This is a genomic window from Streptomyces sp. ICC4 (assembly GCF_003287915.1).
Taxonomy (GTDB): domain Bacteria; phylum Actinomycetota; class Actinomycetes; order Streptomycetales; family Streptomycetaceae; genus Streptomyces; species Streptomyces tritrimontium.
In genome coordinates this window covers 1,026,572-1,083,020 of record NZ_CP030286.1, presented here as the reverse complement: position 1 = coordinate 1,083,020, position 56,449 = coordinate 1,026,572, and the positions used below count along the sequence as shown (strand labels likewise).

General features: G+C 72.1%; 50 protein-coding genes, 1 pseudogene and 1 riboswitch (2 of these 52 cut by a window edge). Of the genes and pseudogenes, 24 read left to right on the top strand and 27 right to left on the bottom strand.

The features are described from left to right. A protein-coding gene (locus DRB89_RS04980) for a GNAT family N-acetyltransferase (RefSeq protein WP_112448337.1) crosses the window boundary here: on the bottom strand, positions 1 to 140 show its 5' end (the start). 325 nt of this gene lie to the left of the window's left edge; the window shows 140 of its 465 coding nt (coding positions 1-140); the start codon lies at positions 138 to 140; its stop codon lies beyond the left edge, outside the window. A gap of 17 nt (positions 141 to 157) precedes the next feature. Continuing rightward, on the bottom strand, positions 158 to 1,060 hold the full coding sequence (locus DRB89_RS04975; RefSeq protein WP_112448338.1) for a GNAT family N-acetyltransferase: 903 nt from the start codon (positions 1,058 to 1,060) through the stop codon (positions 158 to 160). Between the two features lie 122 nt (positions 1,061 to 1,182). Here DRB89_RS04975 and DRB89_RS04970 point away from each other — a divergent pair, with 122 nt between their 5' ends. After that, entirely contained in the window at positions 1,183 to 1,833 is a 651-nt protein-coding gene (locus tag DRB89_RS04970; RefSeq protein WP_112448339.1) for an HAD-IB family phosphatase, read from the top strand. Between the two features lie 121 nt (positions 1,834 to 1,954). Further along, positions 1,955 to 3,166 (top strand): globin domain-containing protein, encoded by a 1,212-nt coding sequence (locus tag DRB89_RS04965; RefSeq protein ID WP_112448340.1) that lies wholly within the window; start codon positions 1,955 to 1,957, stop codon positions 3,164 to 3,166. A gap of 70 nt (positions 3,167 to 3,236) precedes the next feature. On the opposite strand, the gene DRB89_RS04960 is transcribed toward DRB89_RS04965, so the two are convergent. From DRB89_RS04960 to DRB89_RS04945, 4 genes are all read right to left on the bottom strand, one after another. Beyond that, positions 3,237 to 3,716: an NUDIX hydrolase gene (locus DRB89_RS04960; RefSeq protein WP_112448341.1), complete on the bottom strand. Its 480-nt coding sequence runs from the start codon at positions 3,714 to 3,716 to the stop codon at positions 3,237 to 3,239. Between the two features lie 136 nt (positions 3,717 to 3,852). Then, positions 3,853 to 5,016 carry a cystathionine gamma-lyase gene (locus DRB89_RS04955; protein WP_112448342.1) on the bottom strand — a complete coding sequence of 388 codons (1,164 nt, stop codon included), beginning with the start codon at positions 5,014 to 5,016 and terminating at the stop codon, positions 3,853 to 3,855. Further along, positions 5,013 to 5,504, bottom strand: coding sequence for a low molecular weight protein-tyrosine-phosphatase (locus tag DRB89_RS04950; RefSeq protein WP_112448343.1), 492 nt, complete (start codon positions 5,502 to 5,504; stop codon positions 5,013 to 5,015). Before DRB89_RS04950 ends, DRB89_RS04955 begins: the two co-directional genes overlap by 4 nt. Before the next feature lie 11 nt (positions 5,505 to 5,515). Then, positions 5,516 to 5,896, bottom strand: coding sequence for a phage holin family protein (locus DRB89_RS04945; RefSeq protein ID WP_112448344.1), 381 nt, complete (start codon positions 5,894 to 5,896; stop codon positions 5,516 to 5,518). A gap of 90 nt (positions 5,897 to 5,986) precedes the next feature. On the opposite strand from DRB89_RS04945, the gene DRB89_RS04940 reads away from it, so the two are divergent. The 4 genes from DRB89_RS04940 (at position 5,987) to DRB89_RS04925 (ending at position 8,245) form a co-directional block, all read left to right on the top strand. Beyond that, entirely contained in the window at positions 5,987 to 6,304 is a 318-nt protein-coding gene (locus DRB89_RS04940) for a cupin domain-containing protein (protein WP_112448345.1), read from the top strand. A gap of 142 nt (positions 6,305 to 6,446) precedes the next feature. Beyond that, positions 6,447 to 6,674, top strand: coding sequence for a DUF5326 family protein (locus DRB89_RS04935; protein WP_204357691.1), 228 nt, complete (start codon positions 6,447 to 6,449; stop codon positions 6,672 to 6,674). Between the two features lie 286 nt (positions 6,675 to 6,960). Then, complete coding sequence (locus tag DRB89_RS04930; RefSeq protein ID WP_112453341.1) at positions 6,961 to 7,698, top strand: helix-turn-helix domain-containing protein; 738 nt, start codon at positions 6,961 to 6,963, stop codon at positions 7,696 to 7,698. 97 nt (positions 7,699 to 7,795) lie between these two features. Beyond that, positions 7,796 to 8,245: an SsgA family sporulation/cell division regulator gene (locus tag DRB89_RS04925; RefSeq protein ID WP_112448346.1), complete on the top strand. Its 450-nt coding sequence runs from the start codon at positions 7,796 to 7,798 to the stop codon at positions 8,243 to 8,245. 192 nt (positions 8,246 to 8,437) lie between these two features. On the opposite strand, the gene DRB89_RS04920 is transcribed toward DRB89_RS04925, so the two are convergent. Then, entirely contained in the window at positions 8,438 to 9,853 is a 1,416-nt protein-coding gene (locus tag DRB89_RS04920; protein WP_112448347.1) for a YibE/F family protein, read from the bottom strand. Between the two features lie 39 nt (positions 9,854 to 9,892). Continuing rightward, positions 9,893 to 10,038: riboswitch (TPP riboswitch) on the top strand. Here DRB89_RS04920 and thiC point away from each other — a divergent pair. After that, entirely contained in the window at positions 10,033 to 11,820 is a 1,788-nt protein-coding gene (gene thiC / locus DRB89_RS04915) for a phosphomethylpyrimidine synthase ThiC (RefSeq protein WP_112448348.1), read from the top strand. Its footprint overlaps the riboswitch before it by 6 nt. Positions 11,821 to 11,876: 56 nt before the next feature. On the opposite strand, the gene DRB89_RS04910 is transcribed toward thiC, so the two are convergent. The 3 genes from DRB89_RS04910 to DRB89_RS04900 all read right to left on the bottom strand — a co-directional run bounded on the left by DRB89_RS04910 (position 11,877) and on the right by DRB89_RS04900 (position 14,051). After that, complete coding sequence (locus DRB89_RS04910; protein WP_162688473.1) at positions 11,877 to 12,155, bottom strand: hypothetical protein; 279 nt, start codon at positions 12,153 to 12,155, stop codon at positions 11,877 to 11,879. Positions 12,156 to 12,223: 68 nt separating this feature from the next. Then, the gene (locus DRB89_RS04905; protein ID WP_112448350.1) at positions 12,224 to 12,796 is read right to left on the bottom strand and encodes a hypothetical protein; all 573 of its coding nucleotides are present in this window, start codon (positions 12,794 to 12,796) and stop codon (positions 12,224 to 12,226) included. Positions 12,797 to 12,938: 142 nt separating this feature from the next. Then, complete coding sequence (locus tag DRB89_RS04900; protein ID WP_112448351.1) at positions 12,939 to 14,051, bottom strand: glycosyltransferase; 1,113 nt, start codon at positions 14,049 to 14,051, stop codon at positions 12,939 to 12,941. A gap of 257 nt (positions 14,052 to 14,308) precedes the next feature. Here DRB89_RS04900 and DRB89_RS42710 point away from each other — a divergent pair, with 257 nt between their 5' ends. Next, positions 14,309 to 15,181, top strand: coding sequence for a collagen-like protein (locus DRB89_RS42710; protein WP_204357692.1), 873 nt, complete (start codon positions 14,309 to 14,311; stop codon positions 15,179 to 15,181). Between the two features lie 7 nt (positions 15,182 to 15,188). Here the strand turns inward: DRB89_RS42710 and DRB89_RS04890 are convergent, their stop codons facing one another. The 3 genes from DRB89_RS04890 to DRB89_RS04880 all read right to left on the bottom strand — a co-directional run bounded on the left by DRB89_RS04890 (position 15,189) and on the right by DRB89_RS04880 (position 18,704). Then, complete coding sequence (locus DRB89_RS04890) at positions 15,189 to 16,007, bottom strand: hypothetical protein (protein ID WP_112448352.1); 819 nt, start codon at positions 16,005 to 16,007, stop codon at positions 15,189 to 15,191. A 148-nt stretch (positions 16,008 to 16,155) separates the two neighbouring features. Next, positions 16,156 to 17,358: a metallophosphoesterase gene (locus DRB89_RS04885; RefSeq protein ID WP_239516018.1), complete on the bottom strand. Its 1,203-nt coding sequence runs from the start codon at positions 17,356 to 17,358 to the stop codon at positions 16,156 to 16,158. Between the two features lie 230 nt (positions 17,359 to 17,588). Further along, positions 17,589 to 18,704 carry a LacI family DNA-binding transcriptional regulator gene (locus DRB89_RS04880; RefSeq protein WP_112448353.1) on the bottom strand — a complete coding sequence of 372 codons (1,116 nt, stop codon included), beginning with the start codon at positions 18,702 to 18,704 and terminating at the stop codon, positions 17,589 to 17,591. Between the two features lie 362 nt (positions 18,705 to 19,066). Here DRB89_RS04880 and hisC point away from each other — a divergent pair, with 362 nt between their 5' ends. After that, a complete protein-coding gene (gene hisC, locus DRB89_RS04875) occupies positions 19,067 to 20,149 on the top strand; it encodes a histidinol-phosphate transaminase (RefSeq protein ID WP_112448354.1) in 1,083 nt (360 codons plus the stop codon). A 70-nt stretch (positions 20,150 to 20,219) separates the two neighbouring features. Here hisC and DRB89_RS04870 read toward each other — a convergent pair whose 3' ends face one another. Further along, the gene (locus DRB89_RS04870) at positions 20,220 to 20,588 is read right to left on the bottom strand and encodes a cyclophilin-like fold protein (RefSeq protein WP_112448355.1); all 369 of its coding nucleotides are present in this window, start codon (positions 20,586 to 20,588) and stop codon (positions 20,220 to 20,222) included. 190 nt (positions 20,589 to 20,778) lie between these two features. Here DRB89_RS04870 and DRB89_RS04865 point away from each other — a divergent pair, with 190 nt between their 5' ends. From DRB89_RS04865 to DRB89_RS04850, 4 genes are read left to right on the top strand one after another with little or no spacing between them, the layout of a single operon-like run. Beyond that, positions 20,779 to 22,284, top strand: a complete 1,506-nt coding sequence (locus DRB89_RS04865) for a cytochrome ubiquinol oxidase subunit I (RefSeq protein ID WP_112448356.1) — start codon at positions 20,779 to 20,781, stop codon at positions 22,282 to 22,284. A gap of 18 nt (positions 22,285 to 22,302) precedes the next feature. After that, on the top strand, positions 22,303 to 23,304 hold the full coding sequence (cydB, locus tag DRB89_RS04860; protein WP_112448357.1) for a cytochrome d ubiquinol oxidase subunit II: 1,002 nt from the start codon (positions 22,303 to 22,305) through the stop codon (positions 23,302 to 23,304). Between the two features lie 51 nt (positions 23,305 to 23,355). After that, positions 23,356 to 26,997: a thiol reductant ABC exporter subunit CydD gene (gene cydD / locus DRB89_RS04855; RefSeq protein ID WP_112452498.1), complete on the top strand. Its 3,642-nt coding sequence runs from the start codon at positions 23,356 to 23,358 to the stop codon at positions 26,995 to 26,997. 24 nt (positions 26,998 to 27,021) lie between these two features. Then, positions 27,022 to 28,770 carry a GAF domain-containing protein gene (locus tag DRB89_RS04850; protein ID WP_112452499.1) on the top strand — a complete coding sequence of 583 codons (1,749 nt, stop codon included), beginning with the start codon at positions 27,022 to 27,024 and terminating at the stop codon, positions 28,768 to 28,770. A 40-nt stretch (positions 28,771 to 28,810) separates the two neighbouring features. On the opposite strand, the gene DRB89_RS04845 is transcribed toward DRB89_RS04850, so the two are convergent. The 5 genes and pseudogenes from DRB89_RS04845 to DRB89_RS04825 form a co-directional block, all read right to left on the bottom strand. After that, positions 28,811 to 29,659, bottom strand: a complete 849-nt coding sequence (locus DRB89_RS04845) for a Cof-type HAD-IIB family hydrolase (protein ID WP_112463215.1) — start codon at positions 29,657 to 29,659, stop codon at positions 28,811 to 28,813. A 112-nt stretch (positions 29,660 to 29,771) separates the two neighbouring features. Further along, a pseudogene (locus DRB89_RS04840) lies at positions 29,772 to 30,908 on the bottom strand (molybdopterin-dependent oxidoreductase); the annotation flags it as partial. Positions 30,909 to 31,105: 197 nt separating this feature from the next. Then, complete coding sequence (locus DRB89_RS04835) at positions 31,106 to 31,312, bottom strand: hypothetical protein (RefSeq protein WP_112450758.1); 207 nt, start codon at positions 31,310 to 31,312, stop codon at positions 31,106 to 31,108. Between the two features lie 100 nt (positions 31,313 to 31,412). Then, entirely contained in the window at positions 31,413 to 32,399 is a 987-nt protein-coding gene (locus DRB89_RS04830; protein ID WP_239516738.1) for a hypothetical protein, read from the bottom strand. A gap of 194 nt (positions 32,400 to 32,593) precedes the next feature. Further along, positions 32,594 to 32,797: a cold-shock protein gene (locus DRB89_RS04825; protein WP_112450759.1), complete on the bottom strand. Its 204-nt coding sequence runs from the start codon at positions 32,795 to 32,797 to the stop codon at positions 32,594 to 32,596. 314 nt (positions 32,798 to 33,111) lie between these two features. On the opposite strand from DRB89_RS04825, the gene DRB89_RS04820 reads away from it, so the two are divergent. The 3 genes from DRB89_RS04820 (at position 33,112) to DRB89_RS04810 (ending at position 38,720) form a co-directional block, all read left to right on the top strand. Beyond that, positions 33,112 to 34,863, top strand: a complete 1,752-nt coding sequence (locus DRB89_RS04820; protein ID WP_112450760.1) for a cellulose synthase catalytic subunit — start codon at positions 33,112 to 33,114, stop codon at positions 34,861 to 34,863. A gap of 14 nt (positions 34,864 to 34,877) precedes the next feature. Beyond that, a complete protein-coding gene (locus DRB89_RS04815) occupies positions 34,878 to 37,895 on the top strand; it encodes an acyltransferase family protein (protein ID WP_112450761.1) in 3,018 nt (1,005 codons plus the stop codon). A gap of 87 nt (positions 37,896 to 37,982) precedes the next feature. Then, positions 37,983 to 38,720 (top strand): SOS response-associated peptidase, encoded by a 738-nt coding sequence (locus DRB89_RS04810; RefSeq protein WP_112450762.1) that lies wholly within the window; start codon positions 37,983 to 37,985, stop codon positions 38,718 to 38,720. 32 nt (positions 38,721 to 38,752) lie between these two features. Here the strand turns inward: DRB89_RS04810 and DRB89_RS04805 are convergent, their stop codons facing one another. Beyond that, entirely contained in the window at positions 38,753 to 39,589 is an 837-nt protein-coding gene (locus DRB89_RS04805) for a hypothetical protein (protein WP_204357823.1), read from the bottom strand. Positions 39,590 to 40,105: 516 nt separating this feature from the next. On the opposite strand from DRB89_RS04805, the gene DRB89_RS45875 reads away from it, so the two are divergent. Beyond that, the gene (locus DRB89_RS45875; protein ID WP_204358135.1) at positions 40,106 to 41,923 is read left to right on the top strand and encodes an IPT/TIG domain-containing protein; all 1,818 of its coding nucleotides are present in this window, start codon (positions 40,106 to 40,108) and stop codon (positions 41,921 to 41,923) included. Between the two features lie 318 nt (positions 41,924 to 42,241). On the opposite strand, the gene DRB89_RS04790 is transcribed toward DRB89_RS45875, so the two are convergent. From DRB89_RS04790 to DRB89_RS04780, 3 genes are all read right to left on the bottom strand, one after another. Then, on the bottom strand, positions 42,242 to 43,300 hold the full coding sequence (locus DRB89_RS04790; RefSeq protein ID WP_112450763.1) for a vWA domain-containing protein: 1,059 nt from the start codon (positions 43,298 to 43,300) through the stop codon (positions 42,242 to 42,244). 198 nt (positions 43,301 to 43,498) lie between these two features. Next, entirely contained in the window at positions 43,499 to 44,497 is a 999-nt protein-coding gene (gene gap / locus DRB89_RS04785; RefSeq protein ID WP_112450764.1) for a type I glyceraldehyde-3-phosphate dehydrogenase, read from the bottom strand. A gap of 179 nt (positions 44,498 to 44,676) precedes the next feature. Then, positions 44,677 to 45,633: a helix-turn-helix domain-containing protein gene (locus tag DRB89_RS04780; protein ID WP_112450765.1), complete on the bottom strand. Its 957-nt coding sequence runs from the start codon at positions 45,631 to 45,633 to the stop codon at positions 44,677 to 44,679. 164 nt (positions 45,634 to 45,797) lie between these two features. Here DRB89_RS04780 and sigJ point away from each other — a divergent pair, with 164 nt between their 5' ends. Next, positions 45,798 to 46,766, top strand: a complete 969-nt coding sequence (sigJ, locus tag DRB89_RS04775) for an RNA polymerase sigma factor SigJ (protein ID WP_112453278.1) — start codon at positions 45,798 to 45,800, stop codon at positions 46,764 to 46,766. A gap of 128 nt (positions 46,767 to 46,894) precedes the next feature. Then, on the top strand, positions 46,895 to 47,959 hold the full coding sequence (locus DRB89_RS04770) for an FUSC family protein (RefSeq protein ID WP_162688472.1): 1,065 nt from the start codon (positions 46,895 to 46,897) through the stop codon (positions 47,957 to 47,959). 15 nt (positions 47,960 to 47,974) lie between these two features. Here the strand turns inward: DRB89_RS04770 and DRB89_RS04765 are convergent, their stop codons facing one another. Then, positions 47,975 to 48,784 (bottom strand): Cof-type HAD-IIB family hydrolase, encoded by an 810-nt coding sequence (locus DRB89_RS04765; protein WP_204357673.1) that lies wholly within the window; start codon positions 48,782 to 48,784, stop codon positions 47,975 to 47,977. A gap of 133 nt (positions 48,785 to 48,917) precedes the next feature. Between DRB89_RS04765 and DRB89_RS04760 the strand changes: the two genes are divergently transcribed. Further along, complete coding sequence (locus tag DRB89_RS04760; RefSeq protein ID WP_112447727.1) at positions 48,918 to 49,619, top strand: aspartate/glutamate racemase family protein; 702 nt, start codon at positions 48,918 to 48,920, stop codon at positions 49,617 to 49,619. A gap of 213 nt (positions 49,620 to 49,832) precedes the next feature. Next, positions 49,833 to 50,492 carry a GNAT family protein gene (locus DRB89_RS04755; protein WP_112447726.1) on the top strand — a complete coding sequence of 220 codons (660 nt, stop codon included), beginning with the start codon at positions 49,833 to 49,835 and terminating at the stop codon, positions 50,490 to 50,492. 12 nt (positions 50,493 to 50,504) lie between these two features. On the opposite strand, the gene DRB89_RS04750 is transcribed toward DRB89_RS04755, so the two are convergent. Both DRB89_RS04750 and DRB89_RS04745 read right to left on the bottom strand, forming a co-directional pair. After that, positions 50,505 to 51,413 (bottom strand): patatin-like phospholipase family protein, encoded by a 909-nt coding sequence (locus tag DRB89_RS04750; protein ID WP_204357672.1) that lies wholly within the window; start codon positions 51,411 to 51,413, stop codon positions 50,505 to 50,507. A gap of 64 nt (positions 51,414 to 51,477) precedes the next feature. Further along, the gene (locus DRB89_RS04745) at positions 51,478 to 52,251 is read right to left on the bottom strand and encodes a TioE family transcriptional regulator (protein ID WP_239516017.1); all 774 of its coding nucleotides are present in this window, start codon (positions 52,249 to 52,251) and stop codon (positions 51,478 to 51,480) included. Positions 52,252 to 52,309: 58 nt separating this feature from the next. Here DRB89_RS04745 and DRB89_RS04740 point away from each other — a divergent pair, with 58 nt between their 5' ends. The 3 genes from DRB89_RS04740 (at position 52,310) to rox (ending at position 55,780) form a co-directional block, all read left to right on the top strand. Further along, the gene (locus tag DRB89_RS04740; protein ID WP_112447725.1) at positions 52,310 to 53,512 is read left to right on the top strand and encodes an erythromycin esterase family protein; all 1,203 of its coding nucleotides are present in this window, start codon (positions 52,310 to 52,312) and stop codon (positions 53,510 to 53,512) included. A gap of 117 nt (positions 53,513 to 53,629) precedes the next feature. Next, positions 53,630 to 54,229 (top strand): hypothetical protein, encoded by a 600-nt coding sequence (locus DRB89_RS04735; RefSeq protein ID WP_162688471.1) that lies wholly within the window; start codon positions 53,630 to 53,632, stop codon positions 54,227 to 54,229. Between the two features lie 114 nt (positions 54,230 to 54,343). Beyond that, a complete protein-coding gene (gene rox / locus DRB89_RS04730; RefSeq protein ID WP_112447723.1) occupies positions 54,344 to 55,780 on the top strand; it encodes a rifampin monooxygenase in 1,437 nt (478 codons plus the stop codon). 17 nt (positions 55,781 to 55,797) lie between these two features. Here rox and DRB89_RS04725 read toward each other — a convergent pair whose 3' ends face one another. Beyond that, positions 55,798 to 56,449 carry the 3' portion of an alpha/beta hydrolase gene (locus DRB89_RS04725; RefSeq protein ID WP_112447722.1) on the bottom strand. The gene runs 179 nt beyond the window's last position, so 652 of the gene's 831 nt are visible here — the last part of the coding sequence; its start codon lies beyond the right edge, outside the window; the stop codon is at positions 55,798 to 55,800.

Below are 56,449 nucleotides of genomic sequence, written 5' to 3'. Positions count from 1 at the left end.
AGCGCCTCCGCGTAGGGGGTGAGATCGTCCGGGGACTCCCGGGCGGCACCGAGCGGGTCGTCGGCCAGCATGGCGACGATCGCCGGCAGGTCCGCCTCCACGGCCGGACGGATGAGCAGGCCGGAAGGGATGTCGGTCATGGTCTGATGCTCCTCGCTCAGCCCGCGGCCACGGTGAGGGGGGCCCAGCGGCGGGTCCAGTCGCCGGGCAGGCCGGGGATGTCCCGCGTCATGACGGTGTTGAACGCGACGGAGTCCAGGCCCCGGTCCTTGAGCCAGTCGAGCAGTTCCTCGTGGCGGACGTCGACATCGGTGCGCAGGGGCCGTTCGGTGGTCGCGGCGAGTGCGGTCACCAGGGCCCGGGCCGCGGCGGTGTCCCGGGCGACCAGCGGTCCGACGACATGGGTCTGCATGTTGGGCCAGAGGGCGCCGTAGCCGGTCAGCTCGCCGGCGGAGTCCTCGGAGACGAACAGCCGGTCCGTGAAGGCGGGCAGCCGGGTGATCAGATGCGTCCGGTCGGCACCGAAGACCTCGGCGTCCAGGCGGAGGATCGCCGGGATGTCCTCGGCGGTGGCCGGCCGGACCCTACCGGCGCCCGTAGTGCCCGTCGCGTCCGGGGCGGCGTCCGACTCGGGACGGAAGACCCCCCGGAGCATCTCGGCGCGGCCGGTGGTGTCGAAGCCGAGCTCCTCGTAGAGGGGGCGGCCGTAGGGAGTGGCGTGCAGGGTGAGGGGGACGCCCTTGAGGAGGTCGTCGCAGATGTACGTCATCAGGCGCCGGCCCAGGCCCTGGCGGGCGTATCGGTCGGCGACGAGAACCATGCCGATGGCGGCGAGTTCGGGATCCGCCAGGGGAGGCCCGTACCGGGTGACCACGCAGGCCGCGGCCAGTCCCTGCCCGTCGGGGGCGTCGATGCCGTAGCCGCGCCCGGCGGTGAGCAGCAGCCCCCATTTGTGGTCCTCGCGGGGCCAGCCGCGGTCTTCGGAGAGATCGGCGCAGTGGCGGAGATCGTCCACGGTCAGTGCGCGGATCGGGAGGTCGATCAGGTGTGGAGGTGTCACGGACCAAGCGTGGTTCATCGGCAGGGGCCCAGTCCAGGGGATTTGGTGGATGTTTCACGTGAAACATCGACCCTGTTTCACGTGAAACATCGCGGGCGGCGGAGGTACTAACCTCGACGGCCATGACCCTCCTGCACCTCTTCGACCTCGACGGGACCCTGATGCACGGCACGTCGGCGCCGGTCGAGATCTCCCGGCAGCTCGGGCTGTCGGCCGAGATCGCCGCGCTCGAGCTGAGCTTCGCCGCACAGGAGACCAGCCCGCACCAGTTCGCGCTGGCGGTCCGGGAGCTCTGGACGGGGCTGACTCCGGCGCACGTCCGGGCGGCCTTCGACGGCGCGCCCTGGCTCACCGGGATCAGGGAGGTCTGGCAGGAGATCCGGGAGCGCGGGGACTACTGCGCGGTGGTCTCGCTGTCGCCGTCCTTCTTCGTGGAGCTCCTGCTGGAGTGGGGCGCGCACGCCGCGCACGGCTCGGTCTTCCCCGAGGTGCCCTTCACGCGACCCGTGGACGTGGCGGGGATCCTGACGCCCGAGCGCAAGGTGATGATCGCCGACCGGCTGTGCGAGCGGTTCGGGGTGAGCCGGGCTGACTGTGTCGCGTACGGGGACTCCGGCACCGATGTGGCGCTCTTCGACGTCGTGCCGCTCGCGGTCGCGGTGAACGCCCGGCCGTTCCTGGCGGAGCGCGCGACGCACGTCTACGAGGGGCGGGACCTGCGGGAGGCATACCAGCTGACTTGGGTGTCACGCACGGGAGTTGAGGCATCTTAAGGGGAAAGTGGGTTCGAAACGCGGATTTCCCGCATTTCCCCGCAGGCTCTGGGGCGGGCTGGCACGCTGTGAAACCCGGAACCACGGATTCGAAGGCCGTGGCGTGTGCAGACCTACCGAGATGTTCGAAGCGAGGCACCGCATGGACGCTCCGCCCACCAGATCGGCAAGACGGGGGACAGCCCGGATACCGTCCGGGGACGGTGCGCCCGAGCCCTCCCCCGATGCCGTGCTCATCCGCCGGACCCTCGCGGAGATCGCACCCGTCGCCGACAAGGTGACCTCCTACTTCTACGCCCTGGTGTTCACGGGACACCCGGAACTGCGGGGCATGTTCCCCGCGGCGATGGACGTACAGCGTGACCGGCTGCTGAAGGCCCTGCTGACGGCCGCCGAGCACATCGACGACCCGGAGGTGCTCACCGCCTACCTGCGCCGGCTGGGCACCGGGCACCGCAAGTACGGCACCCAGCCGGCGCACTACCCCCCGGTGGGAGAAGCCCTGATCGGCGCGCTGGCCCGGTACGCGGAGTCCAGCTGGGGGCCGGAGACCGAGGCCGCGTGGGCCCGGGCGTACACCGCGATCTCCCAGATCATGATCGACGCGGCGGCCGAGGCCGAGACCGAGGCGCCGCCGTGGTGGCATGCGGAGGTGGTCTCGCACGATCTGCGCACGTCCGACATCGCGGTGCTCACCGTCCGCCCCGACCAGCCGTACCCCTTCCTCGCGGGCCAGTACACGAGCCTGGAGACCCCGTGGTGGCCGAGGGTGTGGCGGCACTACTCCTTCGCCTCGGCCCCGCGCGCGGACGGCCTGCTGTCCTTCCACGTCAAGGCCGTTCCGGCGGGATGGGTCTCCAACGCGCTCGTACGGCACGCCCGGCCGGGCGACGTACTGCGGCTGGGGCCGCCGGCGGGGTCGATGGTGGTCGACCACACCACCGACAACGGCATGCTCTGCCTGGGCGGCGGCACCGGCATCGCCCCGATCAAGGCCCTGATCGAGGACGTGGCCGAACACGGCGAACGGCGGCCGGTCGAGGTGTTCTTCGGGGCGCGCAGCGACAACGACCTGTACGACAAGGACACGTTGCTGGGGCTGCAGCGCTCGCACCCCTGGCTGTCGGTGCGCCCGGTGGTCTGCGCGGAGGGGCTGGCCGGACAGCTGCCGCAGGCCGTCGGCACCCACGGGCCCTGGAGCTCCTACGACGCCTTCGTCTCGGGGCCGGCGGCGATGATCCGCAGCGGGGTGGACGCGCTGAAGCGGATCGGAATCCCCGGGGAGCGCATCCTGCACGACGCGGTGGAAGAGCTGGCGGGCGTCGCCGGCTGATTCCGGCAGGCGCCCGCGGTCGGTCGGGATCGGTCGAGGCCGGTCGTGGTCGGCCCACCTCGGGCCGGGATCAGCCCAGGTCGGGGGCGTGCATCGCGCGCACGCCCTCGATGTTGCCGTCGAGGTAGTGGCGCAGGGACAGCGGGACGAGGTGGACGGCCGCGATGCCGACGCGGCTGAAGGGCACGCGCACGATCTCGTACTCGCCCTCCGGCTCGTCGATCTCGGGGCCGTGCCGCTGGCTGGGGTCCATGGATTCGAGGTGGCAGACGAAGAAGTGCTGGACCTTGACGCCGGTCACCCCTCTGTCGGCGATGTGCTCGACGGTGTCGACGAAACAGGGCACGACATCGGTGATCTTCGCGCCGAGTTCCTCGTGGAGCTCGCGGTGGAGGGCTTCGACGACGGTGGGGTCCGAGGATTCCACGCCCCCGCCGGGGGTGAGCCAGTACGGGTCGATGCCGGGCTTGGTGCGCTTGATGAGGATCAGGTCGTCACCGTCGAGCAGGATCGCGCGGGCGGTGCGTTTGACCACTGGACGTTCGGTCATGGGAGAAGAGTGGCCCAGACTTCCGCTTCTGAAACGCGTGCCCTCGAAACACGCGCGCACACGGGGTCCGAGGGACCGGGAGCCGGGAGGTCCGAGCCGCCGGGCGGGAGGCTCGGACCGTCTGTCCGGCGGCTGTTCAGGCGTCCCCGAGCGCCGCGTCGAGGGCCCGCAGCACGTCGGCGACCAGGTCCTCCGTGTCCTCGGCCCCGGCGGAGAAGCGGATGAACCCCTCCGGCACGGCGTCGCCGCCCCACCGCCGGCGCCGCTCCGCCGTGGAGCGCACCCCGCCGAAGCTGGTGGCGTCCTCGACGAGGTGCAGCGAGGCCATGAACCGTTCCGCGTGCGCGCGGTCGGGCAGGGTGAAGGAGACGATCGAGCCGAAGCCGCGCATCTGGCGCGCCGCCGTCTTGTGGGACGGGTCCGAGGGCAGGCCCGGGTAGCGCAGCCCGGTGACGTCGGTGCGGTCGCCGAGGGCCTCCGCGACGGCCAGCGCGTTGGCCCACTGCCGCTGGGCGCGCAGCTGGATGGTGGACAGGGAGCGGTGCGCGAGCCAGGCCTCCATGGGGCCGGGGATCGCGCCGACCACCTTGCGCCAGCGCCGGATGCCCGCGGCGAGCTCCGCGTCCCGGCAGACGACGTAGCCGAGCAGCAGGTCCCCGTGGCCGGTCAGGCCCTTGGTGCCGCTGGCCACCGAGAAATCGGCCCCCAGCTCGAGGGGCCGCTGGCCGAGCGGGGTCGCGAGGGTGTTGTCGACGGCGACCAGGGCTCCGCCGGCGTGCGCCGCGTCCACGAGGCGCCGCACGTCGCAGACGTCGAGCCCGGGGTTGGAGGGGGTCTCCAGCCACAGCAGCCGGGCTCCGCCGAGGACGGAGAGCTGGGCGTCCTCGCCGGTGGGGGCGGTGCGCACGTGGACTCCGTACGCCTCCAACTGCTCCCGGACGAGCGGCAGGACCTGGTAGCCGTCGTCGGGCAGCACGACGGTGTCGCCGGCGCGCGCCTGGGAGAGCAGGACGGCGGAGACGGCGGCCATGCCCGAGGCGAAGACGACGGTGTCGGCCCCGTCCAGCCCGGGGGCCTCCAGTTCCCCGATGGCCCGCTCCAGCAGGGTCCAGGTGGGGTTGGTGTCGCGGCCGTAGGCATAGGGGCCGTCCACGTCTCCGGGGAGGTGGAAGTGGGCGGCGAAGACCGGCCCGGGCAGGGGCGGCTCGTTCTTGACGGGCTCGGGCAGGCCGGCGCGGACGGCCACGGTGCCGTCGCCGAACGGCCGCGGCCGGCGGGGCGCGCTGTCGGGTGCGCTCATGGGGTGTGCTCCTTCACGGCTTCGCGTACGGCGTCCAGCAGGCCGGGGCTCGCCGCCTCGACCAGGCCCAGGCACTCCTCGAATCCGGCGAGGGAGCCGTAGTAGGGATCGGGTACGTCGCCCCGCGCGGCCGGGGCCGCCGGGTCGTAGGACCGCAGCAGCCGGACCTTGGCGGCGTCCTGCGGGGTGGGGGCGAGCGCCCTCAGGTCCCGGACGTGGCCGACGTCGAGCGCGATGACGAGATCGAGCCCGGCGAACCAGGAGGCCCGGAACTGGCGGGCCCGGTGGTCCTGTTCGTACCCGGCGGCCTCGAGGACGGCGACGGTGCGCGGATCGGCGCCGTCCCCCTCGTGCCAGCCGCCGGTGCCGGCGCTGTCGACCCCGACCAGGCCCGCGAGCCCGGCGTCGGCCACGTGGGCGCGGAAGACCGACTCGGCCATGGGCGAGCGGCAGATGTTGCCGGTGCAGACGAAGCACACGCGGTACACGGGCGGCCGCTTCAGTTCTTGTCGGGCAGGACCATGTTCACGGCCCAGGAGACGATGGAGATGATCAGGGCGCCGACGACGGCGGTCCAGAAGCCGTCGACGTGGAAGCTGAGGTCGAACTGATCGGCCAGCCACGAGGTCAGCAGCAGCATCGCCGCGTTCACCACGAGGGTGAACAGTCCGAGGGTGAGGATGAAGAGGGGCAGTGAGAACAGCTTCACCACGGGCTTGACGATGAAGTTGACCAGGCCGAAGATCAGCGCGACCAGCAGCAGCGTGACGGTGCGGCGGCCCAGGCTGCTGCCGTCGTCCAGCGTGATGCCCGCGAGGAGCCAGATGGCGACGGCCAGGGCCGCGGCGTTGGCGAGGGTCTTGAGTACGAAGTTCGTCATGTGTCCGATCGTTGCAGAGATGATCCCGGTGGAACATCAGCTGATCTGCGGATGCTCGGGGCACGAGAGAGCACAAGGGGTGCAAAAACGATGAAGGCCTTCCGGCTGACCGAGCTCGAGGCCGAGCGCGCCGCGAACGAGGGTGCCTACCTGCAGTTCCTGCGCGAGCGGAACATGTCGGTCGGGCTCTACGCGCTGGACGCAGGGCAGACCGATCCGCAACAGCCCCACGGCCAGGACGAGGTGTACTTCGTCGTGAGCGGCCGGGCGTCCATCACCGTCGGGGAGGAGACGACGACGGTGGCCAACGGGAGCGTGGTGTACGTCCCGGCGGGGGTGCCGCACAAGTTCCACCACATCACCGAGAACCTCAAGGTGATGGTGGTCTTCTCCCCGCCGGAGGGGTGAACCGGCAGGCTGGGTGAGGGTTCGGGGCCCGGTCCCCCTAGGGGTCGGATCAGGGGACTGCGGGGGCTCGCGGGCCCCCGCGGGCGCCCGTGGCCTCCTAGCATCGAAAGCAGGAAGTCACGGACAAGGAAGAGGTTGGGACATGGAAGGCATCCGAGGGATATTCGAGGGCACGCCCTGGTGGGTCAAGTGGGTCGCCACTCCGCTGCTGGTGCTCTTCGTCTTCGGCGGTGTGATCACCACCGTCCTGGGCGCGCTGATCAGCTTCCTCTTCAAGGGGCTCCTCCTCGTGGCCCTCGTCGGCGGTCTGATCTTCGTCGTGAAGAAGTTCTCCGGCGGCCGCTCCAAGTCTTCCGCCGGAGAGTGGTAGGACGCACGCGACCGGGGCGGCACCGGGTTAACCCAGGCGAGGGAACGTGAAGCACTAAACCGCTCACAGCCCGGGAATCGGCGGATAGAGTGGCAATCTGTGCCGTTCCCTGGGCACCGAAAGCCGGTACTGCCGCCCTGACCAGCGGTTCTTTCAAACAGCCGCCGAGCACGACCCCCAGGAGTCACGGCGCACGCGGGGGCGGCCCCCGCAGGGTGGGCCCCTCCGGCCCGCCGCCACGCCTGGGGGTGAGCTTTTGTCTTCGGTTCACAACGCCGTGCCGACCCTGATCGGTTCGGTGCAGAGGGCGCTGAGGCTGCTCGAAGCTGTGGGCTCCCATAGCGAGGGAGCCCCGGCCAAACAGCTGGCGCGCGAGGCCGGGCTCCCGCTTCCCACCGCGTACCACCTGCTGCGCACCCTGACGCACGAGGGCTATCTGCGCAGGGAGAGCGGCGTCTTCGTCCTGGGGGACGCCGCGGGCCGGCTGGCCGGTGGCGGGCTTCAGCAGAAACGTCGCAGCATGATCCTCGACTCCCTCGCGCACTTCCGCGACGCGGTCGGGGCCCCCGTCTACTTCGCGGTCTACCGCGAGGGTGAGATCGAAGTCGTCGGCGTATCGGACACCGCGGCCCACCCGGCCTGCGAGGAGTGGGCCGACTTCCGCGAGACCGGCCACGCGCACGCCATCGGGCAGTGCCTGCTCGGCCAGCTCGACGAGAAGACGCGCAAGGACTACTACGACCGGCACCCGGTCGAGGCCGTCACCCCCTACACCGTCCGGGATCTCCACGCCCTCGAGCAGCGGATCGGCTCCATGGAGCGGATGCAGCCGGTGACTGAGCGTCAGGAGTACTCCCTCGGCACGGTGTGCGCGGCCATCCCCATCACCGCGGGCGATACGGCCGCGACCATGGCGATTTCTCTCCCTGTGCACCAAGAGGATCGATTGCTCTATGCGGTCGATCGACTACGGAGTGAAGTAGGCGCGCTGTTGAGCACCCTCTCGTTCTCTATCAGTATCTGAAAACTCACTCCTTGTGATCTGCAAGCGCTTACACCACTCTTGTCAAGAGGGCCTTGGGGGATCATTCCTGGCCACTTCCACTACAGCGGGGTAAGCAATGCGCGAGTCGGTACAGGCAGAGGTCATGATGAGCTTCCTCGTTTCCGAGGAACTCTCGTTCCGGATCCCGGTGGAGCTCCGGTACGAGGCTCGGGACCCCTACGCGGTCCGCCTGACCTTCCACCTTCCCGGAGACGCTCCCGTCACGTGGGCGTTCGGCCGGGAACTTCTTCTCGACGGCATCAACAAGCCGTGCGGCGACGGTGACGTCCACATCGCTCCGACCGACCCGGAGGAGCTGTCCGATGTCCACATCCGACTGCAGGTGGGCGCGGACCGGGCCCTCTTCCGGGCGAGCGCGGCGCCACTCGTGGCGTTCCTGGACCGCACCGACCGAATCGTTCCGCTCGGCCAGGAGCGCAACCTCGGGGACTTCGAGGAGAACCTCGACGAGGCGCTCGACAAAATCCTGGCCGAATCCCAGCAGAACGAGCAGAACGCGGGCTGACGGCGACGCCGTGCGTACGCGGCGCCGCATGTACGCGCACCGGCCTCACGACCCGACGGATTTACGCACCACCGCACACGAGTGACACCGCATCACGGCTCAGCGTGCCGACGCGCTGAGTGCTCCGCATTGCCGTTCCCCGCGACCGGCCGTGTGCGCGGCCTGACCAGTCGCGCCCGCCGGTCCGCCCCTTCAACGCTTGCGCCGCCGGCCCCGGCCGCCGCGCTGCGGCCCCGCGGCCGCCGCGGCCGCCGGGCCCGGCGTGCGGTCGGCGGACACCACCAGCGCGGCCAGCGCCGTCGTCACGGGTACCGAGGCGACCAGTCCGATCGAGCCCACGAGGGTCCGTACGATCTCCTCCGCGACCAGCTCGCTGTTGGCCACCGAACCCATACTGCTGTTCGCGATCGAGAACAGCAGGAGGAGCGGCAGCGCCGCGCCCGCATAGGCCAGTACCAAGGTGTTGACCACGGAGGCGATGTGGTCGCGACCGATCCGGATGCCTGCCCGGTACAGGCCTCGCGGACCCATCGAGGGGTCGGCCTGGTGGAGTTCCCAGACCGCGGACGTCTGGGTGACCGTCACGTCGTCGAGTACGCCCAGCGATCCGATGATGACACCCGCAAGCAGCAAACCGCTCATGTCGATGTCGGGGTAGAGCCCGTGGATCAGCCCGGTGTTGTCGTCGGTGTTGCCGCTGAGGACCGCCCAGTCGATGAACAGCGAGCCCAGCAGGCCGATCAGCAGCAGTGAGACGAGGGTGCCGAGGACCGCGACCGAGGTGCGGGCGGTCAGGCCGTGGCACATGTAGAGCGCGATCAACATGATCGCGCTGGCCCCGACCACCGCCACGACCAGCGGGTTCGATCCCTGAAGGATCGCCGGGAGGATGAAGAGGGTCAGTACGGCGAAGCTGACGGCCAGCGCGATGAGCGCGAACAGCCCGCGCATCCGCCCGACGAGGACGACGGCGAGGGCGAAGATGCCGGCCAGTACGGCCATGGGGAGCTTGCGGTTCACGTCGATCACGGAGTACTGGAGGTCCCGCGGCGCGTCCGGCGCGTAGGCGACCACCACTTCCTGGCCGTTCGTCAACTGGCGTGGCGCGCCGGGCTGGACGATCTCGACGAACTCGCGTCCCTTGTCCGGGCCGCTGCCGACCGCGACGGTGGCCTTCTTGCAGTCGCCGGTCTGGGAGGCCACGGCTTCGCGGCCCTCGGGGGTCGAGGTGTCGCCCGTGGCGGGCACCTGTGCCACGTTCACGGATTTGCAGTCGACCTGCTCCAGCGAGACGACCTTGCCCTGCTGGGTCTGCCGGTCGAATCCCACCCCGGTGCGCTCGTGGCCCGGGGCGCCGCCCGGCCACAGCACCGCCATGCCGATCACCACGGCGGTGGCGAAGGGGATCAGCACGGCCGCGATCACCTTCCGCAGGTGCTTCGACACGGGGGCCGCGGGGCCATGGCTGTGGGAGTGTCCGTGGGAGTGCCCCGGCTCCGGGTGCGCGTGGCCGGTGTGACCGGCGGGATCCGAGGGATCTGTGGGCTCGGTGGGGGGATGCGGCGAGGACGTCACCGGCTGATCATCGCAACAGATGAGGGGGCCCACTGTTCAGCACGCCACAGATGACGCTAGCGTGGGGGCTACTTTGCACAACGCGGGAGCTCGGAGCACCGGGCTGAGAGGGCGCTGATCACCGTACGCACATCAGAGATGTGTACGGGAAGAGGCTGCGTCGACCGCCGAACCTGTTACCGGGTAATGCCGGCGTAGGGAGATCAGGTCTCATGACCATTCAGGACGCACGCACGCCTGCCGTCAGCCAGGACGCCGACGGCCAGACCGAGCGCCAGCCCGGCTGGCACAAGGGATACCTGGCGGGCTCCCGGCCCGACATCCGGGTGCCGGTCCGCCAGGTCCACCTCACCAACGGCAAGGACGTGACGCTCTACGACACGTCCGGGCCGTACACCGACCCGCAGACCGAGACCGACGTCCGCCGCGGCCTGGCGCCGCTGCGCGAGAACTGGATCATCGGCCGCGGCGACACCGAGGAGTACGCGGGCCGTCCCGTGCGCCCCGAGGACGACGGCATCAAGCACACCTCGCCGCGCGGTGGCCTCAAGAACCTCGACGCGGTCTTCCCGGGTCGCCCGCGCCAGCCCCGCCGGGGCCGTGGCGGCGCCGCCGTCACGCAGCTCGCGTACGCCCGCCGGGGCGAGATCACCCCGGAGATGGAGTACGTCGCGATCCGCGAGAACGTCTCCCCCGAGGTCGTCCGCGAGGAGATCGCCGCAGGTCGCGCGGTCATGCCGGTGAACGTGAACCACCCCGAGATCGAGCCGATGATCATCGGCAAGCGGTTCCTGGTGAAGGTCAACGCCAACATCGGCAACTCCGCCGTCACCTCCTCGATCGAGGAGGAGGTCGACAAGATGACCTGGGCGACCAAGTGGGGCGCCGACACGGTCATGGACCTCTCGACCGGCCGCAACATCCACACCACCCGCGAGTGGGTGCTGCGCAACTCTCCCGTTCCGATCGGCACCGTGCCGCTGTACCAGGCGCTGGAGAAGGTCGACGGCCGTGCCGAGGACCTGACCTGGGAGATCTACAAGGACACGGTCATCGAGCAGGCCGAGCAGGGCGTCGACTACATGACGGTCCACGCCGGCGTGCTGCTGTCGTACGTGCCGCTGACCGCGCGCCGCAAGACCGGCATCGTCTCGCGCGGCGGTTCGATCATGGCAGCGTGGTGCCTGGCACACCACAAGGAGAACTTCCTCTACACGAACTTCGAGGAGCTCTGCGAGATCCTCGCGACGTACGACGTCACCTACTCGCTGGGTGACGGGCTGCGTCCCGGTTCGATCGCGGACGCCAACGACGCGGCGCAGTTCGCGGAGCTGAAGACGCTGGGCGAGCTGAACACGATCGCCAAGCGGTACAACGTGCAGACGATGATCGAGGGCCCCGGGCACGTCCCGATGCACAAGATCAAGGAGAACATCGACCTTCAGCAGGAGATCTGCGAGGAGGCGCCGTTCTACACGCTCGGCCCGCTGACCACGGACGTCGCGCCCGCCTACGACCACATCACCTCGGGCATCGGCGCCGCGATGATCGCCTGGTGGGGCACCGCGATGCTCTGCTACGTCACGCCCAAGGAGCACCTGGGCCTGCCGAACCGCGACGACGTGAAGACCGGCGTCATCACGTACAAGATCGCGGCGCACGCGGCAGACCTGGCCAAGGGCCACCCGGGCGCCCAGGAGTGGGACGACGCCCTGTCGGACGCGCGGTTCGAGTTCCGCTGGGAGGACCAGTTCAACCTGGCCCTCGACCCGGACACGGCCCGTGAGTTCCACGACGAGACCCTCCCGGCCGAACCGGCGAAGACCGCGCACTTCTGCTCCATGTGCGGTCCGAAGTTCTGCTCGATGAAGATCTCGCAGGACATCCGCCGGCAGCACGGCGGCGACCTCAAGGCCGAGGAGATCCAGGCGGGCATGGCGGAGAAGTCCGCCGAGTTCGCGGCCGCGGGCAACCGCGTGTACCTCCCGCTGGCCGACTGACCCCGTCGGACCGACCGGCCCGCGACCTTCATGGGGGGAGTCGCGGGCCGCTGTCGTTACTGGGGTGCGCCTGTTCGCTGGGCCGCGCGGAGGCGCTCGACCTGCTGGGCGATGAGGTCGGCTGGGAACGATGAGGTTCCGCCCACGTTGAGCGCCGAGAAGGACGCGATGGTGTTGCCCGTCCGCACGACGACGAACGTCTTGTTTCCGGTCCAACCCTCGCCTTCGTAGGTCCGGCAGGAGGAGAGCGACTGCTTGAGATCCGCGAAGCGCCGCTCGGCTCGCCGTTCTTTGAAGGCGACAGCCTTCAGCTGCGCCGGCGTCAGCGGTGCCACCGCCACCGTCCCCTCGGCCGAGGGGACGGGAGACGGTGTCCCAGAAGATCTCGCAGGACATCCGCCGCTCAGCGCGCCCGCTGCTTCTTCAGGATGCAGCGCTCGCCGTGGTCGGGATCGCCGATGTACGTCCACAGCGTCGGGGCCGCGGTCGTGCCGGTCGCCTCGTACTGGGTGCTCGCTTCATCCGGGCCGAAGGCGATGCGCACGGTCGACTGCGGTGGCCCGCCCCCGATCGGTGTGTCCGAGTCCGTGTCCCAGGTGCCTGTGCCCGTCCTGACCGGGGTGGGATCGGATCCGGAACCCGCCCCGCTCTCGGGGTCGGAGTAGTCGCCACAGGCGGATGAGGCACTGAACGTCCCGTCCCCGGCCAGGACGAGGCTGCCGCCCCGTTCGTCCGTCCACACTCCCGCCAGCTCGGCATCGGTCAGCACGACGGCGTCGCCCGGAGCTCCCGGGACCCAAAGCCGTCCCAGGGCGATCAGCGCGACCAGCAGCACCGGCGCGAGGACGGTTGCCAGGACTGCCAGCGCGGCGCAGCCCAAGGCTCCGGTGCAACCACCGATGGCGAGCCACTTGCCGAGTCGCCGGTGCGGGACGGGGCTCCACGGCGCGGTGGGCCGGTGGCCGGCAGTCGACATGGGCTTTCCTCGGTCTTGGCGTCGGCCACGGTTCCGGCCGCCAACGCCATCATCCACGGCCCCCGGCTACGCAGCAGCGGGGGGTCCGTCGATCTGACCTCAGGTCGGGCGGCGCACACGCCGGCCCGCTTTCGACCCGGCACTAGGCGGGTGAGTGCTCCGATGTTTCACGTGAAACAGGGACCGATGTTTCACGTGAAACACGGCTCACCGCGAAGTCCCGATTGGCTTCGGTCTGGCGCCGGTAGGACTCCGGCAGATCGGGCAGGGCCAGCAGTCGGTCGCAGGCGCGCAGCGAGGCGGACATGTCCCCCACCCAATACGCGGTGATGGAGTGCTCGAAGAGCAGCCCCCACCGGTACACCCACGGCTGGACGAAGAGCAGGTCCTCCGGCTCCGGCCGGTCCAGAACCGCCCTGGTGATCGCGTGCGCGGTGTGGTGGCGCCCCAGCAGGCGCAGCCTGGAAGCGAGTTCGTAGCAGGCCTCCAGGCGGGCAGGCCGGGACTCCCAGGCCCGGGAGAGGGCGTCCAGGGCTGCGGGGTGGTCCCCGGACTCGCCGTTCAGGACGCCGACTTGGAGCAGGGCGAAGTAGACCTCCTCGTTCCACCCGCCCATGGCCGCGCGGCGCTCGTAGAGGCGGATGGCCTCGGCGGTGTCGCCCATGTCGCGCATCGTCTGGGCGAGGTAGAAGACGGTGCGGGGGTTCGACGGGTCCCGCAGCAGTTCTGCGCCGAGCAGGCGCGCGTCCCGCTCGAACTTGTCGTGTCGGGAGCCGCCGTCCGCGTAGTCCTCGATCACCAGTGCGTCCAGGTTCTCCTGGATTCCGGGGCGCTGGTCGTTCTCGTCGGGGCGGTCGCAGGTGAGGTACTCGTGGGTGACGCCCTCGTACCGCCAGGGAAGGCCGGCGCGGACCAGGCGTTTGATCCGGTACTCGGTCGTGCCCTCGTGGCGCAGCATGTACGAGTCCGCGGTGAGCGGGGGCAGCCGGCCGGTGCGGCGCAGGACGAGGTCGGCGTCGAGGAGCAGCAGGTAGTCGGCCTTGCCGCGGGCATGGCCGATGTTCAGGCTCCGGTTGTGCCCGAAGTTCGTCCAGGGCTCCTCGCGGAGTTCTCCGGGGATGCCGCGCAATGCTTCGCGGACGAGGTCCTGGGTGCCGTCGGTGGAACCCGTGTCGGAGATGACCCAGGTGTCGATGAGGTCCCGCACGGAGTCGAGGCAGCGCTCGATGACGGCGGCCTCGTTCTTCACGATCATGCAGAGGCAAATGGTCGGCTTCACGGCGGCTGACCCTAGGGACGGCCTTCGGCCGGGCGGGTGCGCCGCGCCGGTGTGTGGCCCCGAGTGGCCGTGTCCCGGGCGGCCAAGTGGCCGTGCGCGCTGCTCCGTTCCGCTGACCGATGGGCGCGCCGGTCGGACTCGGGAGATTCGGATCCTCAGGATGGCCCGCGGAGCCTGGTCTTGTTTCCGGGCTTCGTAGGTTCATTCGATCCGGTGTGCGCGAGGAGCGGTAGATGAGTTCTGAGAAGAAGGCCCGTACGTACCTGGGGCCGGTGCCCCGACGGGCCGGGTGGCTGGTGGGAGGCACGTTCGCCTCGGTGGCCCTGGTGCTGGCGGGAATGGCGTCCCCGGCCGTCGGGCTGGCCGCGGCGTCCGGAAATTCGGACTCCTGCAAGTCCGGGCAGCACAGGCCGGACGCCACCCGGGCCCAGGACGCGGCTGTCGAGACCGTGCAGCTGGATCGCGACGACAAGTGCAAGGTGGGCCCGACCGGCCCACGGGGTCCGCGCGGACCCAAGGGGCAAACGGGTAACACGGGACCGACGGGTCCGCGCGGCTACACCGGTCCGACCGGCCCGACCGGTCCGACGGGTACGGCGGGCACCAACGGTCTGACGGGTCCGACCGGTCCGACGGGTACGGCGGGCACCAACGGTCTGACGGGTCCGACCGGTCCCACCGGCCCGCGGGGCGCCAGCGGCGTGTGTTACGACGTCGACGCCCACCGGCCCGCGGCATCTCGCGAGGTCAAGGCGGTGCTCTCGGCAGGCGTCACCTACGCCGGCATCCGCGACCTGCAGCCCAACGTGACCCCCTGGCGCTGGTACGACCTGACCACTACGGGGGAGACCTACCCCGAAGACGCGTGTGCGGTGTCGATCTCCGAGCAGGCCAACATCGTCAACGTCGAGGTGCTGACCACGGGTGGCCTCGTCTACGAGACCTCCTGCGACATCGACCCCGGTACTCCGGACGCACTCGTCTGCACCGGGGTGTGGGCGGCAGCGAGTCCTCAGCCCACCCCGGGTGCGAACGGCCTGGCCCGGTTCGCGCACAAGGCGCTGAGCAGGGAGGACCGCAACATCAAGCCCGTGGAGACCAAGTAGCGGGAAGTCACCGCGGCTCGGACTCCGGGCCGCCGAAGTCCGGGCTGGTGAAGTCCGGAGACGAGTAGCCGGGACGGGGACCCTCCGAAGGGGCCCCGGGGCTGGTGAAATCGGGCCGGGTGTATCCCAGGTTGGGGATGCGCCCGGCCCCCGGTTTGCGCTGGGTCGGAAGCGCGGCAGCCGCGCTGGGGTCGGCCAGCGCGTCCCGCAGGAACGGCATGATGCCGCGCTCCAGCAGGGCGTTGCGCCAGGCTTCCCGGGCCCGCGCCACCTCGTCGGGCACCGCTTCGGTCTCGTCCGCCACGACCTCGGTGGAACTGTTGCGGACCGCCGTCACCAGCAGGCCGATGACGGCGAAGAGCAGGGCCGCGGCCGTGAGCCCGCCGAAGAGCCAGCCCGCCGTCAGCATCGTTTCGGCGAAGGCGGGTTCGGGCTCGATCATCTTCAGGATGTAGCCCACCATCAGGAAGATCAGCATGGCGGTGCCGGCCAGGACCGGCGCGAGGACCGCGACCACGGCACTGACGCCCGCGCCGCCTCCCGTGCCCTGTCCGCCGCCCTCCTCCGCCGTGGTTCCGGGCGTGGACAGGATCTCGTCCTGCCGCTGCTTGCGGACCTTCACGTAGTGGTCGTACTCGGCCGCCGCCGCGGCTGTCAGCAGCGCGGTGGCCCCCATGGCCATGGTGCGCAGCTGTTCGGCGTTCAGCCGTTCGCCTATGGAGGCGAGCTCGGGCCGGTCGTTCGCTGTGCGCAGCGCCTCTTCGAGGAGCCGATCGAACTCCGGTCGGTCTTCGGTGAGCAGGTGCGGAGCGCTGGTCATGTGCATCCCCCGATGCTCCGTAGAAGCCGGTATGCCCGCGTAGACCCGGGCGCCGGCACAAACGGAGGAGAGCCTGCTACGGATAGAGCGATGGTAGAGCGCCCATGCCGTGCCTTGACAGGGGCTTTCCGGAAATACCCTGCTCCGGGAAGCCCTAGTCGTTCAGCGGGAGTTGTACGACGAGCAGTTTGCCCGCCATGGTGACACCGCCGTCCATGGCGATGGCCAGGCCTTCCGCGTAGACGTGGGGGCCCACCACGGCCTCCGGACCGCGCGACGCGTCGCCGTCCTCGGTGCCCACCTCGCCCAGCAGGTACGGGATGGGACTGTGCCCGTGCACGACGCGGCTGCCGCCGTAGGTGCCGAGGAGCTCGCGGACGGCAGCGGGGCCGCTGTCCTCGTCCCGGAAGGCGAAGCGCTTGGTGAACTTGCGGAACAGGTCCCAGGTGATGTCGGCGTCGTTGCGGTTGAGCAGCTCGTGGATGGTGTCGTTCACGTCCTCGACCGAGTCGCCGTAGTCGAGGTAGGCGGTGGTGTCGGAGTGCAGGAGCAGGTGGTCCTCCACGAGGACCGCCGCGTCCAGCCGGGACATCCACTGCAGGTGGACGTCCTGGAGGCGCTCCATGTCGGTGCGCTGCCCGCCGTTGAGGAGCCAGGCCGCCTGGAAGGTGGCGGTGCCGGCGCCGGAGGCGACGGGCGTGTCGCCGAACCGCTTGGCGCCGATGAGGAGCAGCTCGTGGTTGCCCATGAGCGCCTTGCAGTAGCCGCCGGCGGCGGCGGCCTCGGCGGAGAGCCGCATGACGAGGTCGATGACCCCGATGCCGTCGGGGCCGCGATCGGTGAAGTCGCCGAGGAACCAGAGCCGGGCGTTGCCGGCGGACCAGTTGTGGTCGGCGTCGATGAGCCCCTGCGCCCGCAGCTCGGTGACGAGTTCGTCGAGGTAGCCGTGGACGTCGCCGACGACGTAGAGCGGGCCCGGGCCGTCCGCCGAGGCTTCCTGGGGGACGTACTGGACCTGGACGGTGTCACCGGGGCCGCCGAGGGCGCCGAGCCCGATGACGGGCAGGTCCCGCTGCGTCGGGGTGTAGCCCTCGTCGGGCTCGTCCTCCTCCGCGGCGTGGCCCATGGCGCGCACGGGTTCGCCGTAGCCATGTCCGTAGCCGTACCCGTGCTGTGGGGGGACGGGAGCCGGGGGCTGGTCGTAGTACGCGGGGTACGCGCCGTGGACGGAGGCGGCACCGGGAAGCCCGGTCGGCGCCGCGATCACGGCATGCGGGGCTGGTTCGGCGACCGGCAACCGGAAGTCCCGCTCGGTGTCAGTCCGCACCGCGGGTCCCTGACCGGCCCCCTGAGTCATCGACCCCTCCACCACCGTCGCGCTGCCGTACACCTGCGGACCCTTCCGCCTCCGGGGCGGAGGGTCCGTGATGTCGTGCGCCCATCATAGGAATGCAGCTCGCGCTCTGTGACGCACCAGGGGTGGTGAATCCTGTCCGGAGCCGTTCGTTCCTGGTGTTTTCTCCCGATATCGGTGTTGCTGAAATCCTCGGCGGGGCCGGCGGCCCCGCCGGTGGGCCGGCGTGGTGGTCAGTCCTGCGCCGGGGAGCGGGGCGGACTGACGGTCGTACGGGGCTGCCTGCGCTGGGAGGAGGTGCGGATGATCAGCTCGGTCGGGACGACTTGTTCGACGGGGCCACCCGTGTCGACGCCCTCGATGGCGTCGATGAGCAGCTGTACGACGGCGGTGCCGATGCGGCGCGGTTTGAGGGACAGGGTGGTGATGGGCGGTTCGGTGTTGGCGTACACGGTGGATTCGCTGCAGCACACGAGCAGCAGGTCTTCGGGAACGCGCAGGCCGTAGCGCCGGGCGGCGGCCAGCAGGTCGGTGCCGTTGGGGTCGAAGAGCCCGTAGACGGCATCGGGCCGGTCGGGCCGGGCGAGCAGCCGGTCGGCGGCGACGGCGCCGGCGCACGGATCGTGGGCGGGGTAGGACTCGTAGACGGGATCCTGGCCCACGCGCTCGCACCAGTTCAGGTAGGCGGTGGTGGAGAGCCGGGTGTAGGTGTCGGTGGTGGTGCCGGTCAGCAGCCCGATGCGGCGGGCGCCGGCGGCGGCGAGGTGGTCGAGGAGGCCCAGTACGGCGGCCTCGTGATCGTTGTCGACCCACGCGGTGACGGGGAGTGAACCGGCCGGGCGGCCGTCCGAGACCACGGGCAGGCCCTGGCGGACCAGTTCGGTGACGACGGGATCGTGGTCGGAGGGGTCGATGACGACGGTGCCGTCGAGGGCCACGTTGGACCAGACGTCGTGTCGGGAGGTGGCGGGGAGGATGACGAGGGCGTAGCCGCGAGCGAGCGCGGCGGAGGTGGCGGCCCTGGCCATCTCGGCGAAGTACGCGAATTCGGTGAAGGTGAAAGGTTCATCCCCGTACGTAGTCACGGTCAGGCCGATGAGGCCCGACTTGCCGGTACGGAGGGTGCGGGCCGCCGCGGAGGGGCGGTAGCCCAGCCGGTCTGCGACTTCGCGAACGTGGCGGCGGGTGGCGTCCGGCAGCCGCCCCTTGCCATTGAGCGCGTCGGAGACGGTCGTGATCGAGACGCCCGCCGCGGCGGCCACGTCCCTGATGCCGGCCCGGCTTTGTCGGCCGGCGGCCCGCCGGGTGGTCTCGGTCCGGCTCACCTGATGCTTCCCTGCTGCTGTCATGGCGTGCCGATAGTAGGGCTCGGTGGCCCGGGTGGTCCGGATGCATATGCAGGCGTTGACAGGCACGATTCTGCACGGTTCGCCACCCCCAATGACCTTGGAAATAGAGGTGTTTGGTTGCGGAGAGTGTCGGGTGCACTTGTCGTCGGGCCCGGGCATGCCAAAACGGACCGCTCTCGGGCCGGTCTCAACTCACCTGTACGAGGGACGCGCGCCACGGCGCAGGCCACCGGCGCACGCATATATGCGTGCGCTCTCCCGCATTCCTGGCGCCTGCCGTTCTCGGATGGACGGAATCCTCATAAGGTGAGGAGTATTGAGTCGACGGCGACGTCGTACGGGATGGTCGAGGAGGACCTGCGGTGAGCGAGAAGAGCCCGAGGCTGCGCGCCGAGCTGGACGGCATCCCCACCTACAAGCCCGGGAGGCCCGCCGCGGCGGGCGGTCCCGTGGCGTTCAAGCTGTCCTCGAACGAGAACCCGTACCCGCCCCTGCCTGGGGTGCTGGAGAGCGTGGTCGCGGCGGCCGGCCAGTTCAACCGCTACCCGGACATGGCGTGCACGGGTCTGGCGAACGAGCTCGCGGAGCGGTTCGGGGTTCCGGTCGAGCACATCGCCACCGGCACCGGATCCGTCGGGGTCGCCCAGTCGCTGATCCAGTCGACGGCGGGCCCCGGCGACGAGGTCATCTACGCCTGGCGGTCTTTCGAGGCTTATCCGATCATCGTGCAGATCTCGGGTGCGACGTCCGTCCAGGTCCCGCTGACCGACGGCGACGTGCACGACCTGGACGCCATGTTCGACGCGATCACCGAACGCACCCGGCTGATCTTCGTCTGCAACCCCAACAACCCCACCGGCACCGCCGTCCGCCGTGCCGAGCTGGAGCGCTTCCTGGACCGGGTGCCCTCGGACATCCTGATCGTCCTCGACGAGGCGTACAAGGAGTTTGTCCGCGACGCGGAGGTGCCGGACGGCATCGAGCTCTACCGCACCCGCCCGAACGTCGCGGTGCTGCGCACGTTCTCCAAGGCGTACGGGCTCGCGGGCCTGCGCGTGGGCTTCGCGGTGGCACACGAGCCGGTGGCCGCGGCGCTGCGCAAGACGGCGGTGCCCTTCGGCGTCAGCCAGCTCGCCCAGGACGCGGCGGTCGCCTCCCTGCGGGCCGAGGACGAGCTGATGGGCCGGGTCGGGTCGCTGGTGAGCGAGCGCACTCGGGTCCACGGGACGCTGCTGGCCCAGGGCTGGACGGTCGTGCCCGATACGCAGGCCAACTTCGTGTGGATGCGGCTCGGGGAGCGGACCGCCGACTTCGCGGCGGCCTGCGAGAAGGCCGGAGTGGTGGTCCGGCCCTTCGCGGGCGAGGGCCTGCGGGTCACGATCGGCGAGCCGGAGGCGAACGACCTCTTCCTGAACACGGCGGCGGCGTTCTTCAAGGAGTTCTAGCCGGGGCGGGCCTCCCGGCCCGGGCCCCGTCCGCCCGGGCGGGGCAGGGCGGGGCAAGGCAGGGCAGGGCCTAGGCCAGTTCCACCCGGATGGGGTCGCCGTCGCGGACGGTGGCCAGCAGGCGGGGGTCGCCGTCGAAGGAGCCGAGCACGTTGCAGGGGCTCGCCAGGCGGCTCTCGCCACCGCGGGAGATCGGCGTCGGACCGTAGGGCAGCGCGAGCGCGTCGCCCTCGGTCCAGAACGCGACGGTGCCCGGCTCGACGACCTGGCGGGCGTCGTCCTCCAGCGCCACGGAGACGCCGGTGTCGAAATAGACCTCCTCGCCCCAGGTGTTGGCGGAGGCGGAAATCGGGAGTGCCCCGGCGAGCGCCTTGGCGGTCGGGGTCTCGTCGAGGGTCGCGGTGAGGTGGCCCGCGGGCCACAGGATTCGAATCTTCATGGCTCGCATTCAACAATCTGTTGAATGTATTCGCTAGAGGTACCCCCCCTGGAAGACGCCGACAGCAGTACGACATAATGCTTGTGAATGTGAACGCGTTCACAAGCGTGTCCTGCTTCCTCCCGGATTGAGTGGGATACAAGAGACAAACTGCGGCTGTGACCACGGGCGAAACGAAGGAGACGACGACGTGGACCTAGCTCTGGCGCCAGAGACCCTGGCGCGATGGCAGTTCGGTATTACCACCGTCTATCACTTCCTCTTCGTCCCCCTGACGATCTCGCTGGCCGCGCTCGTCGCGATCTTGCAGACCGCCTGGGTGCGTTCGGAAAAGGAGAAGTACCTCAAGGCCACCAAGTTCTGGGGCAAGCTCTTCCTGATCAACATCGCGATGGGTGTCGTCACCGGCATCGTCCAGGAGTTCCAGTTCGGCATGAACTGGTCGGACTACTCGCGGTTCGTCGGTGACATCTTCGGAGCCCCGCTGGCCTTCGAGGCGCTCATCGCCTTCTTCTTCGAGTCCACCTTCATCGGCCTGTGGATCTTCGGGTGGGACAAGCTGCCGAAGAAGATCCACCTGGCCTGCATCTGGATGGTCTCCATCGGCACCATCCTCTCGGCGTACTTCATCCTCGCGGCGAACTCCTGGATGCAGCACCCGGTCGGCTACCGGATCAACGAGGAGCGCGGCCGGGCCGAGCTCACCGACTTCTGGCTGGTGCTCACCCAGAACACCGCGCTGACCCAGTTCTTCCACACGATGACCGCGGCCTTCCTGGTGGGCGGCGCGTTCATGGTCGGCATCGCCGCCTTCCACCTCGCCCGCAAGAGGCACGTCCCGGTCATGCGGACCTCGCTGCGGCTCGGCCTGGTCGTCATGATCATCGCCGGCCTGGGCACCGCCATCAGCGGAGACCTGCTCGGCAAGGTGATGTTCAAGCAGCAGCCGATGAAGATGGCCGCCGCCGAGGCGCTTTGGGACGGCGAGGCGCCCGCACCCTTCTCGGTCTTCGCCTACGGCGACGTCGAGCAGGGCCACAACAAGGTCGCCATAGAGATCCCGGGCCTGCTGTCCTTCCTGGCCAACGACGACTTCACCTCGTTCGTCCCGGGCATCAACGACGTGAACAAGGCCGAGCAGGAGAAGTTCGGGCCCGGGGACTACCGGCCCAACATCCCCGTCGCCTACTGGGGCTTCCGCTGGATGATCGGCTTCGGCATGGCCTCCCTCGGCGTGGGCATGCTGGGGCTCTGGCTCACCCGCAAGAAGTTCATGCTGCCGCCGGGGCTGCGCACCGGTGAGAACGAGGTCCCGCACCTGGTCCTCTTCAAGAAGGCCCTGAGCCCCAAGTTCACCCACTGGTACTGGATCGTCGCCCTGTGGACCATGGGCTTCCCGCTCATCGCCAACTCCTGGGGCTGGATCTTCACCGAGATGGGCCGCCAGCCCTGGGTGGTCTACGGAGTGCTGCGCACGAGGGACGCGGTCTCGCCGCACGTCTCCCAGGGCGAGGTGCTCACGTCGATGATCGGCTTCACGCTGCTCTACGCCGTGCTCGCCGTGATCGAGGTCAAGCTCCTCGTGAAGTACGTCAAGATCGGCCCGCCCGAGCTCACCGAGGCCGACCTCAACCCGCCCACCAAGATCGGCGGGGACGACAAGAACCCTGACCGGCCGATGGCCTTCTCGTACTGAGGCTGGGGAGACCACACCATGCAACTCCACGACGTCTGGTTCGTGCTCATCGCCGTCCTGTGGATCGGCTACTTCTTCCTGGAGGGCTTCGACTTCGGAGTCGGCGTACTGACCAAGCTGCTGGCCCGCGACCGCAAGGAGAAGCGGGTCCTGATCAACACGATCGGGCCCGTGTGGGACGGCAACGAGGTCTGGCTGCTCACGGCCGGCGGCGCGACCTTCGCCGCCTTCCCCGAGTGGTACGCCACCCTCTTCTCCGGCTTCTACCTCCCGCTCCTGATCATCCTGATCTGCCTCATCATCCGCGGCGTCGCCTTCGAGTACCGGCACAAGCGGCCCGAGGACAAGTGGCAGACCAACTGGGAACACGCGATCTTCTGGACCTCGCTGATCCCCGCGTTCCTGTGGGGCGTGGCCTTCGCCAACATCGTGCGCGGTGTGAAGATCGACCAGGACATGGAGTACGTCGGAAACTTCCTCGACCTGCTCAACGTCTACTCGATCCTCGGCGGCCTGGTCACCCTCAGCCTGTTCACCTTCCACGGCACGGTGTTCACCTCGCTCAAGACGGTCGGTGACATCCGGGACCGCTCGCGCAAGCTGGCCCTGCGGCTCGGTGCGGTGACCGCCGTCCTGGCGCTCGCCTTCCTGATCTGGACCCAGGTCTCGCGCGGAGACGGCTGGAGCCTCGTGGCGATGACCGTCGCGGTCCTCGCACTGCTCGGGGCGCTCGGCTTCAACTTCAAGGGCCGGGAGGGCTGGGCGTTCGCCCTGTCGGGGGTCACCATCGCGGCCGCCGTCGCGATGCTGTTCCTGACGCTCTTCCCGAACGTCATGCCGTCCTCGCTGAACGACGCCTGGAACCTCACGGTCACCAACGCCTCGTCCAGCCCGTACACCCTGAAGATCATGACCTGGTGCGCGGGAGTGGCGACCCCGTTGGTCCTGCTCTACCAGTCCTGGACGTACTGGGTGTTCCGCAAGCGCATCGGCACCCAGCACATCGCCGACGCGCACTGAGTCCGATCCGCCCGTCCCGTCCCGCCCGATCCTGCCTGGGGGATGTTTCACGTGAAACCGATCGACCCGCGCCTGCTTCGGTACGCCCGTTCCACCCGCCTCTTCCTGGGGGCGGTGGTGGCCCTCGGGCTCGCCGGGGCGGGGCTGGTCGTCGGCCAGGCGATGCTGATCGCCGAGATCGTGGTCGGTGCCTTCGAGGACGGTCTGGACGGCGGGGCCCTGCGGACCCCCCTGCTGCTGCTCGCGGCGGTGGCCTGCGGCCGGGGCCTGGTCGCCTGGCTGACGGAGCTGGCCGCACACAGGGCGAGCGCGGCGGTCAAGTCGGAACTGCGGGGCCGGCTGCTGGAGCGGGCCGCGGATCTGGGCCCCGGCTGGCTGAGCGGCCAGCGGACCGGCTCCCTCGTGGCCCTGGCCACGCGGGGCGTGGACGCGCTCGACGACTACTTCTCCCGCTACCTGCCCCAGCTGGGACTCGCGATCGTGGTCCCCGTCGCGGTGCTCGCCCGGATCGTCACCGAGGACTGGGTGTCGGCGGCGATCATCGTGGTCACCCTGCCGCTGATCCCGGCCTTCATGATCCTCATCGGGATGGCCACCCAGTCCCGGATGGACCGCCAGTGGCGGCTGCTGTCCCGCCTGTCGGGGCACTTCCTCGACGTGGTGGCCGGCCTGCCGACCCTGAAGGTCTTCGGCCGGGCGAAGGCGCAGGCGGAGTCCATCCGCAAGATCACCGATGACTACCGCCAGGCGACCATGCGCACGCTGCGCATCGCGTTCCTGTCCTCGTTCGCGCTCGAGCTGCTGGCGACCCTGTCGGTGGCACTGGTCGCCGTGACGATCGGCATGCGGCTGGTCCACGGGGAGCTGGACCTGTACACGGGGCTCGTCATCCTGGTGCTGGCGCCCGAGGCGTACCTTCCGCTGCGCCAGGTCGGGGCGCAGTACCACGCGGCGGCGGAGGGACTGGCCGCCGCCGAAGAGATCTTCGAAGTCCTGGAGACCCCGGTCTCCGTGCCGGCCGGGAGGGCCGCCGTCGCTGCCTCGGGGCTGCGGATCGAGCTCGACGGCGTGGCGGTCCGCCACCAGGGCCGGGGCGAGGACTCCCCCGGACCGGTCTCGCTCTCCGTGGGACCGGGCGAATGCGTGGCTCTCACCGGGCCGAGCGGAGCGGGCAAGTCCACGCTGCTCCAGGTGCTGCTGGGATTCGTGGCGCCGAGCGCGGGCCGGGTGCGGATCGACGGCGCGGACCTGGCCGGGCTGTCGGCCGAGCAGTGGCGCGAGCGGATCGCGTGGGTGCCGCAGCGGCCCCACCTGTTCGCCGGGACGATCGCGGAGAACGTCCGGCTGGCTCGGCCGGGGGCGACCGACGACGAAGTGACCGCCGCGCTGGAGGACGCCGGGGCCTGGGAGTTCGTACGGGTCCTGCCGCGCGGTGCGCGGACGGCGCTCGGCGAGGGCGGGGTCGGGCTGTCCGCCGGGCAGCGCCAGCGTCTCGCGCTGGCGCGGGCCTTCCTGGCGGACCGGCCGGTGCTGCTTCTGGACGAGCCCACGGCGGCGCTGGACGGCGAGACCGAGGCGGCCGTCGTGGAGGCCGTACGCCGGCTCGCGGTGGGCCGGACCGTGCTGCTCGTGGTGCACCGGCCGGCGCTGCTGGCGCTGGCCGACCGCGTCGTACGCGTCGGGACCGGCGCCGAGGGGCCCTCCCCCGTGCCGGGCCTCGCGGCATCGGCCGCCCTTCCCGCGCCGGGTGTTCAAGCGCCCGGTGTTCCCGCGCCCGCCGGGGGCGCGGCTCCGGCGCCCGGCGCCGGGCCGGGAGTGGGGCCGGGAGTGGGGCCGGCCGATCCCGGGGAGTGGATCCTCGGGGCCACCGCGGAACGGACGGACCGCAAGGGCGCGGCGGACGCCGGCGGGCAGGACCCGCTCAGGCGGGTCCGCGGGGTGGCCAAGGCCTGGCAGGGACGGTTCAGGCTCGGGCTGTTGCTCGGGGCACTGGCCGTCGGGTGCGGCGTCGGGCTGATGGCCGTCTCCGGATGGCTGATCTCGCGGGCCTCCGAACAGCCGCCCGTGCTCTACCTGATGGTGGCCGTCACCGCCACGCGCGCCTTCGGCCTGGGCCGTGCCGTCTTCCGTTACGCGGAGCGGCTCGTCTCCCACGACGCGGTGCTGCGCATGCTCGCCGACCTGCGCGTGTCCGTGTACCGCCGGCTGGAGCGCATCGCGCCCGCCGGACTGCGCGCCCAGCGGCGCGGCGATCTGCTGACCCGGCTGGTGGCCGACGCCGACGCCCTGCAGGACTACTGGCTGCGCTGGCTGCTGCCCGTCGGCACCGCCGTGCTCGTCGGGACCGGTTCGGTCGCCTTCACCGCCTGGCTGCTGCCCGGGGCCGGGGCCGTCCTCGCCGTCGGCCTGCTCGCCGCCGGGGTCGGGGTACCGCTGCTCAGCGCCGTCTGCGCGCACCGTACCGAGCGCCGGCTCGCGCCCGCCCGGGGCGAGCTCGCCACCCGTGTGGCCGATCTGCTCACCGGGACCGCCGAGCTGACCGTCGCCGGCGCGCTGGGCGGCCGGAAGGCCGCCGCGAAGGACAGCGACCGCACGCTGACCGGGATCGCCGCCCGCGCGGCCGCCGTCACCGGACTCGGGAGCGGTCTGTCCGCCCTGGTGTGCGGACTGACCGTGGTGGGCGCGGCCGCCGTCGGTGCGGGTGCCGTCGCGGGGGGCCGGCTGTCCGGGGTCGCCATGGCCGTCGTGGTCCTGACCCCGCTCGCCGCGTTCGAGGCCGTCACCGGGCTTCCGCAGGCCGTCCAGTACCGCCAGCGGGTCCGCCGCAGCGCCGAGCGGGTCTACGAGGTCATCGACGCGCCCGTTCCGGTCGCCGAGCCGGAGCGGCCGCTGAAGCTGCCCGCCTCGCCCTTCCCGCTGCGGCTGTCCGGACTCGCCGCCCGCCACCCCGGGCAGGAGCGCGACGCGCTGCACGGGCTCGATCTGACCTTGGAGGCGGGCCGCCGGATCGCTGTCGTCGGCCCCTCGGGATCCGGCAAGACCACGCTGGCGCAGGTCCTGCTGCGCTTCCTGGACCAGCACGAGGGCTCGTACACCCTGGGCGGGACCGACGCGCGCGCGGTCGACGGCGACGACGTGCGCCGGGTCGTGGGCCTGTGCGCCCAGGACGCGCACATCTTCGACAGTTCGGTACGCGAGAACCTGCTCCTGGCCCGGCCCGGGGCGAGCGAGGCACAACTGCGGGAGGCGCTCGCGGCGGCCCGGCTCCTGGAGTGGGCCGACGGGCTCCCGGACGGGCTGGACACGCTGGTCGGGGAGCACGGCGAGCGGATCTCGGGCGGCCAGCGCCAGCGCCTGGCGCTGGCGCGGGCACTGCTCGCGGACTTCCCGGTCCTCGTCCTGGACGAGCCGGCCGAGCACCTGGACCTGGCGACCGCCGACGCGCTGACGGCGGATCTGCTGGCGGCGACCGAGGGCCGCACCACCGTGCTGATCACGCACCGGCTGGCCGGGCTGGAGGAGGTCGACGAGGTGCTCGTCCTGGACCGCGGAGCGGTGGTCCAGCGCGGTGCGTACGCGGAGCTGGCCGCCGCCGAAGGGCCGCTGCGCAGGCTGCTGGAGCGCGAGCGGGAAGCGGACGCGACGACGGCCGGTTTCCTCCAGTCCCGACTCACTCTCGACTTTCCTCGCTAATCCGGACTAACTAGGCTCAAGGGCATGTCAGCGCAGCAGTCCCAGGAAACGCCCGAGTCAGCTCCGGAGCCCGCGCCGCGGCAGCCCGACCCACTGGAGGCCGCGACCGCCGCCACCCGGAGTCTCCAGGGGCTGTCCACCGAGCTCACGGCCCGGGTGCCGCAGCTGCTGGAGGCCATGCGGTCGGTGGGTACCGGCCTCGAACTGCACTCCACACTGGACCGGATCTGCGAGACGGCCGCCGAACTCGCCGACGCCCGCTACGCGGCCATCGGCGTCGTCGACACCGAAGGCCGGGGGCTCTCGGACTTCGTCACCTTCGGGATCAGCGACGCGCTGGCGAAGAAGATCGGGCACCGCCCGGACGGGAAGCGCGGGCTGCTCGGCGCGCTGATCTCGCACCCCGACACGGTGCACCTCGCCGATCTGACCAAGGACCCGCGCTCGGCGGGCTTCCCCGCGCACCACCCGCCCATGAAGACCTTCCTCGGCGTTCCGATCCGGGTGCAGGGGGAGATCTTCGGAAACCTCTACCTCGCTGAGAAGAACGGCGGCGGCGAGTTCAACGACTACGACGTCCACATGGTCCGGGTGCTGGCCACCGAGGCGGGCATCGCCATCGGCAACGCCCGGCTCTACGAGGCCGCCACCCAGCGCGAGCGCTGGATCGACGGCTCCGTCGCCGTCACCACCGCCCTGCTGTCGGGCGGGGACGCGGACGACGCACTGGCGGTCGTCGCCGAACAGGCCCGCCGGCTCGCCGATTCCGCCGCGGGGATCGTCATGCTGCCGGCCGAGGAGGGCGGCATGGAGATCGTCGCGGTCTCCGCCGAGAACCCGGCCACCTCCCTCGGCGTCGTCATCCCGGCCGAGAGCCCCGTGGTGGCCAGGCTGCTGGAGGGCGAGCCGGTCTTCGTGGACGACGCCTCCTCGGACCCGCGCATGATCAGCCGGCTGACCAGCCAGTACGGGGCCTGCATGATGCTGCCCCTGCACAGCGGCGGCCGGGTGCTGGGTGCGCTCGTCACGCCCCGGGCGCGCGGCAAGCGGCCGTTCAGCGAGGCCGAGCGGACCCTGGCCACGCAGTTCGCCTCCCAGGCGGCCCTGGCACTGATGATGGCGGAGGCCCAGCGAGACCGGGAGCGCCTCGCCGTCTTCGAGGACCGCGACCGGATCGCCCGCGATCTGCACGACCTCGTCATCCAGCGGCTCTTCGCCACCGGGATGATGCTGGAAGGCGCCCAGCGCCGGTCCGTCGTGCCCGAGGTACGCGACGGGGTCGGCAAGGCCGTGGACGAGCTGGACGTGACGATCCAGGAGATCCGCACCGCGATCTTCGCGCTCCAGCAGGGTCCGGCGGAAGCGCCCTCGGGTCTGCGCACCAGGGTGCTGCGGGAGATCAACATGGCAGCCGTGCCGCTGGGCTTCAAGCCCGCGCACCGCTTCCTCGGCCCGATCGACGCGGTCGTCGGCGAGCTGGTCGGCAAGAACCTGATCGCCGCCCTGCGCGAGGCCCTGTCCAACGCGTTCCGGCACGCGGAGGCCTCCCGGATCGAGGTGGTGCTCGACTCCACCGTCACCCTGGCCGACGGGCGGCCAGGGGTCCGGCTGGAGGTCGCCGACGACGGGGTGGGCATCCCGGAGGGCGGGCGCCGCAGCGGGCTGCGGAACCTGCGCCGGCGGGCCGAGTCCCTCGGCGGTGCCAGCTCGTACGGCCCCGGCCTCGGCGAGGAGGGCGGCGGGACCACCCTGGTGTGGGAGGCCCCGCTCTAGACCCGAGAAGCCCCCCTGGACCGCTGCCAAGGCTCTGGACTTACGGCTGGGCGCCGGCGGCCCGTTCGGCCAGGATGCGCTCGATGACGAGGGCGACGCCGTCCTCGTTGTTGGCGACCGTGCGGCCCGACGCGGCCGCGATCACGTCCGGATGGGCGTTGCCCATCGCGTAGGAGGTGCCGGCCCAGCCGAGCATCTCCACGTCGTTCGGCATGTCCCCGAAGGCGACCACCTCGGCCGGTGAGATCCCGCGCTCCTCGCAGCACAGCGCCAGGGTGCTGGCTTTGGAGACGCCCGGGCCACTGATCTCCAGCAGGGAGGTCGGGCTGGAACGGGTGATCGAGGCGTACGCGTCGGCGACGGAGCGGGCCAGTGCCAGGAACTCGTCCGGAGCCAGCTCGGCGTGGTGGGCCAGCACCTTGAGGACGGGCGCCGAATCGTCGTCCGAGGCCTCGTCGAGCAGCTGCTCGGCGGTGGCGACATTGCCGCCCGGGTCCTGGAAGAACGGCGGGTAGGTGGGCTCGTAGTTGATGCCCGTGGTCATCTCCACGGCGAAGGAGGTGCCCGGGGCGGCGGCCCGCAGGGCCTCCACCACCTTGAGTGCCGTGATCCGTGGCAGTGGCCTGACCTGCACGAACTCCCGGCCGGTGGGCTCCGAGCCCATGGCGTGCAGATCGACGACGGCGGCGCCGTTCGCGCAGATCGCCAGGCCGTGACCCTGAACGTGGTCGCTGACGACGCCCATCCAGCGGGCCGGGCGGCCGGTCACGAAGAACACCGCGATGCCGGCTTCCTCGGCGGCCGCGAGCGCGGCGACGGTGCGCCGCGAGACGGACTTGTCGTCGTGCAGCAGGGTGCCGTCGAGGTCGGTGGCGATGAGCCGGGTCACGGGGGAGGGAGAAGGGTGCGGCGGGGTGGTACGGGGGCGGGGGCGCCACGTGGTTTCCGCCGCGGGAGTCGTAGGAGCCGGTCAGCGCGTAGAGCGTGGCGAGGGCCCGCTCGGTCTGGGTCGCGTTGGCGGACTGCCCGACCCCGGTCCAGCCGTAGTAGGTGACCACGTCGGCGGCGGCCAGCTCCGCCGCCAGCGCCCGGATCTCGCGCTCGGGGATCCAAGTGGTGGCCGCGACCCGGTCCGGTGTCCACTCGGCGCAGGCCCGCGCGTACCGCTCGAAGGCGGGCGCGCACTCGACGGGTCCGGTGGCGGTGTCGACGCCGAAGGTCCCGCGCAGGGCGAAGCGCTCGGGGGCGACGGCGGCGCGGGCGGTGTCGTACGCCTCGGGCCGCCCGGCGGTCTCGTCCATGACGACGAAGCCCTGTCCGCCGCCGGGCAGTTCGCCGGCCCGCAGGAAGCGGCCGGTGTCGGCGCGCACGAGGAGCGGGGCGTTGGTCCAGGCGCGGACGAAGGCGCTGTCGTAGCCGCCGGTCTCGATGAGGAGGTGCGCGAGGCCGAGGGCGAGGGCGGCGTCGGTGCCGGGCCGTACGCGCAGCCAGTGGTCGGCGGAGAGCGCGCTGGTGGAGCGGCGGGGGTCGACGACGGCGAGCTTCATGCCGTTCGCGTGGGCCGCGGAGGCTGCGGCGGACTGCGCCAGCCAGGTCTTGGCCGGGTTGAAGCCCCACAGCAGGGCCAGGTCGGTGTGCGCGTAGTCGGGCGGGGGTATCGGGGAGCCGAAGGTGAAGGCGTGCGCGACGTCCTTGTGCCAGTTGCAGATCTCGGCGCTGTAGACGGTGTTCGGGCTGCCGAAGAGGCGGACGAACCGCTCGATCCACTCGGTGGCGTCGGAGACCGAGGTGCCCGACGGAGTCGCGACGCCGAAGGCGACGGCCTCGGGGCCGCTCTCGGCCGCGATCGCGGCGGTCTTCGAGGCGATCTCGTCCATGGCCTCGGCCCAGGAGATGGCCTCCCAGCCCGGGTCCGGGTCGGACTTGGGGCGGGTTCGGCGCAGCGGCGTGGTGAGCCGGGCCGTGCTGTGCGCGAGCTCCGGGGCCGACCGGCCCTTGGGGCACATGGCGGCGCCGGTGGGATGGGCGGGATCGGGGCGGACGCCGGTCAGCCGGCCGTCCTCGATGGTGAACACCGCACCGCACCGCGACTTGCACAGCGTGCAGTAGCCGTGCTTCTCCTGAACCTTGCCGACCATGTCCGAGCACCTCCGGCTGCGGCGGCTCCGTCGCCGTCCCCTCCATGAGACACCCGCTTTGATCGATCATCGAGTCGCCGGAAGTCACCTCGGCCGGGCCCTTGGGCCCGGCTCCGGCCTGTGGGCATCACGGAGAGTGAAGGCGCTGTCCCACCTCGCCGTCACTCCGAACGGGAGGGCAGGGGGCCCGCCCGGTGTCAGCGGCCGGCGGCCGGCGCGCGCAGGTGTGCCAGGTAGGCGTCCGGGTCGGGGCCGTACCCCTGGTCCTGGGCTCCGTGGCGGACGTGGGCCAGCTCGCCGCCGGGGCCGATGCGCAGCATGGTGGTGGCCGCGTGGGGGGCGGCGGGGTCGCGCAGGGCGGGAGCGGTCCAGGGCGACGGGCGGATGCCGGCGCGGACGGGCACCAGCAGCGTGACCAGTTCTTCGCGCAGCAGGGTGAACGCGGTCCGCAGGGCGGCCGGTTCCAGGTCGAGTTCCGGGCCGAGGTCGCTCCAGACGGCGTCGTCATGGACCCACAGGGCGACCTCCTGACCGGTGGGGCGTCCCTTGACCGCGTTGACGGCCCCGGGGTTGGTGGCGGTGACGACGTAGGGTCTGGTCCGGATCCAGCCGGTGGCCCAGCCGCTCGGCGAGCGCGCGCAGTACGCGCCGGCCGGCGAGGTGGGGCAGCACCACGGTCGGCGCGAGGCCCAGGAGCCGCTCGGGGTCGTAGGGCAGGAAGAGCAGTTGCTCGGTGGCGACCATTCCGCTGCGCTCGGCCATGCCCAGCCACGAACAGGCCGCGACCCGCGCCCCGGTCTCGAGTGCGGCCAGGGTGTCGGCCAGGCCGAGGTCGTTGTGGAGGTGCGAGACCAGGACCGTCTGCGGTCCGGCGCCGGTGGCGACCCGCCGGAAGAGGTCCCGGGTCTGGCCGGGCAGCAGGTCGCCGACGGTGTCGGCCAGGACGATCGCGGCCGCCCCCTGCGCCGTCATCCTGCCGGCGCACTCGGCGACCAGGGCGTGGTCCGCGCGCGGGGTGTCCACCAGGCAGACGTCCACGGCCGTGCCGTCCGCGCGGTCCACGGGATCCTTGACCACGTCCAGGCCCCGGTCCAGGGCCGTGCGGGCGTCGCTGTGCACCAAGGCGCGGGCGGTGGCTTCCGAAGCGGCCACGATGACCATGATCGGGCCGTGCGCGGCACCGCGGACGGCGCTCAGCGCGAGCCGTGCATCCTGCGGCTTGGCCCGGCAGATCACGGACGGGCTCACCGACTCCTGCGCCTCCAGGGCGACTTGCCGGGTCACCTCGAACTCCCGCCCGCACACGGAGGGGAAGCCCGCGGCGAAGACCACGCGCCGGGGGCCGTCGGCCCCGAACACCGCGCCCTGCTCACGGGCGAGCCGGACCCGGAAGCCGACGCTCATCAAGGTCTTCGCCTGCGCGCCGTCCCGCGCCGGCTCCTCGAACAGGACGACCCGGCCGGCCCCGGCCGACTCCCGTACCACGTCCACCGTGGACAACTACCGCACTTCGCCCGGGTCTAGGCCGTCTCTTTCGGATCTTGCCGGGCCCGCGACGCCCGGCACCGCGCCTGGCCGCGTTGTCGGGACGCCCGAGTACGTCCAGTACACGCAGCGCCCCTCCGCCTTGCCAGGCACGGCACCAGACGCCGCGGGCTCGGCCGACAAGATCCGAAAGAGACGGCCTAGAGGGCCCGCACCTGGTCGGCCTGCGGACCGCGCTGCCCCTGGGTGATCTCGAACTCCACGCGCTGGTTCTCCTCCAGGTTCCGGAACCCGGATCCCTGGATCGCGCTGAAGTGCACGAAGACGTCGGCGCCGCCCCCGTCCGGGGAGATGAAGCCGAAGCCCTTCTCGCCGTTGAACCACTTCACAGTCCCCTGAGCCATGCCCAACCCCTCGTTTCACGACGCCGAGCACGCGACCCGCACCCGACCGCAGGCACATCCTCCCCAGCCCGTGACGAACGAAACAGCCGGGTCGCGCAAGTCTTTCAGGTCTGTTCACCCCCGCGTGACCTGCACCTTCCCCGAGCGATGAGGTGCGGCCGGTCGAATGGACACCGCAGAGGTCTGGACCACCTCAGACGCGCCAAACACATGGCCGATTCGCACTGTTGGCCCTCTCGCAACAATTGGTCTATACCTTTGACGCTATGCTGGCCACCTGAAACGGGCGGATAAAAACAGCCGTGGGGGGCTTTATGACCTTGTCTCATCTTCCGCAACCTCCTTCCGACGAAGAGCTCTACTGGTACTTCGGCCCGCAACGACGCTGGGTCCTCATCAGCACCTCGCTCGCCTTCGTCTTCACCGCCGCGACCATGTTCACGTTCGCGCTGCGCACCCCGGCCCTGTGGGCCTTCCTCGCCGTCCTCGGGCTCAACGTCGTCGCCCTCGCCCTCTCCTCGGTGAACAGCCTGCGCCAGCGCCGGCTGACCCGGCCCTCGCACGAGGTGCTCGTCCACGCCTGGCAGCCCGCCCGACTGCCCAGCGTGGACCTGTACTTGCCCACCTGCGGCGAACCGCTCCCGGTCCTGGAGAACGCCTACCGCGCCGTCGCGGCCGTCGACTGGCCCGGCGCGCTGACCACGTGGGTCCTGGACGACGCCGACCGTCCCGAAGTCGCCGCGCTGGCCGCCTCGTACGGCTACGAGTACGTCGTGCGCCCGGACCGCGGACACCTGAAGAAGGCCGGCAACCTCAACCACGCGCTGACCCTGAGCGGCGCCGAGTTCATCGCCATCCTCGACGCCGACTTCGCCCCCAGGGCGGACTTCCTGCACCACCTCGTCCCGTACCTGGCCGACCCCGCGGTCGGCATCGTGCAGAGCCCGCAGTGCTTCGACACCGACGAGACCATGGACTGGATCCAGCGCGCCGCGGGCTCCGCCCAGGAGTGGTTCTTCCGCTGGATCCAGCCCTCCCGGGACGCGAGCGACGCCGCCATCTGCTGCGGCAGCAACGCCGTTTACCGGCGCAGCGCCATCGACCTGGCCGGCGGCTTCGCCCGCCTCGACCACAGCGAGGACCTGTACACCGGCCTCGCCCTGCACGAACAGGGGTTCCGCACCCTGTACGTACCGGTGCTCGTCGCCAAGGGCACCTCCCCCGACCGGGTCACGTCCTTCGTCAACCAGCAGTACCGGTGGGCGATGGGCAACCTGCACCTGATCGGCACCCCCGTCCTGCGGCGCATGGGCGCGCCCTGGCGGATGCGCCTGTGCTTCTACGAGGGCGTCGTCGGCTACCTGGCCGCCGCCGTGAACACCTTCGCGGCCCCGCTGCCGCCCCTGGTGCTGATGTTCTGGTACCCGGACGACATCCGGCCCTGGCACGTCCTGCCGCTGCTCGCCCCGCTGTGGCTGTGGCACGTGCTGCTGCCCCGGATCAGCCGGACCCGCTGGCGGATCGAGGTGATCCGGGCGAACGTCCTGACCAGCGTCGCCGCCGCCACCGCCTTCCTGCACACCCTGCGCGGCCGCAGCGCCGACTGGGTTCCCACCGGCACCCGGAGCTCCGGCTCCTCCGGCGGGATGGCCCGCCGGGTGGTGGGCGTGTCCCTGCTCTGGCTCGTCCTCTCCAACGGCGCGGCCGGCGCGGGCCTCGCTCTGGCCGTGGCCCGCAACGGCTGGGAGCCCAACTGGGGCCTGCTCCTCTACTTCTTCGTGCAGTGCCAGATCAACGGCCCGCTGATCCGCGACCTCATCACCGAGCTGCGCCCGGCGCCCGCCCCCGGGCGCGCGAAGACGGCCGCCGCCCGAAGCACCACCGAAGGCACCGCCCCGGTTGCGGGCGCCGCCCGCCGGCGCAGCCCCGTACGGGCCTTCGCGCGCCCGGGCACCGGTCTGCTGCCCCGGCGCTGGCCCGAGACCCTCGCCGCTTCGGCGGTCCTCCTGCTCACCGGCCTGCTGGCATCCGGGTGGGTCAACCCGATGCTTCCCTGGCTGAGTTGAAAGGCTTCACCACCATGCCGTTCCCCATGGCACCCGGCGCGCGCAGCGACCGCCGGTCCGCCTCCACCCCGCCGCCCGGACCCCCGGCGTCCCCGTCGCCCTCCGGCGGCGAGTCCGGGCCCAGCCCGCACCGGTCCGCGTTCCGGCCCGACATCGAGGGACTGCGCGCCGTCGCCGTCCTCGCGGTACTCGCCTTCCACGCCGGGATCCCCGGCCTCGCGGGCGGCTTCGTCGGCGTGGACGTCTTCTTCGTCGTCTCCGGCTACCTCATCACCGGCCTCCTCGTCCGGGAGGCGGTCACCACCGGCCGGATCCGGCTCCTGGACTTCTTCTCCCGGCGCGCGCGCAGGCTCCTGCCGTCCGCCGCCGTCGTCCTCGGCGCGGTGGCCCTGGCCGGGGCCTGGCTGACCGTCCCGCTGCGCCGCGCGGACCTGGAGAACGACGTAGCCGCCGCGGCGCTCTCCGCCGCCAACTGGCGGTTCATCGCCCAGCAGACCGACTACCTGGCCGCCGGACACGACCAGAGCCCCCTGCTGCACTTCTGGTCCCTCGCCGTCGAGGAGCAGTTCTACCTCCTCTGGGCGCCGCTGCTCGCCCTGATCGTGCTCGCCGCGGCCCGGGCGGTACGCCGCGGTCGCGCCGTGCGCTCCGCCGTGGCCCTCGCCACCGCGCCGCTGGTCCTCCTCTCGTTCGCGCTGTCCCTGCACTGGACGGACCACTCCGCCTCGCTCGCCTACCTCGCGACGCCCTCGCGGGTCTGGCAGTTCGGCGTCGGCGCCCTGCTCGCCCTGCTCCCCTGGCACCTCATGCGCGGCCCGCGGCCGCTGCGGCTGCTGTGCGGCTGGGCCGGGGGCGCCGCGATCGTCTGGTGCGCCGTTTCGTACGACACCTCCACGCCCTACCCCGGCTACGCGGCCCTCGTGCCGACCCTGGGCACCGCTGCCGTCATCCTCGCCGCGATACCCGGCCGGGGCGAGCGCAACGCGATGGGCTCCCACGGGGTCGGCCGGCTGCTCGCGGGCCGGGCGCCCCGGGCGGTGGGGCGGCTCTCCTACAACCTGTACCTGTGGCACTGGCCGGTGCTCGTCCTCGCCGAGGCCCGGTTCGGCAGCCAGGGCTGGCCGGTGAAGACCGCGCTCACGCTGGCGGCCGCACTGCCGGCCTACGCGACCATGCGCTGGGTCGAGCAGCCGCTGCGCCGCAGCCGGACGGTCTCCGAACTCCCGCGCCGCGGGCTGTCGGTGGGCATCACGGCCATCGTGCTGCCCATCGTGCTCGCACTCGTCGTGGGCACCACGACACTGAACCTGCTGGGTCCGGCCACACCGGTCGAGGTGAACGGCCTGCCCCCGGGCGCCGCCTCCGGCCCCCACCTGCTCGCCCGGACCGCCGGGACTCCGCTCGGGGACGGACCCGTGGTCCCCGGCCCCGCCCAGGCCCGCAAGGACTTCCCGCCGGACGGGGCCTGCGAGGTGGCCCCGGCCGTGACCCGCAGCCCCGACTGCCTGTTCGGCGCGGTGGACAGCCCGGACCGGATCGTCCTGCTCGGCGACTCGCACGCCGGCCAGTGGTTCTCCTCGGTGCTGGCCATGGCCTCGCAACGGGGCTGGGCCCTGCAGGAGTTCGTCAAGCAGGGCTGCCCGCTGCCGCACCTGGCCGTCGACAACCCGCAGCTCGGCCGCGCCTACCGGGAGTGCGACACCTGGCGGGCCGATACCCTGGAGCGGCTGCGGCAGCAGCCGAAGCCCCGCCTCATCGTGATCTCCTCGCTCAACCGCTACACCTCCGATGCCGGGCTGCTGGCCGAGGCCTGGGACAAGACCCTCGAGCCGCTGCGGGCGATCGGCGCGCCGATCGTCTACATCGAGGACACCCCCGCGCCCGGCACGGACGTCCCCGCCTGCGTCTCCGGCAGCCCCGGCACACCCGGCGCCTGCGCGTTCAGCCGTACGGGCGCCCAGCAGCCCGATCCGCTGGCCCGGCGGATCGCCTCCGGCGCGCTGCCCGGCGTACTCGGGGTCAGTGTGAACCAGGTGCTGTGCCCGGGTGACGGGCCGACCTGCCCGGCCGTCCTGGACCGCATCCTGCTCTACCGGGACGACTCCCACCTGACCAATGTCGCGGCCGTCGTCCTGACCCCCCGCCTCGAGCGGCTGTTCACGGAGTCCGGGGCGCTGCCCGCCCTGACCGCGTCCGCCACGCCCGGGGCGGCGGGGTGGACCCAGCTGCTGCGGGACGACTTCGACGGCCCCTCGGGCAGCCGCCCCTCGGCCGCGCACTGGGTGTACGACACCGGGACCTGCTATCCGGGGTGCCCCGCACCCCAGTGGGGCACCGGCGAGATCGAGACCATGACCGACTCGACCGACAACGTCCGCCTCGACGGCAAGGGCGCGCTGGAGATCGTCCCCACCCGTAAGGACGGGCAGTGGAGTTCGGGCCGGATCGAGACCAGGCGCTCGGACTTCGCCCCGCCCCCCGGCGGGACGCTGCGCATCGAGGCCTCGATCGCCCTGCCCGACGTGACCGGGGCGAAGGCGGCGGGCTACTGGCCGGCGTTCTGGACCCTCGGGGCACCGCTGCGCGACGGGTACACGGGCTGGCCGGGCATCGGTGAACTCGACGTCATGGAGTCCGTCAACGGGCGGGACAGCGTCTTCGCGACCATGCACTGCGGGATCCTGCAGGGCGGCCCGTGCCAGGAGCCGGCCGGTCTGACCTCGGGCCCCCAGCCCTGCGACGGCTGCCGTGCGGGGTTCCGCTCGTACGCCGTCGAGGTCGACCTCGCCCCCGGGGCCGAGGAGGTGCGCTGGTACCTGGACGGCCGCGTGCACCACCGGGTGGCCGCCTCCCGGATGGACCCGGAGACCTGGAAGCGGGCGGTGGACCACGGACTGTTCCTGATCCTCAACGTGGCCATCGGCGGCAGCCTGCCGCTGGCCGACGGCGCGAGCCCGGGCCCGGAAACCGAGCCGGGCCACGCGATGCGGGTCGACCAGGTCACCGTCTCCAGCCGGGCGCGTCCCGTGTAGGACACCGCGCCGGAACGGGCGCGTACCGGCGCGCTCGTCCCGGCGCGCTCGTCCCGGCCCGGCGGGGGAAGGTGGGACAGTGGAGGCATGTGCGGCAGATACGCCTCCTCCCGGGCCCCGCAGGACCTCGCGGGCCTCTTCGACGCCCAGCTCGCCCCCGACCGCCCCGATCGGGGCGTCGGGCCCTCGTGGAACGTGGCTCCCACCGACGACGTTTGGGCCGTCCTGGAACGCGCCGCCCGGGACACCGGCGAGGTCCAGCGGCGGCTGCGCCCGGTGCGGTGGGGCCTGGTGCCGTCCTGGGCCAAGGACCCGGCGGTGGGATCACGCATGATCAACGCGCGGGTGGAGACCGTCCACGAGAAGCCGGCCTTCCGGCGCGCCCTGGCCAAACGCCGGTGCCTGCTGCCCGCGGACGGCTTCTACGAGTGGGTGGCCGTGCCCGCCACCGCGTCCGCGAAGGCGTACAAGCAGCCGTACTTCATCCGGCCCGAGGCCGGCTCCGTCATGGCGATGGCCGGGCTCTACGAGTTCTGGCGCGACCCGGCCGTCGCCGACGGGGACGATCCGGACGCCTGGCTCACCACGGCCACGATCATCACCACGGAAGCCACCGACGCGGCGGGCAGGATCCACCCCAGGATGCCGCTCGCCCTCGATCCCGGCGACTACGAGGCCTGGCTCGACCCCTCCCACGAGGACACGGCCGGCCTCCGCGCCCTCCTCCACACCCCCGGCGACGGCCGCCTCACGGTGACCGCCGTCTCGACCGCGGTCAACAGCGTCCGCAACAACGGCCCCCACCTCCTCGAACCGGCCACCTAGTGCTGTGACCAGAAAGGTCCACCGGGCCGGCCTCAGCGTCGTGCCCGGCGCTCGCGGCGCGGTCGGGGGTCCGGGCTGCCCTCCGGGCGGACCTGGCTCTTGAGCGCCCTGGTCAGCCAGCCGCCGACGACGATCAGCGCGACGCCCAGCCACCACAGATGGCCGTCGAAGACCAGTACGGCGATGCCGATCGGCACCAGGAGCCCGGCCATGGGCAGCAGCATCGAGGACAGGGGCGGTGCGGGCTCCCCCGCGCGGGCCCGGGCGCGGACGACGTCCGGGTACCACTGGGTGAAGCGCAGGGCCCCGATGATGGTGAGGACCTGGATGATCCACCCCGTCCAGATGTTGTTCGGGTTGCGCAGCACGAGGTCGCCGTACGCCCCCGCGACGGCATTGATCAGAAAGGCCAGCCCCCAGACCCCGGTGATCGTGTAATTCGTCCGCTTGAACGCGGGCGTGTCCCAGAACTGCCGGTCGACCTGCTCGCGGGCGTACTGGAGGGTGAAGGGCACCCTGACCAGCATGGAGCCGAACGCGATGGCCACCAGGGCGAGGTTGGAGACCTCGCCCGCGTACGTCTCCAACCAGCGCCGCGTGCCCTCGCTCGCGAAGATCCCGACGACCGTCAGGACGCTGAAGAACACGACGTCGCAGAGCTCCAGGATCTTCAGGGAGGAACCGGGGTTCATCAGGCGGCCGCCGATGACGAGGCAGACAGAGATGGCGAGGGCCAGTGCGACGGACCACTCGAAGCGTCCGGGCCCCACGACGAGGGCGAAGACGATCCAGGGGGACAGTCCCGCGAACGGGCTTTCCAGGAACTGCGCCATCCTGCTCGTCGCGCGGGCATCAGCTGTGTGCGCCATGGATCCGACCCTCCTGTAGCGGCCAGCAGCCTGTCGTCGCCCCTTTCCAACGTACGCCGACTCCGCGAAGCGCACGTCTCGTGCGCGAGCGCCCGCGAGGCCCTACGCGGAGGTGAACGGAGAACTCGCGGCGAGGGAGGCGCGGAACGGGTGGCGGTCGGCCCGGTGGACGGACCGGTCGGCCCGGCGGCTCGCCGGCCCGGCACAGCCCGCGGCTCGATTCCGCTCGGACATTCGTACGAGTACGGTCGCCGATTTGGCGTTTTACGGCATGTTCGGCACGACGATCCGTCATTCGGCCATCGCCACCCGGCGGCCGCTGCGATGCTTCCGCCGGTATCACCGGTCCGTCGGCCTTCCGCCGGGTCCCGGGATGCCGGCGACCGGCACCGGCGTACGCGACGGGCGCTCCGGTTCGTCGTACGGAAGCGTCCTGCCGCGGCTTCCCAGGAGTCTTCGCCTCCAGCCGCTGCCGGGCGGAGGCGAGAGGGGGAGACTTCGATGTCTTCGACTGCTGTGTTACACGCACCGGGGGCCCGGTGGCGGCACCGGCTGCTGGCGGTGGCCGCGTCGTCCGCGCTGGCCGCGGGCGGCCTGACGGTCGTGGCGGGACCGGCGTCGGCGGACGGGGTGTGCGCGGCCCCCGTCGTGACGGGCTCCACCACCACGATCACCTGCTCCGCGGGCGGCACCGGAAGCATCACCGTGCCCGACAGCGTCTCCAGCGGTGTGGTGACCCTCGACGGCGCCGGCGGCGGGAACGCCGGCGACGGCACTCCGGGCGGCAAGGGCGCACACCTGGTCGCGACCGTCCCCGTCACGCCCGGGCAGACGTTCGACGTCACCGTCGGCAAGCGCGGCGCCAACGGCGCCCCGAGCCCGCAGTTCGGCGTACCCGGCTCCGGCGGCGCGCTGGTGGCGCTGACCACGGCCGTCAACACTCCCCTGCTGACCGCCGGTTCGGGCGGCGGGGCGGGCGGACCGGGCATCGGCTCCCCCGCCTACCAAGGGGCGGCCGGCGGCAACAGCGGCAGCGCGGGCACCGACGGCAACGGGCTGCTCCCCGACGCGCAGGGCGGCACGGGCGGCGGCCCGGGCACCCAGTTCGCCGGCGGCGCGGCGGGCCTCGGCGGGCCCGGCGCGGACAACGAGGGCCCGAACGGCTCCCCGGGCGCCTACCCGAACGGCGCCGGCGGCAGCGCCGGCCAGGGCGTGTTCAGCCCGACGGGCGCCGGCGGCCGCGGCGGGGCCGGGTACGGCGGCGGCGGCCGCGGCGGAGCCGGCGGAAGACACGGCGCCACCGGGGGTGGCGGCGGAGGCGGGGGCGGCGGATCCAGCCTGGTCTCCGGAACGGTTCCCGGCTCGTCCGTCACCCTGACCGAAGGGGCCAACGCCGGAGACGGCCGCATCGTGTTCGTCTTCAACCGGAACGCGCCCACGGTCACCTCCGTCAGCCCGGACACCGGACTCGCGGGCGGCGGCACGGCGGTGACGGTCACCGGCACCGATCTGGCGGGCGCCGCCCTCACCTTCGGCCCCGGCAACCCCGCCACCGGCGTCACCTGCACCGCGACGTCGTGCACCGCGACCTCACCGGCGGGCTCCGGGACCGTCGACGTACAGGCCACCACCTCGGGCGGCACCAGCACCCCGTCCCCCGCGGGCCGGTTCGCCTACATTCCGGTACCCGCGGTGACCTCGATCAGCCCGTCCACCGGCACGACGGACGGCGGCACCGTGGTCACGGTGGGCGGCACCGGCCTGAGCGGCGCCACCGCGCTGACCTTCGGCCCCGGCAGTCCGGCCACCGGCCTGTCGTGCACCGCCACCACGTGCACCGCCACCGCACCCGCACACGCCGCGGGCCCCGTGGACGTCCAGGTCACCACGCCCGGCGGCACCAGCGCCGTGGCCGCGGCGGGCCGGTACACCTACCAGCTCCCGCCCGCCGACATCGACGTCGACCTGACCGCGCAGCCGGGGCTGAGCCTCCTGGTCCCGTACATCACCTACACCCTCACCGCCCGCAACACCGGGCCCGGCACGGTCACTTCGGCCACGCTCACCGCGAGCCTCCCGCCGGGCGCCTCCGCGAACGGCCTGTCCTCCGGGTGCACCACCAGCGGGTCCACGGTGACCTGCGCCTACGGCACGATCGCCGCCGGTTCCAGCACCGGCAAGACGTTCCGCGTACCGCTGCACCTGCTCTCGCTCGGCCAGATCTCGGTCACCGGCACCCGTACGGTCTCCGCGCCGGTCGACCCCAACGCGCTCAACGACAGCGCGACCGCCACCTGCACCGTCATCTCCGTCCTCCTGGTCAACTGCCCCTGACGAACCCGCACCCGCCCCCAGCGGGACCTCCGCGGGAACCCGCCGGCCCGCCTCCCCAGGAGGCGGGCCGGCGCCCGGTCGCGCTCACCCGTCGCCGGGTACCGGAGCCCGCTCGTACGAGTGCGGGGTGCGCAGCCAGAACCGGCGCAGGTCCGCCACCGCCCCGCCGGCCTCCGGGCCGAGGTGGTCGGCCAGTACGTCCGAGCCGAGCCAGCCACTCCCGATCGTCGTTCACCCAGCGGCGCGCGGCCGGCACGGCCGCGCGATGTCGGGCGGCACCGCGCGATGTCCGGCTCGACGCCTGTCTCCCCGTGGCGGTCAGAGCATGATGAGCAGACGCGTCTTCGCCTTGAGCTTCCTGTTCACCGAGCGGCTCTGCACGTACACCTCCAGCTCGGGGTTGTGCCCCGCCTTCACGGAGACGGTCCCCCGGATGCCCGTGCCGAACAGCAGGCTGCGCGCCGCGTCGCCCGTGTACGCGCGGTCGGTGTCCCTCTCGACCACGACGACCTCCTTGTCGGGCTGGACCTGGACCCGGGTGCCGAGCTGGTAGTAGCACGATCCGCGCTCGTACGTCACGTCCGGGTGCGCGTCGACGAAGGACCGGATCCCGGCCTCCTCCTCGACCTTCAGGAGCCGGTACTTGTCGGCCGGGACCGGTTCGAGGTTCGCCCGCACCTCGTCGACGGAGAGGTCCTGGCCGACCGCGAACAGGTTCTTCGTGCCGCGCACGCCCTTCTCGCGGCCGCGCAGGAAGCTGGTGGCGGCGGCACGGACGGTGCCGATGGCCTCCTCGACGCCCTCCTGGGAGTCCGCGTTCCAGATGGCGATGTTCCCGGCCGGGAAGCCGTAGTTCTGGGCGGTCCGCTTCGCCAGGGAGTTCGGCACGAGGATCGCGGAGGTCCAGTGGTCCGGAAGCGCGCCCATCCGCGCCGCGATCCGCTCGAGCCAGGGGCCGAGGACGGCCCGGTTGCCGTCGTGCCGCCGAATGCCGCCGGAGGCGTTCTCCTCGCCGTCCGTCACCACGATCTGGAGGAAGCTGTGCTCGCCGTACTCCTCCCAGATGTGGTCCAGGTCGTCCAGGGACTTCAAGGAGGCTTCGATGAGGGCCGTGGCGCCGTTGTTGACCTTGTAGAGGCCCCGCATGGACGGCAGGTGCTTCACGTCCATGTCCCAGACCAGGTTCTCCACCCGGTGGTCGAAGGAGTAGAGGCTGATCCGGGTCTCGTGGCCGAGCTTGTCCGATTCGGCCTTCAATCCCGACACGAACTCATCGACGACGCGCACGAGTTGATCCTGGTGCGGCCGCATGGAACCCGAACAGTCCACTACCAGCGCGACGTGGTTCACCTTGTGCTGGATCTTGTTGGCAGACATGGTTCTGCTCCTTTTCCGCAGCTCCCCGAGTGATGTCTCCACACTATGGGGAGGCACTGACAACGGAGTTTGACGGACGGTCACCCATGCCCGGCGGCCCGCCGGCCCGGGTCGCGGCACCGGAAAGGGCGCAGCCCCGGGCAGGCACTCCGAGGAGCGCCGGCCCGGGGCTGTCGGCTCGCGACCCGCGACCTGAGGTCAGCGGGTGGCGAGGAGCTGGAGCGTGTCGATCACGCGGTTCGAGAAGCCCCACTCGTTGTCGTACCAGGCGACCACCTTGATGTGGCGGCCCTCGACGCGGGTGAGCTCGGAGTCGAAGATCGACGAGGCGGGGTTGCCCGTGATGTCGGACGACACGAGCGGGTCGTCCGAGTACTCGAGCACGCCGGCGAGCGGACCCTGCGCCGCCTTGCGGTACGCCTCCAGCACGTCCTCGCGCGTCACGTCGCGGGCGACGGTGGTGTTGAGCTCGACGATCGACCCCACCGGAACCGGTACGCGGATCGAGTCGCCCGAGAGCTTCCCCTCGAGGTTCGGCAGCACGAGGCCGATCGCCTTGGCGGCGCCGGTCGTGGTCGGCACGATGTTCACGGCGGCGGCGCGGGCGCGCCGGGGGTCGCGGTGCGGACCGTCCTGCAGGTTCTGCTCCTGCGTGTAGGCGTGCACCGTCGTCATGAAGCCGTGCTCGATGCCCGCGAGCTCGTCCAGCACCGCGGCCAGCGGGGCGAGCGCGTTGGTCGTGCACGAGGCGTTCGAAACGATCGTGTGCAGGGCCGGGTCGTACTTGTCGCTGTTCACGCCGAACGCGAGCGTGATGTCCGCGCCGTCCGCCGGCGCGCTGACCAGTACCTTCTTGGCACCCGCGTCGATGTGCGCGCGGGCGGCCTTCGCCGAGGTGAAGCGGCCGGTCGCCTCGAGCACGATGTCGACACCGAGCTCGGCCCAGGGCAGCTGCGCCGGCTCGCGCTCGGCGAGCACCTTGATGCGGCGGCCGTCGACGACGAGGACGTCGCCGTCCACGCTCACCGGACGGCCGAGCCGGCCGGACGTCGTGTCGTACGCGAGCAGGCGCGCGAGGGTGGTCGGCTCGCTGAGGTCGTTGACCGCGACGATCTCGAGGTCGCTGTCGCGTTCGAGCAGCGCGCGCAGCACGTTGCGTCCGATGCGGCCGAATCCGTTGATGGCGATACGAGTCATGATGTGTGCCCCTGTCCCTGTCCCTTTGGGTTCGCCACCAGGTTCGCGCGCCGCGGCCTCCGGGGACAGCGGCGAGATCGCCACGGTCCGCAAGGATCGCGCCACTCTGCCGCGGGAGCGCGTTCTGTGCCCCGTTTGGACTGCGGGCCGTGGACTGCGGGCCGGGGCCAGCCCCCGGGTCACTCGCCCCGGGCGAAGGTGCGCCGGTACTCGCTCGGCGTGGTGCGCAGGATGTGCTGGAAGTGGAGCCGCAGGTTCGAGCCGGTGCCGAGGCCGACGTCCGCGGCGATCTGCTCGACGCTCCGCTCCGAACGCTCCAGCAGCTCGCGGGCCACGTCGATGCGGGCGCGCATCACCCACTGCATCGGTGTGTACCCGGTGTCCTCGGCGAAGCGCCGCGAGAACGTGCGCGGCGACACCGCCGCGTGCCGGGCGAGCACCTCCAGGGTCAGGGGTTCGCCGAGCCGGTGCAGCGCCCATTCGCGGGTGGCGGCGAACCGCTCGCCGAGCGGCTCGGGCACACTGCGCGGCACGTACTGCGCCTGGCCGCCGCTGCGGTAGGGGGCCGCGACCAGCCGCCGGGCCGTGTGGTTCGACGCGGCCACGCCGAGGTCGGTGCGCAGGACGTGCAGGCACAGGTCGATGCCCGAGGCGGCGCCGGCCGATGTCAGCACGCTGCCCTCGTCGACGAACAGGACGTTCTCGTCGACCCTGATCAGCGGCCACTTCGCCGCGAGCGCCCGCGTGTAGTGCCAGTGCGTCGTGGCGCGCCTGCCGTCGAGCAGGCCGGTGGCGGCGAGCGCGAAGGCTCCCGTGGAGATGGCCGCGAGCCGCGCACCCCGGTCGTGGGCGGCGACCAGCGCGTCGACGACGGCGGGCGGCGGGTCGTCTCGGTCCGGGAACCGGTAGCCGGGGACGAAGACGGTGTCGGCCCATTCGAGGGCGTCGAGGCCGTGGGCGACGGAGTACGACAGTCCGTCACCACCGGTCACGAGTCCGGGCTCGGCGCCGCACACCCGTACCTCGTACGGCATGCTCGCGCGGGTCGTGAAAACCTGCGCGGGGATGCCGACGTCGAGGGGTTTCGCGCCCTCGAGGACGAGGACGGCGACGTGGTGGGGGCGGGAGATCGGCACGGGACGAGCGTACGCGGCGGCGCGCGGGCCCCCGGCGCCACGACGCGGCCCCCCGGCCCCCTCGGCCCCCTCGGCCGCCGTGCGTCGATGATCGGTAGTGTCTCGGTAGTCCGACGACGTGGCCCCGCACGATGCGGGGCGAGGACCAGGGGGCGGTCGCAGTCATGAGCAGCACCATCGAGGCAGGGCCCGACGGGACCGAACCGGGCCCCGGCGTGGTCGTCGGGGAGCGGCGCCGGCTGATCAACCTCGCCTACCGGCTGCTCGGTTCACTGGCCGAGGCCGAGGACGCCGTACAGGAGACGTACGCGCGCTGGTACGCCATGTCGCGCCGGCAGCAGGAGGCCGTCGAGTCTCCCGGAGCCTGGCTCACGACCGTGGCCGGCCGCATCTGCCTGGACGTCCTCGGCTCGGCGCGCGCACGGCGCGAGCGCTACGTCGGCTCGTGGATCCCCGAGCCGCTGCCCGACCGCACGGAATGGTTCAGCGGGCGGGCCGGTGGCGGCGGTGGCGAGCCGGCCGATCCCGCCGACCACGTCACCCTGGACGAGTCGGTGGGCATGGCCTTCCTCGTCGTACTGGAGGCGATGACGCCGGCCGAACGCGTGGCGTTCGTCCTGCACGACGTCTTCCGGTACCCCTTCGCCGAGATCGCCGGGATCGTCGGGCGCACTCCGGCGGCCTGCCGGCAGCTGGCCTCCTCGGCCCGTCGGCGCGTCCGGGCCGAGCGGGTGCCGGCGGGTCCGACGGCCGGACAGGCCGGTGTGGTGCGGCACTTCAAGGAGGCGTGGGAGGCCAGGGACATCGAGGCCCTCGTCGGCCTCCTCGACCCGAACGCCGCGATGGTCGCCGACGGCGGCGGCCTGGTCGGCACCGTCCTGCGCCCGGTCGAGGGCAGCAAGCTGATCGCCCAGTACCTGATCCACATCGCGGACAAGGCGCCCGGGCTCACGCTCCTGGAACGGACGGTCAACGGCCGGCCCGGCCTGGTGGCCCAGTACGCCGGGGTCACCGTCACCGTGGCGGCGTTCGACCTCGCCGGCGACCGCGTCACCCGCATCTGGGCGGTCCGCAACCCGGAGAAGCTCCGCCCGTGGACCGAGCACGGACGGAACCTCCCGCCGGACACCTAGTGCTAGGCCGTTCCGGCCCGGCGTGACATGCCGCCTTCGGCGTAATGGGAGCGCCGGGCCGTCGCAGCGCTGCACGCTTGGGGCCCCGCCGGCGCGGACGGGTGGGGACGCGACACCGAAAGGCCCGGATGACCGGTCTCGCTGACTCCCGAGCACGACGCGGCGGGCGGGCGCGGGAACTCGCGCGGACCGAGGGCCCGGCGGCGGCCCGCATCGTGGTCACCGTCACCGTCGCCTGGCAGGTCGCGCTGTGGCTGGGGGCCGACCAGCCACCGGTGTTCGCGGCGATCGTCCCGCTGGTGGCCCTGCGCGGCGATCCGATGACGGCCCTGGGCACCTCGCTGCGGCGGACCCTGGGCGTGGTGGCGGGCGTGGTGATCGGGATCGTCGTCCTGAACGTGCTGAGTCCCTCGACCGTCGCGCTGGCCCTGGTGGTGGCCCTGGGCCTGGGCGTCGGAATGGTCCTGCGGGCCGGCGGCGGGCTGAACATCCAGGTGGCGGCGTCGTCGCTGCTGGTCTTCGCCAGCACCTCCCCCGACGCGTACGCGCTGCACCGCGTCTGGGAGACCGCGGAGGGCGCGGCCGTGACGATCCTGCTCGCGCCGCTGCTGTGGCCGCCCGACCCCCACCGCATCCTGGGGGCCGTCAGCGAGGACTGCCGTGCACGCCTGGCCCAGGCCCTCACCGGCACCGCGGCGGCCCTGCGCCCCGACCGGGCCGCGGCCCTCGACAACCTCTCCCAGGTGAACGCGGACGTCGAGGCGGTGCACGCCGGCGCGGCGCGGGCCCGCGAGGCCGAACGCGCCATGAGGTTCAACCCCCTGCGCCGGCGTCAGCGCGAGACCGTACGGCTCCAAGCCCAGGCCATCGACACCGCCGACCGCCTCGCGGCGCACGTGGCGACGTGGGCCGGGGAGGTCGCCGTGTTCGCCGGCCGGGAAGACCTCGCCGCGGACCTCGTCCGGGCCGGTGCCCGGCTCCCCGAACCGGCCGCGCTCACGGCGCGCGCCATCGGGCACGCCCTGTCCGGAGGCGATCCCCTGCCCGCCGTGGCGACCGCGCGCACCGGCCTGGCCGCGTACGCCCGCGCGGACTCCCGGCCGGTCGCCGTCGCCCTGCGCCGCCCCCTCCACCGGATCCTCGACGAGCTCGACCGTACGTCTCCGCGCCAGGACGACACCGCCCACGGCTAGTGCTGTGACCGGTGTTCAGGACGGGGCGAAGAGCTTTTCGAGGACGTGTGCCACGCCGTCCTCCTCGTTGGACACCGTGTGCCGCGGCACCGCGGAGCGCACGTCCGGGTGGGCGTTGGCCATGGCGTAGCCGGCGCCCGCCCATTTCAGGATGGTCAGGTCGTTGGGCATGTCGCCGAAGGCGACGACCTCGTCGGCCGTGATGCCGCGCTGGGCGCACAACGCCGAGAGGGTGCCGGCCTTGGTGACGCCCGGCGCGCTGATCTCCAGCAGGCCACGGCCCCCGGAGTGGGTGAACTGCGCCTGGCCGCCCGCCGTTCTCTCCGCGACGGCGAGCAGGAAGTCCGCGTCCCGGAGGGCCGACCAGGCGAGCAGCTTGACGATGGCGACTTCCGTCAGCCACAGGTCCGTCAGGGACGGTACGGGCGATTCGACGTCGGCGCCTCCCGAGAACCGGTGCAGGTACGCCGGCTCGTACAGGACCCGGCCGCCGCTCTCCACGGCGAAGCCCAGATCCGGCACGGCCTGCGACAGCACGGCGGCCACGCCGCGGGCGACGTCCACGGGCAGGGCGCGCGACTCGACGACGCTGCGCGTCGCGACGTCGTAGACGAGCGCGCCGTTGCTGCACACCGCCGTGCCGACGATGCCGGTCGCGGCGGCGAGCACGTCCACGTACCGGGGCGGCCGGGCGGTGACGAAGACGACCTCGGCGCCGGCGTCCGAGGCGGTGCGCAGCGCGCGGAGCGTGCGGATCGAGAGGCTGCCGTCGTTGCGCAGGAGCGTGCCGTCGAGATCGGTGGCGATCAGCCGGGGAGGATTCATCGCTCGATGTTACGGAACCGCACGGACGCCCACAGCACTCCAAAGGCTCCCTTATGGATGCGTGTCATTTGAATGAACTCGCTTATGATCGGGTGTCAGTGACGGCGTACGGGAGCGGGAGCGTGGCGCGGGCATGAAGACGATCGGGCTGATCGGCGGGATGAGCTGGGAGTCGACGGCCGAGTACTACCGGATCCTCAACGAGCGCACGCGCGAGCGGCTCGGCGGGCTCCACTCCGCCCGCTGCGTGCTCTACTCCGTGGACTTCGCGGAGATCGAGCAGTTGCAGGTCCAGGGGCGGTGGGCGGAGGCGGGCGAGGTGCTGGCCGGGGCCGCCCGGTCGCTGGAGGCCGCGGGAGCGGATCTGCTGCTCATCTGCACCAACACCATGCACAAGGTGGCCGACCGCGTCGAGGCGGCCACTTCGCTCCCGCTGCTCCACCTCGCGGACACCACGGCAGCCGCCGTCCGCGCCGCCGGTCTGAGCCGGGTGGGGCTGCTGGGCACCGCGTTCACCATGGAGCAGGACTTCTACCGCGGCCGCCTGGAAGCGGGCGGGCTCGACGTCCGCGTTCCGGACCCCGAGGGGCGCGCGCTCGTGCACCGGGTGATCTACGAGGAGCTCTGCCTCGGCGTCGTCCGCGAGCAGTCGCGCGCGGCCTACCGCCGGGTCGTCGAAGACCTCGTCGCCGGGGGCGCCGAGGGCGTTGTCCTGGGGTGCACCGAGATCGAACTCCTCATCGGCCCCGGGGACAGCCCCGTACCGGTCTTCCCCACCGCCCGCCTGCACGCTGAGGCGGCGGTCGACGCGGCCCTGACCGGACCCGCCGGCTGAGCGGGCCGAAGGGGCGACAGGCCGACGGGCCGCTCAGCCGACGGGATGACGGGCCGACGGGATGACGCGGATGACCGGGCCGGCCGTCCCCGACCCGCACCGGCCGGCCCCAACCGGCCCCGGCCCGCGCCGAATTCGCGCGACAGGACGCGCCTGCTCTGGAAGGCTTCGGAACCGGAACAAGCGGTGGCGACGACGGGCGATGTGCGATCGATGGGGTTCACACTCGAAGGACCGGTCCTGGAAGGCCGGCTCGTACGCCTGGAGCCACTGGGCCACCGGCACGCGGCGGACCTGGCCCTGGCGGCCGAGGAGGACCGGGCCTCCTACGGGTTCACCTGGGTGCCCGCGGCAGCCACCGTCGGGGGATACGTCGACGCCCAGCTCGCCCGGGCCGCCGCCGGGAAGCTGGCCCCGTACGCGCAGGTGGACCGGGCGTCGGGACGCGCCGTCGGGGTCACGGCCTACTGGGATCCCAGGCCGTGGCCGACCGGAGACGGCCTGTACGCGATCGAGGTCGGTTTCACCTGGCTCGCGGGGTCGGCCCAGGGGACGGGCGTCAACACCGAAGCCAAGTACCTGCTGTTCCGGCACGCCTTCGAGAACTGGGCGGTGGAACGCCTGGATTTGAAGACCGATGCCCGCAACGCCCGCTCACGGGCGGCCATCGAAGGCGTGGGCGCGCGCTTCGAGGGCGTGCTGCGCAATTGGTCCCGGTCCTGGGCGCCGGGCGAGGACGGCCGGCTCCGCGACTCCGCGATCTTTTCGATCACCTCGACGGAATGGCCGGACTGCCGGTCGGTGCTGGAGCGGCGGATCGCCCGCGCCCTCGAACACCGCCGGGTCGGCGGGGAGCTCCCCGTCCGGGCCTGAGCGGCCGGGCCGTCAGACCCTGTCGGCCCCGGCCCGCCACACGGTACGGAGCAGTTCGGCGGTGGCCGGCGCCTGGGCGAGCCCCGCACCGTACGCCGGTTCCCAGCGCGCCAGGTCCTGCAGGTCCGCGCCGAAGGCCCGTACCGCGTCCGGGTCCGGCCCGACGGCCACCACGGTCCGCGCCGCGACGGCCGACAGCTGCCGTTCGAGCCGCTCGCGTGGGAACAGGTGCGCCATCGGCTCGATGACGACGAGCGTGCGGGCGCCGGCCGCGAGGTCCGCGTTCGGCCCCGCGCGCAGGGCTCCGTCCATGTACCGCCGCCCCCGGACGGCCACGGGCGGCTCCGCCCCGGGGAACGCGCTGCTCGCGGCCACCGCGTGCACCAGCGGCACGCCGCTCGTGCGGTCCCACACCACGGGCTTCCCGGTGGCCGCGTCCACGGCGGTGATCAACAGCCTCCGGTCCGGCCAGGCGTCCGCGCCGATGAGGGCGCTCCGCCCCGCGAGCAGCGCCTGCTCGGCGGCGTCGGCGTCGGACCCGGCGGCGGCGTCCGAACGGGACCGGGCTTCGGCGTGGTCGAGGGCGATCCGGCCGATCCGACGGCGGGCCTCCCCTGGTTCCAGGCCCTCCCCGAGCACGGTGAACACGGCGCCCATGACGGCCCCGTCCACCGCGTTCCGGGGCTCCCGCGGCCCCGGCCCGCGCTCCGGTGCGGCGAGCCGGTCGAGGTCCTGACCGGTGGTCAGCAGTGCGCCGACCAGCGCGCCGGCCGACGTGCCGACGGTCAGGTCGGCCTCGCCGAGATCGACCCCGCCGCGGCGCAGTCCGGCGGCCAGTCCCGTCATCCAGGCCGTGCCGACCGGCCCTCCCGGGCCCAGTACGAGCGTCCGTTCGAAGATGGCTCCGGTGTCGTGGTTCACGGCTTCGTCCCCTGTCGTCTGGTGCTGTGGCCAACACGGGCGACCGTAGGACCTCAACCGAAGTTCAGGTCAACCGGTCCACGGGGTCGGGGGTCCTGTCCTCCGCGCGTGCGCCGAGGTAGGACTCCAGCCCGGCGGCCCCGGTGAGCAGTGCGCGCCCGCGGGCCGACAGCCGGGTCCGCCAGTCGCCGAGGGCCGCCTCCAGCGGCTCCGGCCCGCCGGCCGCCCGTACCCGGTCGAGCAGCGGGGCGATCTGCTGCGGCAAGTAGCCGCCCCGTCTGAGCTGATGGGCCAGCCGTGCGTCCCGTACGTCGGCCTCGCCGTAGACCCGGTACCCGGTCTCCGGGTCGCGGCGCGGCCGCACCAGCCCGGCGCGCTCCCACTTGCGCAGCGTCGCGGGCCGGATCCCGAGCCGGCCCGCCAGCGGCCCGATGAACGTCCCGCCGGGACCGGCCGCCGTGTAGGGCCCGGGCTCGGCACGGGACTCCAGGCCGCGCAGGGCGTGCTCGACCGACTGGAGGGTCCGCCGGTCCTCCAGGTGCTCGGCGTGGCTCTCGTCGATGAGGCCGAGTGCTTCGTCGAGGAGGTCCCCGTTCACCGCGCGCATGATCGACGCCGCCCTCTGGTGGCCGTGTCCGGGCACCAGCGCGAGGAACGCGTCCAGGGCCCGCGCGTGCAGCGGGGCGTAGGTGCGGTATCCGTGGGGCGTGCGCCCGGCGGCCGGGAGGATGCCGGCCGCCTCGTAGTTCCTGACAGCCTGCGTGGACAGGCCGTGTCCGCGTGCCAGATCGACCGGCCTGAGCCGGTCGTCCCTTTGTCTTTGAGGGTTCTGCATCATCGACCTGCCCAGATCTGCCACAAGTCTCAACCGGAGGTTCAAGGATAGTGTTGAGGGCATGGCTTTTGGAATCAAGGACACCGCGCGCGCCGTCGATGCCGCCGCCGTCATGGGGATGTTCCCGTGCCGCCCCCGGCTGCTCGCCCTGGGCGAGCCCACGCACGGCGAGGACACCCTGCTCGATCTGCGCAACGAACTCTTCCGGCAGCTCGTCGAGCGGGAGGGCTACCGGACGATCGCGATCGAGAGCGACTGCATGGCGGGCCTGGTCGTGGACGCGTACGTCGCCTCGGGCGAGGGCAGCCTCGACGAGGTCATGGAGCGCGGATTCAGCCACGGGTTCGGCGCGTCCGCGGCCAACCGCGAACTCGTGCGCTGGATGCGCGCCCACAACGCCGACCGGCCCGCGGCGGAGCGGGTCCGCTTCGCCGGCATCGACGGCCCGATGGAGATCACCGGCGCCGGGAGCCCCCGGCAGGCGCTCACCGCGCTCCACGAGCACCTCGCGGCCCATGGGGACAAGGGCCTGCTCCCCTGCTCCGCGCACACGCTCGACCGCCTGCTCGGCGACGACGACCGGTGGACCGAGCCGGCCGCGATAATGGACCCGTCCCGGGCCCTCGGGCAGTCGGCCGAGGTGAGGGAACTGCGGCTGCTCGCGGACGACATGGTGGCGCTGCTCGACATGCAGACGCCGCACCTGATCACGGCGGGCTCACGGGACGACTGGGACCGGGCCCGCCTCCACGGGCGCACGGCGACCGGCCTGCTGCGCTACCACTTCTGGATGGGCGACACGTCGCCGAGCCGCATGTCGCGGCTGATGGCGCTGCGCGACGGGATGATGGCCGACAACCTCCTCGCCCTCGCCGAACGGGGCCCGGCGCTGGTCCACGCCCACAACCGGCATCTCCAGCGGGAGGTGAGCACGGTGCGGATGGGCGAGCTGCCACTGGAGTGGTGGAGCGCCGGCGCGATCGTGAGCGCCCGGCTGGGTGAGCAGTACGCCTTCCTTGCCACGGCGGTCGGCACGATCCGCCACCACGGAGTGGACGTACCGGAGCCGGACACCCTGGAAGGGGTCCTGTACGCGCTCCCGGAGGACGTCTGTGTCGTGGACGCCGCCTTGCTGGCCGACGCCCTCGGCGACGAGCGGCCCGTCCCCCGCGCGTCCCCCTACTTCGGCTACTTCCCGCTGGACCCGGCGCACTTGGCCGAAAACGACGGGATCATGTTCGTCAAGGACCTCCCTCCGAGCTAGGCCGCCGTCTCTTTCGGATCTTGCCGGGCCGGCGTGCCGGCGTCCGTGCCGTTGCCGCCTCCCACGGATGTCGCAGGGCCCGCGCACGGCCGTAAAATGGGTGCGGGGGTGGTGGCCATGAGCGAGGAAATCGAGGGCGCTGCCGAGGAGTTCGAGCGGGCGGTCAGCCGGCTGCGCGGCGAGCTGCGGTCCGTCGCGGCCCGGGTCTCCCCCGGCGTCGAACCCCGCGCCGAGGAGCGGACCGCCGACCGGCACACCGCGGGCGGCGCGATGGGCAAGCGGTTCTCGATGTCCCTGTTCCTGGCCGAAACATCCTACGAGTCCGCTGTCGGCGCCGCCGCCGACGCGTTCGCCGCGGCGGGCTGGCGCACCGAGTCCCGCCGGTCCTTCCACGGGCATCCTTTCCTCAGGGCCACGCGCGAGGGGTTCGAGGCGGGTGTCGGCGCCGCGGGCCGCACCCTGCGGATCTCGGGCCAGACACCCGTGGTGTGGATCCACGCGCAGTGGGTACGTCCGCCGCGCGCGGCCACCCCGGAGACGCTGAAGCCCGGCTACCGGCTGTGCGCCGTGTGCGAGGGCTGGGGCTCGTGCCGCGCGTGCGAGGGCCTGGGCTTCGTGAACAGCCGGAGGTGCGCGGAGTGCGGGCTCGGGATGGACTGCCCGGACTGCCGGGGCACCGGGCAGGAGCGCGTGCGCCGGGTAGCCGGCGGCCGCTGACTCTCCTCGCCACTTTCAACGTATAGCGCACCAGGGGGCTTGCGGCAAGACCCCTGCCCTCCCGCAGAATCGCCGATCGTAGGCATGAGCGGCGGATGTTGATGGGAGTGCACGTTGATCGACGTGATCATTGCAGGCGGTGGACCGACCGGGTTGATGCTGGCGGGCGAGCTGCGGCTGGCCGGGGTGCGCACCGTCGTGCTCGAGAAGCTGGCCGAGCCGACCCTGCAGTCGCGCGGGCAGGGCCTGCACGCGCGCAGCGTGGAGATGATGGACCAGCGCGGCCTGCTGGACCGGTTCTCCGCGGTCAGTGAGAGGTTCCGGGTCGGCGGTCTCTTCGGCGGCGTCATGAAAGCGTGGCCGGACGGGCTGGACACGGCTCACGCGTACGGCCTGGCCGTCCCCCAGCCGGTCACCGAGCGGCTGCTCGAAGAGCGCGCCCTCGAACTCGGCACGGAGATCCGGCGCGGTTGCGAAGTGGTGGGGCTGAACCAGGACGAGGACGGGGTGAGCGTCACTCTGGCGGACGGTACGCGGCTGCGCTCGCGCTACCTCGTCGGCTGTGACGGCGGCCGCAGTGCGGTGCGCAAACTGATCGGCGTCGGTTTCCCCGGCGAGCCCGCCAAGGTCGAGACGCTGCTGGGCGAGATGGAGCTCACCGAGGATCCGGCGGTGATCGCCGCCGCCGGCGCGGAGGTCAACAAGACCCAGCCGCGGTTCGGGGCGGCCCCCCTCGGGAACGGGGTGTACCGCGTCGTCGCGCCCGCCGCCGGCGTGGCCGAGGACCGTACGGCCGCACCCACGCTCGACGAGTTCAAGGAGCGGCTGCGGGCCTTCACGGGCAGCGACTTCGGCGCGCACTCGCCGCGCTGGCTGTCCCGGTTCGGCGACGCCACCCGGCAGGCCGAGCGGTACCGGGCCGGCCGGGTGCTGCTGGCCGGGGACGCGGCGCACATCCACCCGCCGACCGGCGGGCAGGGGCTCAACCTCGGTGTGCAGGACGCGTTCAACCTCGGCTGGAAGCTGGCCGCCGAGGTCCGCGGCTGGGCGCCCGAGGGGCTCCTGGACAGCTACCACACCGAGCGGCACCCGGTGGGCGCGGCCGTGCTGGACAACACCCGTGCGCAGATCACCCTGATGGGGAGCGATCCGGGCGCGACCGCACTGCGCGCGCTGTTCTCGAAGCTGATGGACTTCGAGGAGGTGAACCGGTACGTGACCGGGATGATCACCGCGGTCGATGTCCGCTACGACGTGGGCGAGGGCCACGAACTGCTCGGCCGGCGGCTGCGGGACGTGGAACTGAAGCAGGGCCGCCTGTACGGGCTGATGCACGGCGGCCGCGGACTCCTCCTCGACCAGACCGGCCGCCTGTCGGTGGCGGGCTGGGCGGACCGGATCGACCACGTGGTCGACGTCAGCGAGGAGCTGCGCGAACGGGAGGTGCCCGCCGTGCTGTTGCGGCCCGACGGCCATGTGGTGTGGGTCGGTGAGGACCAGCGGGATCTGCTGGCCCGCCTGCCGCGGTGGTTCGGCGCCGCCACGGTCTGACCGCCCGGCGGCCGCGGTCATCGCGCGAGGAACTCCGCGACGGCCCCCACGAAGCGGTCGGCGTCGTCGAGCCAGGGGTAGTGTCCGGCTCCCGGCTGCACCACGAGCGCCGCGTCGGGGAACAGCTCCGCGAACTCGGCCGTCGTGGCGGGCGGGCTGTTGAGGTCGAAGCTCCCGGTGAGCAGCAGGACGGGGGCCCCGTGGCCGGCAAGCGCGGCCCGGGTGCCCTCCGGGTCGAAGGCGCCCTCGGCCGCGAACCCGGCCACGGCTTCCGTGTTGCTCGGCCGGCCGGCCGCGTGGTGTTCCCGCGCGGCCTCGTCCCACCGGCCGCAGAAGAAGGGGGCGATGGCGTCCCAGTCGCTGCCCGTTCCCCCGGTGATCGCTTCCAGCGCGGCGAACGCCGCCGGGAACCACGGCTCCCCCTGCCGCGACAGGGCGACCTCCCGTCGGGTCTCTCCCGCGATCGCGATGCCCACGGCGCGGGCACCGGGGCCGATCAGCGCGAGCCTGCCGGCCCTCTCCGGGTACCGGGCCGCGTACTGCGCGGCGATGTTCGCGCCGGCGGAGTGGCCGAGCAGGTCCGTCCGGGCCAGTCCGAGGTGCTCGCGCAGCGCCTCGACGTCGTCGACCAGCCGGTCGCACCGGTAGGAGGAGGTGTCTTCGGGAACC

Excerpts from the sequence above, each read along its gene's own strand:
- DRB89_RS04880 (WP_112448353.1), bottom strand. The coding sequence starts at position 18,704 with ATGACAGCAGCAGGGAAGCATCAGGTGAGCCGGACCGAGACCACCCGG.
- DRB89_RS04825 (WP_112450759.1), bottom strand. The coding sequence starts at position 32,797 with ATGGCTCAGGGGACTGTGAAGTGGTTCAACGGCGAGAAGGGCTTCGGC.
- DRB89_RS04790 (WP_112450763.1), bottom strand. The coding sequence starts at position 43,300 with ATGTCTGCCAACAAGATCCAGCACAAGGTGAACCACGTCGCGCTGGTA.
- DRB89_RS04945 (WP_112448344.1), bottom strand. The coding sequence starts at position 5,896 with ATGACGAACTTCGTACTCAAGACCCTCGCCAACGCCGCGGCCCTGGCC.
- DRB89_RS04955 (WP_112448342.1), bottom strand. The coding sequence starts at position 5,016 with ATGAGCGCACCCGACAGCGCGCCCCGCCGGCCGCGGCCGTTCGGCGAC.
- DRB89_RS04905 (WP_112448350.1), bottom strand. The coding sequence starts at position 12,796 with ATGTCGACTGCCGGCCACCGGCCCACCGCGCCGTGGAGCCCCGTCCCG.
- DRB89_RS04815 (WP_112450761.1), top strand. The coding sequence starts at position 34,878 with ATGCCGTTCCCCATGGCACCCGGCGCGCGCAGCGACCGCCGGTCCGCC.
- DRB89_RS04890 (WP_112448352.1), bottom strand. The coding sequence starts at position 16,007 with ATGCACATGACCAGCGCTCCGCACCTGCTCACCGAAGACCGACCGGAG.
- DRB89_RS04820 (WP_112450760.1), top strand. The coding sequence starts at position 33,112 with ATGACCTTGTCTCATCTTCCGCAACCTCCTTCCGACGAAGAGCTCTAC.
- DRB89_RS42710 (WP_204357692.1), top strand. The coding sequence starts at position 14,309 with ATGAGTTCTGAGAAGAAGGCCCGTACGTACCTGGGGCCGGTGCCCCGA.
- DRB89_RS04810 (WP_112450762.1), top strand. The coding sequence starts at position 37,983 with ATGTGCGGCAGATACGCCTCCTCCCGGGCCCCGCAGGACCTCGCGGGC.
- DRB89_RS04745 (WP_239516017.1), bottom strand. The coding sequence starts at position 52,251 with ATGATGCAGAACCCTCAAAGACAAAGGGACGACCGGCTCAGGCCGGTC.
- DRB89_RS04755 (WP_112447726.1), top strand. The coding sequence starts at position 49,833 with ATGGGGTTCACACTCGAAGGACCGGTCCTGGAAGGCCGGCTCGTACGC.
- gap (WP_112450764.1), bottom strand. The coding sequence starts at position 44,497 with ATGACTCGTATCGCCATCAACGGATTCGGCCGCATCGGACGCAACGTG.
- sigJ (WP_112453278.1), top strand. The coding sequence starts at position 45,798 with ATGAGCAGCACCATCGAGGCAGGGCCCGACGGGACCGAACCGGGCCCC.
- DRB89_RS04965 (WP_112448340.1), top strand. The coding sequence starts at position 1,955 with ATGTTCGAAGCGAGGCACCGCATGGACGCTCCGCCCACCAGATCGGCA.
- DRB89_RS04765 (WP_204357673.1), bottom strand. The coding sequence starts at position 48,784 with ATGAATCCTCCCCGGCTGATCGCCACCGATCTCGACGGCACGCTCCTG.
- DRB89_RS04940 (WP_112448345.1), top strand. The coding sequence starts at position 5,987 with ATGAAGGCCTTCCGGCTGACCGAGCTCGAGGCCGAGCGCGCCGCGAAC.
- DRB89_RS04885 (WP_239516018.1), bottom strand. The coding sequence starts at position 17,358 with ATGACTCAGGGGGCCGGTCAGGGACCCGCGGTGCGGACTGACACCGAG.
- DRB89_RS04770 (WP_162688472.1), top strand. The coding sequence starts at position 46,895 with ATGACCGGTCTCGCTGACTCCCGAGCACGACGCGGCGGGCGGGCGCGG.
- DRB89_RS04935 (WP_204357691.1), top strand. The coding sequence starts at position 6,447 with ATGGAAGGCATCCGAGGGATATTCGAGGGCACGCCCTGGTGGGTCAAG.
- DRB89_RS04735 (WP_162688471.1), top strand. The coding sequence starts at position 53,630 with ATGAGCGAGGAAATCGAGGGCGCTGCCGAGGAGTTCGAGCGGGCGGTC.
- DRB89_RS04900 (WP_112448351.1), bottom strand. The coding sequence starts at position 14,051 with ATGATCGTGAAGAACGAGGCCGCCGTCATCGAGCGCTGCCTCGACTCC.
- DRB89_RS04960 (WP_112448341.1), bottom strand. The coding sequence starts at position 3,716 with ATGACCGAACGTCCAGTGGTCAAACGCACCGCCCGCGCGATCCTGCTC.
- DRB89_RS04805 (WP_204357823.1), bottom strand. The coding sequence starts at position 39,589 with ATGGCGCACACAGCTGATGCCCGCGCGACGAGCAGGATGGCGCAGTTC.
- DRB89_RS04870 (WP_112448355.1), bottom strand. The coding sequence starts at position 20,588 with ATGAAGATTCGAATCCTGTGGCCCGCGGGCCACCTCACCGCGACCCTC.
- DRB89_RS04925 (WP_112448346.1), top strand. The coding sequence starts at position 7,796 with ATGCGCGAGTCGGTACAGGCAGAGGTCATGATGAGCTTCCTCGTTTCC.
- cydB (WP_112448357.1), top strand. The coding sequence starts at position 22,303 with ATGCAACTCCACGACGTCTGGTTCGTGCTCATCGCCGTCCTGTGGATC.
- DRB89_RS04760 (WP_112447727.1), top strand. The coding sequence starts at position 48,918 with ATGAAGACGATCGGGCTGATCGGCGGGATGAGCTGGGAGTCGACGGCC.
- DRB89_RS04740 (WP_112447725.1), top strand. The coding sequence starts at position 52,310 with ATGGCTTTTGGAATCAAGGACACCGCGCGCGCCGTCGATGCCGCCGCC.
- DRB89_RS04970 (WP_112448339.1), top strand. The coding sequence starts at position 1,183 with ATGACCCTCCTGCACCTCTTCGACCTCGACGGGACCCTGATGCACGGC.
- thiC (WP_112448348.1), top strand. The coding sequence starts at position 10,033 with ATGACCATTCAGGACGCACGCACGCCTGCCGTCAGCCAGGACGCCGAC.
- DRB89_RS04850 (WP_112452499.1), top strand. The coding sequence starts at position 27,022 with ATGTCAGCGCAGCAGTCCCAGGAAACGCCCGAGTCAGCTCCGGAGCCC.